The organism is Paenibacillus sp. LHD-38 (genome assembly GCF_031157315.1).
In the GTDB taxonomy this organism is placed as follows: Bacteria; Bacillota; Bacilli; order Paenibacillales; family Paenibacillaceae; genus Pristimantibacillus.
On record NZ_JAVIFU010000003.1, the window covers coordinates 1 to 57,671 of the forward strand.

A 57,671-nucleotide genomic window follows, 5' to 3' on the forward strand; every position below is an offset into this window, starting at 1 on the left:
CTGTACTAGCTGTTGCTTTATCTCTTTTCCCAGTCTTGTCATTGTCCTCCACCTCAGCCTCTCTTTTTACCCACTATACTTTCTATTGAGGGGTACGACAACTATTCTGACACAGGGGGTTTAGCCTAAATCGCGTTTCTCTGCCGACTTTTCGGTCAAGTACCAGTCCGGCCTCTTTAAGGATTGTCAAATGCTTGGATACCGCTGTACGGCCCATTGGAAACTGTGCCGTTAACTCATGAAGCGGCACCTCTTGTGCTTCCGCCAACAGACCGATCAATCAGCGTCTAGTTGGATCTGCTTCGCGTCAAACACATCCCGCAACTGGTTGTTCTCGCTCACAACACCCTCTCCTAAATAATATTACCTAGGGACAGCCATTAATGTCACAACCTCCTTAAAGTATGCGGCACTTCTGACGTAGCGCCCACGAGGCGAGAACTCCTGAGTTGACACCATTTAGTGTCGTTTTAATAATAGGTCACCATTTGGTGTCGTGTCAAGCGTCAACCGGTTACATTTTTCACCAGTCAGGATACGGCAGCCGAAGTAAGATTCAAGGGCCTGTACATCGCCCATTGAGTGCGAAAATTCGACGAACCGCGCCGTCAAAGGTTGACCTGTTCCCCGGCGCCCGAGTTCTAGAAGAAATGCCAGCGTGATGCCAACCAGCATCGGCGGATCTGGGTGCTCGGTATACAGCCATTCCAGTTCGATTGTACAGTGATCGCCCTCCTCGGTGATATGTAAGCCTTCGGGGGGCAAAGTTGTTTGTAGCGAGCCATTCGGTTTAGAGCGTCGCGATAGTCACGAGCGTGGTAAGTTGCTAAGACAGTCAGTGGGTACTTCACTGTTTCAAAGACGGTCACTAGCTTGATGATTCCTTCGGCAATATCACCAATGAGATCGGAATAAGCCTGCCAGATCGCGAAATATATTGGGCGGTGGTGACTACTGGTTCAGTAATAATGGTGAGCGGCAGTCGTGATTTGCGAGCTACATCGCGGGTGGCAATCCCTAATTGACATAATCCTGCCCAAAATCCTAGCGGGATTTTAATACGGTCAGAGGTATGAGACTTCATACATATAGGCCCTCCCCAATTGTTAGTTTAATTACCCAAACAAAGGAATCAATTCTTGTAACGAATTTATGATGTAATCTGGGGAATAATTTTCTGGCAATGATTTATTTTTCCGATTAATCCAAGCAACCTTAATTCCTGCTTTTTGGGCACCTGCAACATCACTATAGAGTGAGTCACCAACATGTAGAACCTCTAGGGGCCTAAGATTATATGCCGTAAGGGCGTGCTGAAACATCTCCGGCCTCGGCTTATAAGATTTTACGTCCTCACTGGTAATAATATTTTCGAATGATAATCCGTTATGATTAATTGCTGATTGTATGTCATTTCGGTCAATGTTTGAGAGGATTATTTTAGGGGTACAGAAACTCCTCAAAAATACATTAGCGTCCTCAAATAGTTGGGGAGCTTGCCAGTGATCAAATAAAATTTCACTTAGTTCTCTTGGATTTTCAGTTGAGTTGAAAAAGGCAATTGTATCCTCTAAGGAACGTAGTTCGATTTCACGTTGAGTTCTAAAGTTATCACCATAAGATGAATAAAAAGTTCTAGTAAAAGATTCCCACCAATATCTTCCGATGTCTCTGGTTGTAGTTCGAGTTGAGGTCGATGTTAAAATTTTATTGCATATTTCCTCAATAAACACATCATCTTCGTGCACGAGTGTACCGTAGAAATCAAGAAACACCGCTTTATACATATAAACCAAACACGCCCTTTCTTTACTTCTATGTCGCTGTACCACTTTACCAAGATAACGTATATGGGTTAATTTGTATATATCTGGACGATCAAATACTCCGTGAGTCCGCCGACCATAATGGTCAGCGGCCTATATTTTTTATTAACAAAGGCAAATACCCTGTCACGACTAATTTCATGACATACAATACATTTTGGCAACCCATTTTTTTAGGAGGTTAAAAAAACGACATGAAAAAGAAACCGAGGAAATTAAGGAAATTATTTTTACACGGCGAAATCATTGAAAGCTCTTTTAATGAACTCGAAATGTTGGAAGCTCGACAAGTTATGTATCCCAATTCATTGCAAATCCAAGTACTTGATTCTTTGGCGTCTAAGCCCACCAATATAAAACGAAAGTCATCCTTAAACTCATATAATTCTTGAGATGCGAAAGCCCCTGACCTTTGTTGGTCAGGGGCTTTTTAGATGATTGCGGTTCCTCGTTAGTTTAATCCATTATTGTCGATCGCGAAGTTTGACTCAATAAGATCAAGATCTTCTTGTTGTAAATCCCAACCTAAAGCATTCAGATTATCAACGATATGTTCCTTGTTCACGGCTTTAGGGATAGTTACAATTCCTTCCTGCCTTAATAACCAGTTTAAAGCCACTTGATACGCTGTCTTTCCATATTTAGCTCCAATTGAATCTAATACATTTCGTTCATTTGTTCCAACCTCGGGAAAACCATTCATGCAAATACTTGTGGAACAAAACCGAATGGCGAATACCCCATAACAGTTATTCCATTTTCTTTACAATAAGGGAAAATCTCATTCTCAACTCTTCGATCATTCAAGTGATATGCTACTTGATTGCAAATTAGTGGGATATTACCTAAACAGCGTTGTGCTTCCCGCATGAACTGAGTTGTGAAGTTACTTACCCTAACATACTTTATTAATCCTTTTTCTACCAATTCAACCATGGCTTCCATCGTTTCCGAGACATCATGCTCTTGGCTTGGCCAATGTTGTTATTACAAATCGATGTAATTTGTTTTTTAACGTTCTGAAACGAAGCGCCTCAATTTCTTGTTTTTCACTGTTCTTATTTTCACCAAACTTCCAAGTCCCTTGACCTATCGCAGGAATCTTTACTCCTGTGTTAGCTAGACAACGATTTAGCATAATGAACCTCCTGATAAACAGTCGGAAACTGAAAAATAAAAGCAAGATTTTAAGGAATATAATTGCTCGATATGTTTATCCATGAAGATACAGCAAAAGCCGTTGATTTGAAGTCAACGGCGCTTTACATCCGAAAAAATTAATTATAGACTAGCTCTTTTTCGCGTAGACCAAGCGTTTCTGCTGTTGAAGTATGAATTTCTTGCAGAAGCTCCGGATTTTCCATTAATGACACACCATAAGAAGGAATCATTTCTTTAATTTTCGGTTCCCACTCTTTCACATTTTGCGGGAAGCATTTTTTAATTACCTCAATCATAACGTGAACAGCAGTAGAAGCACCTGGAGATGCACCTAGTAATGCTGCAATGGATCCATCAGCAGCACTAATAACTTCCGTACCGAATTGAAGCGTGCCTTTGCCGCCAGCTTCAGTATCTTTGATCACTTGCACACGCTGGCCTGCTACTACTAAGCCCCAATCCTCGCTTTTGGCGTTCGGAATAAACTCTCGTAATTCTTCCATGCGCTTTTCTTTCGATAACATGACTTGCTCGATCAGATATTTCGTCAATGACATGTTTTTTGCGCCTGCCGATAACATCGTTACGAGATTATCCGGTTTTACGGAAGTTACCAAATCAAACATGGAACCGGTTTTTAGAAACTTCGGCGAGAAGCCGGCAAAAGGTCCAAATAGCAATGATTTTTTATTGTTGATAAATCTCGTATCAAGATGCGGAACAGACATTGGAGGAGCTCCAACCTTAGCTTTGCCGTATACTTTCGCATGATGCTGAGCTACGACATCCGGGTTATTACACACCATAAAGATCCCGCTCACCGGGAATCCTCCAATATGTTTACCTTCAGGAATACCGGATTTTTGCAATAAATGCAGGCTTCCTCCCCCGCCTCCGATAAAGACGAATTTTGCGGTATGGCGTTCGACGTTACCGCTGTCGTTCCGTATTTTCAATTCCCACGAGCCGTCGCTAGTACGTTTAATATTATCAACGCTGTGTTTGTATTTAATTTCGGAGTTTTTACTCTTTAAGTGGTCAAACAAAATGCGCGTTAAAGCACCAAAATTGACATCAGTTCCAGAGTCAATTTTAGTTGCAGCAATAGGTTCATTCGATTGACGACCTTTAATGATAAGCGGGATCCATTCCATCAGTTTTGCAGGGTCATTGGAAAATTCCATCCCTTGAAACAGAGGATTATTTGACATCGCTTCAAAACGTTTCTTTAAAAAAGATACATTTTGTTCCCCTAGTACCATACTCATATGAGGCAATGGCATGATAAAGTCCTGCGGATTACTTATTAGCTTGCTGTTTACAAGATAGGACCAAAACTGCATTGAGAGCTGGAACTGTTCATTAATTTTGATAGCTTTGCTAATATCGATAGATCCGTCTGGTTTTACGTCTGTGTAGTTAAGCTCGCAAAGTGCCGCATGCCCTGTTCCTGCATTATTCCATTCGTTAGAACTTTCCTCACCTGCATTTTCAAGTTTCTCAAAAACTTTAATTTCCCATTCCGGTACTAATTCTTTCAGAAGTGTACCTAAAGTCGCACTCATGATTCCGGCACCGATTAAGATGACGTCTGTTTTAGTTTCTCCGTTGCTCATTATTACCATCCTTATACCCTAAAATTTACAGAAAGGATGTAGGCGCTCCTGCTTAGGCGTCACACCAAGCCAAGGTGCGAACTTGTCACACACCTTTTCTGTTTTAATCATAACCCTACCATAGTGATTTACAATTATTTATAGATTAATATATCTACTATTATCAGATAATTATAAGCTATTTGAAAGCTGGTGAAAAGTGAGAAGTTCGTCCACAAGGCTGTTCTTGTCTCAGGATAAGATAAAGTTCATAAATGCTACGCATAATGAAACCAACAAAAAGAGAACCGTAAATAACCGGTTCTCCTTTTCTTTCACAAGCTATTTTGCTCTTCTCTGAGCTTTGCACTGTTTTTGTAAATGATTAGCTTCAAGCCCGCTTTCGACAATCCAAACGCTGCGTCAGCTGAACCTGGTACGGTCTTAAAGGCTACGTTTATACGGTTCCAAGCATTAATCGCCATGACCGAGAAAGTCAGATCCGAGATTTCTTTTTCAGACAATTGCCCGCGAACACGGTCATAAACCTCGTCCGTAACACCATGCTCAGGTATTTTGGTTAAGATTTCGGTCCATGCCAGCGCTGCCCGTTCACGTGGAGTAAATAATGTTGATTCCCGCCATATTGTGATGTGGTAGAGGCGAAGCTCGCTCTCGCCATTGATCTTAGCCTGCTTGACGTGCATGTCCAGACAGAATCCGCATCCATTCATTTGTGACGCTCTAATGTGAACGAGATCAAGGATCTTCTCTTCCACTGCGCTTTCCTTCTCGGCATTGCTGAATTCCATCATTTTCTTGAAGAGTTCTGGTGATTGCTGCATATAATTTATACGTTGAGTCATAATTGTATACCTCCTAATTTTTTTTACACTAATAAAACGATTGTCGACTCTGATGTGTGACATCAATCATTTCTTCAACGGCTGCACGAACCTCTATGTATAAGTTAAAACGGGCTTTATCTTGTTCAATTAACGGCTGTATCCTATGGCGAGGTTTAGTTAATACTAACGCTCCTGCAGGTTTTTCATTATCGGGAATATTAACGAATACGCGTTTCGATTTTTTTATGAACCATCTCACTCCTTTGAGATCGTCTTCGGAAAACCAGCCCACCAATTGATGTTCGTGCATGGCGAATGCACCGTCTATTTTAAACATGGTTTTCTCCTTTTTATTTTCCTGCCATACTTGTTTCTTGATGGAGAGCGTTGGAAGGATGATCATTCTGCCCTTTTCATTTAATTCCGCAATGTTCTTGTAACCGTATTGAGGCTTAATAGAGGATCTCTGCTCATAGGTTTCCTCGGGCGTATCCATGATCGTATCCAGGGGAGATAAATAAAGCAGCGATTTTTGCGATAAAATTTCGGAGAAGCTTTCTTTCGTTCCAAACAGCAAAATATTGTATCGGACTTCATGATAGCGATTTATCGCATCATAGGCTTGTCTGAGCGCATTTTTGTCTTTCAATATAGCTTCCGAACAGACGATCGCTTTGATATGCCCCCAGTATAATTTTATTTGCGATGTCGCATAGAGCGAAGATAAAGCTTCATTAGCCGTCTTCCCCTCTCCCCTGCCAATCCATATCGGCACATTTTTGCCTATATCGAATTTTTCGCTCCTTGCCACATTCAAAAAATTAAGGATCTGTATATACGCACTAAAACGCCCACCTTATAATCAAGCCCAAGAGCCGTAACATAAGCCTTATTTTGAATGGTTTTGGAATCCCAGCATCCTGACGCCGCTAATAACACAGCCAGAACGATAGACAATTTAAGAATTACTTTCATGCGGCTCTTCCCCTTGCTTATCGGAATCTAAGGTGTTTAGATCATCAGGTCTTGTTCTATATTGTCCCCAAGGAAGCCGAAAAATAGATTTTGCCATCTCTTTAAACACCGGAGGCGACAGAGGGGACATCTAAGGAACTCCGAAGGAGCTCAGTTTGCACATATATCCAATAAACAGCACAAAACTAACGATTAACCCAAACATACCTAATACGGAAGCAATGAAAAAAAACGCGAATCGGAGTAAGCTTACGGCTCCGCTTAAATTTTGACTGACCAAAGTTGCGCCGGTCACTGATACAATGGCCCCAACAATGATAACACTTGGGGAAACGAAACCGGCTCGAATGGCTGCATCCCCAATCATTAACCCGCCTACAACGATCAATGTCTGGCCAAAGGCACTTGGGAGGCGAAGGCCTGCTTCTCTAAAAATCTCCATCAACATCAGTAATATCAACATTTCAATTTATCCAGAGAACGGCAGGCCAAAGCGTGCCGTGGCAATGGTTGCCATCAATCGAAAGGGAATCTGATCCGGATGAAACGAAGTGAGTGCAACCCCAGCGCTCGGCAATAAGACTGATATGAGAAAACTGATTGCGCGAATCAAAAACGCAAACGAAATATATTGAAAACTGAAATAGATATCTTCAGGTGATTTTAGTAAAAGTAAAAAGGTCCCCGGCCCAATCAGAACCATTGGGCTCCTCTGGTAAATGGTTTAATCTTACGAACCATACTAGCACAAAATTTAATTAAAAATTCAATGGGAAAGAAAATCAAGACGATCAAACAAACGTAAAGAAACCGCTATTTGGAAAATGGCTATACAAATCAACCATTAACCAAATGAGCGGTTTCTTTTGTGTGTACGTTTAATAAGATTTCATTATGCGTCCAAAACGATGTTCAATCTAATCTTCCTTCCACTTGTACGGTTTCACTTTGATCGTGATAGATGCTTGCTTGCCTGCAAAGTCTGCATAAATGTCAGTTTTTCCGACTTTGTGGCCTGTAATCAACCCAGCTGCATCGACCGATGCAATTTTCACACTCTGAGAGCGATAATTTGCATACATCGTCACATCGGCAGTACTGCCGTCCTGATAGTGGGCAATAACCGTAGTTTGAAGAGTTTCTCCGATTCTAACATTCTCAGTCCCTTCCACCTTAGCTTTTAGTCCGATCAGACCTTCAACAGCCGGAGTTACTGTTAACGCAACAACGGTGGACATCCCCTGATACATGATTACAATATTCGTTGTTCCGGCCTTTAAAGCTGTTACTAGACCATTATTATCTACATTCGCAATCTCGGGATGAGCGGATGCGAATTGGGTTTCTGCCGAAAGATCTTTGGAGCTGCCGTCAGAATATATGGCCTTCACTTTGATTTGATGGGTATCTTTTGCTTTGAGTTGAACAGCTGTTTCATTTGCTTCAATTCCGCTTAATACGGGATCTGGAATATTCTCAGAAGTTTGCTCAACTTTGATCCAACTGATCATCGGTTTATCGCCGCTGGCATGGTTGACATTACGCGTGATTTCTACTTCAAGCGTACCGTCAGCAGCAATTATGCCATCAAAAGCTTTTGTCTCAACCTTGGCGCCAATGTTATATTCGCTTAATACGGTCTTGCCTTCTATAATGACATCCTCGTATCGGTTTGAGCTTTTCCAAGGATCTTTGAAGCCGAGCGTCACCTTATACAGTTTGTCGCTGTCTTTCTCGACCTGGAATTTGTAAGTTAATCCTTTCCCCGGTCCGGACGCGTTTCCATCGTATTGGCGAATCGTATCATCGGCTTCTGAAGCATCCGTTCTTGCCCAGGTTGAATTTCCAAATGCGGCATATCCCCATTGCAAGCCAGTAACCGGATCTACTCCGAATGGTTGTTCTTCGTTACGGTTCATGGATCCGAAGCTCTCGCCCGACTCAAGCACGAGGGGACTGTTATCTCCAGCGTCCACATAATAAAGCAAGCCTGTAGTGTCTATTTCCACTCTAATCCAACTAACCATCGGATCCTCGTATTTCCCCGTATTGGCTATGTCCCGTAATACGCCTACATCAAGTGTACCGTCCATTACTTCGACTCCGGTAAATTGTTTTACCGTCTCGTTTCCAGGCACAAAAGATGGACTATCCAGCTGATTTTCAAGTGAAATGGTTTGTGTTCGCGCATTGTTGTTCCACGGGTCTTTGAAACCGAGTGTCACTTTGTAACGTCCGTTCGGCACCTCGAATTTGTAAGTAATGCCTTTCCCCGCAGCATCACCATCGTCGATTCGCAGACCGTCGAAATACCCTTCCCCCGTATTCTGCGACCAGGTCCCCCCGTTCGTCGTATATCCCCAAGCCTTTCCTGTAACCGCATCGGTTCCGTATGCTTGGTCTTTCACACTATGTTTTACGCCGAGCATCTGGGAACCCTTGATCGTACCAGGATCATCGTCGCCGGCTTTCACATAATACAAGAGCCACGGATCCGCGGGAATGAGCGGCAATGCGGATAATTCATTTGACACTACGCTTTCCTGATCACCCTTTATTGCGCTTACTGCCACAAAATAACGGACGCCGTTCTCTAGTCCGGTAATCATTTGACGAGGCTCTTCTGTTTCAATAGTGTTGGAATAGACGCTATTAGCCGTACCATAATGAACACGATAGGAATCCGCGCCAACCACCTCAGAGAAGGAAACCAAAATAGAACCAGCTGAAGGCTGCGCAGCATAAAGTTCTGGAGCCATCAAAACCGGTTCTCCTTCAGCTTCTGCTGCTTTAAAATAACGGAACTCCGCATCTGCCCAGCTGTGTAGTCCGAATCCCCCGCCTGTATAGCTGGTATCGTTGACATCAAATATCAACCGGTCATCCAGGTAAGCTTTTATATTTTTCCCGGCTAAAACCACCGTCAATTTATAAATTCCATTTAACTCCGGATTAAAATCGACCGATTTCGAAATGGAATCATTGCCTCTTCGTAAATGAAGCTTTCCGTTTTCGAATAGAAATTTATACGATTTATCGTACGTCCCACGGAAAAAGACTCCCCAGTCCGCATCCGGCATTGCATGCACGGCCACTGCTGTAATGGTACCATCGATTATTCGTTGATCGTCGACGGAAATGGCGCCCTGCGCGCTGTTACCCGATTGGTGCTTCAATATACCTTCGCTTTCACCCCAAGCGCCGATCAATGGCGACCATGCCGATACGGTACCATCTTCGAAGGAATCCTCAAACACTACATTTTCGGCCGAAGGTACTGCCGAAATTTCATCTGACGGTTTGCTTTCGCCTCCGGCGCCTTCGGACGAGACTGCAACATAGTAAGGCGTACCGTTAGTCAGATTGGTCAATGTATGCGTACCGGCTTTGGATTCGGCTTTGTGCTCATAACTTCCGCTTTCCGTCCCATATTGCACATGATAGCCTACAGTTTCCGGGACGAGGCTGTATTCCACCTTTACTTCCTTATCGCCGGGAATGGCAATAACTTTAGCAGGCGGCATGGCGGCTGGTATCACTCTCAAGTTAACCGCAGTACTTTCCTCCGAACCACTTACAGAAGCGACAAAAACATCGTATTCGGCGTCATTTACCAAACCAGTTATCACTGACTTGTGCAAGGTGCCGGGTTCGGCTTTAACTTCCTTTGTTTGTCCGGCTCCCCCCGGAACAACAGGCTGAACCTGGATCCTATAATCGGAAACACCTGATCTAGGCACAAAGGAGATCGTCACTTGGCCATCTCCCGGTATTGCTTTCACATCATCTGGAGGGAACAGATTTGGCACTGATTGCTTCTCAGTCGAGGGATTGCTTTGCCCGTTGGAATTGAATGCTGTTATGGCAACATAGTATGTTGTTCCATTCGTTAATCCTGTAATGGTATGAGTGCTGTTATTAAACGTCTCGGTTTCTTGCGTATATTGTCCGCTTGCGGTACCATATTTGACCGTGTACGATTCCGCTCCCGGAACATGCTCGAAATCGACGGTTATCGCTTGATGCTCCGCTTTAACGGACTTCAAAATTGGCTCAGCCGGTACAGCTGTTTCGTCATGGTATGCGCCAACTAGCGTTACGATGGATTTTGCCGGTACAGTATACGCAGTCCCCGCTGCGACTGGCGACTTTTCTGCTAAATCATCGGAAGCCGATGTGACATAAGGGATATACTGGAACACTTTCGTTCCCGCCGGCAGGTTGTTTGTTTGAAGACGAATATCTTTGGCTTCGGAAGTGTTGTTAATAAAAACTGATATTACTTTTTTATTGGTTTCGTCCATATAAGCGGAGCCAAGAAAACCATTCGGATCATTGTTCGGCAAACCCGTCATGGCTATCCTTTCGGAATCGGGCCGGATGAATTTACTATAGTTACCTAATGCCCATAGCATCTTGGAATCCAGCACATTCTGTTGATCCCCTGGAACCTGATAATCGGTATAAACCAAACCATCTTTATAATCAACGTTGGATACAGCGGTCCACCACTGCCATGCTGAGACGTTTGCTACCGTCAAATCATGATGAATAACCTTACTGATATAAAGCGCGGGATCGATACCCAAATCGCGGCCGGGGCCATAATTCCCCAGGATACTGTACTCTGTCATCCAAAGCTCTCCGCCGCCATAACGATCCATATTTTCACGCGCGATGCTGCGCAGGTTCGTCAAATCATTGTTACCTTCAGAAAAATAGGAATGTACAGCAACCATATTGCCGACTTTATCCTTCATTTCCGAATCGCCGATAAAGTCTTTGATGTATTCACGGTATTTACCGGTACCGGCACTGTTGCTCCCAGCCATGTAAGGTGTGTTCCCGCCCGAGTATTCCATATACGTTTCATCATCAAGCAGCGCTTTATACTCGACCGCTTCGGGAATCTCAATATGGGAATTAACAGTCTGCCGCTGCAGTTCATCATAGATTGAATTTACGACGCGCTTGACATCCTCGTTGTTATATCGATTCCCTTCTTGATTGCTGCGGTTCCAGTCCCAAGTCGGTTCGTTGATCGGACTAATATGTTGGAATTGAATTCCTTTATCATCTTGAATATGTTTCACAACATCGGTCAAGTAGCTTGCAAACTCATCTTCGTATCCTTCTTTCAAATTAGTGGAACCCACGGTATTATCGGCTTGTCCATGTCCGTTCTTTGTCATCCAGACAGGAGGACTATTCGAAAAGGCAACGTACTGATCAACGCCTCGTTTCTTGGCAGCCTCAAGGAACCACTGCTGTCCGGCTTGCTTGGTCCAATCGTATTCGCCGGTTTCCGTTTGCTTGAATGCTTCAGACATTCTCCATTTAGTCTGAACAATATCTTGATCCGTAATATTGCTGCCAGCCCCTATATTAAATCGCCAACCAGAAAGACCAATCCCCTTATCTAGCGAAAATAATAGATCAGCAATTTGGTTTTTATTATCCTCACTCCACTCCTTGCCAATCGGATCAATCGACCAAGCATCAGATGCGCCAAAGTTATGAATCGTTTGATAGCGAGTATTAGCATCCAAGATCACATTCGTTGCATCTGCCGCGTTCACCGGTTGAATATTCCCAAAGGCATTTCCGAAAAGGATTGCTCCAATAAGAGTAGCCGACAAAACCTTTCGCATTACGAATTCATCTCCTTTTTAAATTTCATAACAACTGATCGAATATTTGTGTAACCGGTTACATAAAAGGAGTTAATGATCCAACATTTTTACATTATGGAGCAAATATACCCGTAGAAGAAAAGTGAAACCGGTTTCATTGATGTGTGAATAATCCCCTCCATTTCGTACTACAATGATTAAGTATTTTTTCAGCTATTCGCGAAGATATCGTACTTGAATACGCTTTCAGTTGTCAACTCCTTTCGCGCAAATGAGACATTCTTCGCCAAAAATATTTAGTATCCGACAGAAATAGATGGTTTTTTGGGGGCCTATATTGCCTATGTCGTGAAAAATTCTTCCCTACCTTTTCGCACTCCAATCTCATCAGTAGTGATCACCAAACAACCTCTCATCAAGCCGCTCCCCTGCCATTGCCTATAAATAAAACCGAGCGCTACGAGGCGCTCGGTTCCATGTAACCCGTATTATTTTCATTTACTTACTGCCAACTAGATCAGGCCATTTCGTTAATTCTTGCATCCAACAACCTGATTCTGTCCGCTTAAGCTGCTTTCGACACCTGATCTTGCTTCTCCTTGCTGCCTGAAATGATCCAACCGCTAACGGCGATGAGCAGGAGCACCACATAGAATGTTAATTTCCAAGCTGTCGATTCTGCGAAGTCATGAGGAATGACGTGCAGCGATGGATGTACAAGTGTATGAACCGCTAGCTTAACACCAACCCAGCCGACGATACAGAAAGCAGCGACTTCCAGAGCAGGTCTGCTCTCTAGCAGCTTCACGAACATATTCGCTGCAAAGCGCATGATGATAAGGCCGATAAATCCACCTAGGAAAATTACAATAAAGTGACCGCCATCCATACCCCCGATTTTTGGCAGGTTCGTTGCCGGCAATGCAACAGCAAGCGCAACGGCTGCCAGAATCGAGTCGATCGCGAAAGCGATATCCGCCACTTCAACTTTGAGAACGGTCATCCAGAATCCGCTTTTCTTAGGTTCCTTACCCGATTTCTGAGCTGCGGAATCTTCGCCTTTCTTCACGATGACCTTACGGAATATGTGATTGAGTGCAATAAACAGAAGATATAGCGCTCCGATGGCTTGAACCTGCCAAACATCCACCAAAAACGAAATCGCGAACAACGAACCAAAGCGGAAAACAAATGCACCTGCCAAACCGTAGAACAAAGCCTTTTTACGCTCTGCTTCAGGCAAATGCTTAACCATAATCGCCAGTACAAGCGCGTTGTCGGCTGCGAGTAAGCCCTCCAGCGCAATCAATACAAGCAGCACCCAGCCATACTCCATTAACATTCCGAAATCCATTCTATATCCTCCTAAATTAAAATGATACGCTTGCCGTCTAGTGTCCCAAACCCCAAAAGACCTCGTCCTGTTAGGCAAAATTCTCACTAACATTGCTTGCGTAAAGCGTCTATTAAAATGTGATACGGATAGCGGACAACATTGGTTTCATGATTAGTAGATATATTTCAGGCATTGCAACGCATCTAATGATGTGATTCGTGCATGTTTTTTTGTATTTATCGATTTTATTATAAAAAATGTCCGGCAGATTTAATCAGCCGGACATTTTTTAGAACAATATTATTGAATTATTAATTAAAGTTCAATGATCTTTGTAGCAATATTTTTGCAAAATTCCCTGTCATGCTCCACGAAAAGAATGGTTGGTGAGTATTCAAGCAGTAATTCTTCAATTTGCATCCTAGAAATGATATCAATAAAATTAAGCGGTTCATCCCAAATATGCAAATGTACTTTCTCACTAAGACTTTTTGCAATTAGCACTTTCTTCTTTTGCCCTCCGCTAAATGCTGAAATGTCCTTTTCGAATTGAACTCTGGAAAAATCAAGCTTTCTTAAAATCGATTTAAATAGGCTTTCATCAATCCCGTTGCTGGCCGCAAAGTCAGATAAATTGCCTTGAAGATGAGAGGTGTCCTGTGATACGTAGGATATTTCTAACTGGCTGTCTTTCCTGAAGGTGCCTGTATAGTTTATATCCTCACCGCAAATTAGTTTGATGATACTTGATTTACCGGAGCCGTTCTTACCCGAAAGCGCAATTCGCTCACCCTGCTCAATAGAAAAACTTATATCATCACAAATCAGCTTCTCACCGTAAAAAATCGAAACATTATCAAGTGAAGCAAGTTGGTTCTTGTGAAAAGCAAGCTGCGAAATCTCTAAGCTGTCAGAGCTTTCGATATTTTTAAGAAGCTTAGACTTTTCAACAACCGCGGATTGCTGTCTTTGCTCAATAGCTTTTGAGCGTTTCATCATTTTGGCAGCCTTGTGGCCAATATATCCTTTATCGACCTTGGATCCCGAGTTTCTTGTTCCGTTTTTTGTTTTTTCCACCTCGTGGGACCAGTTGCCCGTTCGTTTAGATGAATCCGACAAGCGTTTAATGTCTTTTCTAAGTTTTTCGTTCTCTGCAAGCTCAAAGTTATCTTGTCTCATTTTATTTTCCCGCCAACTGGAAAAATTACCTTTTTGAATTTCTATGTTGGTCTTATTGATTGAAAGAATGTGGTCTACACAGTTATCAAGAAATGATCTGTCGTGAGACACCAAAATAAATCCGCTTTTGGTATTGAGATAATCACTGACAAGCTTTCTCGCATTCATATCAAGATGATTGGTTGGTTCATCAATTAATAAAAAACTATTCTCCCTAATAAATAAGGTAGTCAGCAGCACTTTGGTTTGCTCTCCGTTAGACAATGAATCAAAGGGGCGATATAAAACATCTTCAGACACCTTGAGCAACGAAAGTTCACGCAATAATTTCCAGTGAGTATAATCCGGAAATATTTCGTTGATCACATCTAATGTATTATTAGCCTTGTTCTCGACATGGAAAGGAAAATATTCAAAGCTGACATTAGCAGAGATATTTCCGCTGTATTCATATTTTCCATGCAATAAGCTCATAAATGTTGTCTTTCCTCTACCGTTTCTACCCGTAAAACCTAATTTCCAATCGGTATCGATTTGAAAACTTACGTTTTCGAAAATGTTATCGTAACTGCCATCATAGGCAAACGTCAGGTTTGTTACATTTATTAATGACATGAAATTATCCTCCTGTATGAAAAAATAAAAGCTACAAGAAAGTTACTTTTCTTGTAGCTCAAATAAATACAGTTAATCCAACCCAGTATAGAGTTAGATTAGGATATATGTTTGAGTGAAAAGATTTAGTAACTTTCTTGCATATAAATAATAAAACATGCGAAAAAAATATCGCTTTTGTCGTTTTATTGTTTTATATCATCTGCAAGAAATATTACATTATTCTTTTCAACTCCAATCACTAAATTAAATGCATTTTAGCATACCCATTTTTTAATTGCAATAAGTATCATTTAAATGTGTATATGTTTGATTAATAGCTATTTTATCGTAAAGTTTTCAATGCGCCGCTCCAAGCTAACACTTGATCAAGCATTCCATTAACATTCGTTAGATGCAAATCAGCCGGTTTGAATACCGACCCATTCTCGAAATCAGTGAATAAAGACAAAGCCGGGTGTACACGAACGTCCGCTACGGACAATTCTCCTAGGATTCCTCTTAGATGCTCAGCAGCACGAGCGCCACCCACAGAACCATAGCTAACAATGCCTGCAGCTTTATTGTTCCATGCGTCACGCGCATAATCCAGTGCATTTTTCAAGGAAGCTGAAATGCTATGGTTATATTCTTGAACAATAAAAACAAAGCCGTCCAGTGAATTAAGTTTTGTATTCCATGCCGTCGCTTGTTCTGTAGCATCAACTTCACCTAATAGAGGAAGTTTGTACTCAGCGATATCAACGATTTCATAATTGGCATCGCCCCGTTTGTCAGCCACACTTTTTACCCATTCTCCTACTTGCGGACTTAAACGGCCTTGCCTTGTACTTCCCAGAATAATACCGATATTTAATTTCGACATTGTCATTCCTCCTCAAAGTGTTGGCACCTTTAACTTTGCCAAAGTAAAAGAAAATAACCAACCTATTATTCACTTCATTATTTTACCATAAGTTTTTAGTCTTATCCTAATTATCACGACTTCATTTTTAACAATCTCATGCTATTCTATGTATGAATTATGCTTTTACATCGAGATTAGTTTGTGTCATGTTATTACCCTCCAATTTCATATTAGTAAATGTTAATATGATATACAATCACATTAACATTTACTAATATGAATGACTAATAAAAAAGGTAAAAATGCTTCTGTTCATCTCTTGCTGCTGAATGATGGGATTGTATTCATTTCAACGATTTTTTGAACATTGCAGAATAACTCTATTTCTATTTAGAGAATATGATATATTAATCAAAACTAATTCAATGAGGTGAAGCAGTGCGAACAAAAAGTTTATTCCTATTAATCATTACGGCATTGATTCTGTCCGCTTGTGGTACTAAAAATGAAGAATCACATCAGTCGCATTCACATGGTGACTTACAGGAGAAAACAGCATCTGTAACTATAATGCCGGATTTTTTGAACGGTCAATCGGATAAAATCCGTTTAGTATACCAAATCGCAGGACAGGCTTCGGATTTGTTGCAATGGATTCCCTGTTATTGTGGCTGCGGTGAAAGTGCCGGACATAAGAGCAATTTAAATTGCTTTATTAATGAAGTCAACGAAGACGGTTCAGTAGTGTGGGATGACCACGGAACACGGTGCGGTGTGTGCATGGAGATCGCGGTGACAGCAGCAAAAATGAAATCGGAAGGCAAGTCAGATAAAGAAATTCGGAATTTTATTGACGAGACATATAAAGAAGGCTACTCTGATTCCACTGATTCACCGATGCCGGCATGATATAAAAACCACATTTTCTCTCTAAGAGTAAATGTGGTTTTTTAGAGTATTTTGAGATTACGGAGGTATTTATGTTAAATCGATTGGCCGTATTATTTGTCATCCTATTCGTATTAATTCCTGTTTCTGCTGCATATGCCCATTCGCCCATTGAAAAGCGTACCCCAAATGTGAATGCGGTTCTCGAATCGAGACCAACGAAAGTAGATTTGTATTTTAAAGATCCTGTCCAAATCCATCGCAGCTCGGTTATTGTTCGCGACGAGAAAAAAACAGAGATGCAAATCGGAAAACCTCAAATTGACCCAATTGATAATCGTCATATTTATGTGGATCTAAAAAAAGATCTGCCATCGGGAACATACTCCGTAGATATTGACGTTGTTGCCTTGGATGGTCATTCCTTAAAAGAAAAATATTCATTTGAAATAAAACTGGCTATGTCTACACCTGACGAAATGTTTGATCGTTTGGAACTAATACGTACTTCTCCTTTGGACGGAACCATTGTTGAGTCCTCACCCAAAAAAATCGAACTTTGGTTTAACGAACCTATTGAGATGCGTTTCTTTGGATTGTTAAATGATAAACAGCAGATTGTTCCAACAGAAAAACCGATTGTCGACCCTCTCGATTCAAAACATTTTATTCTTGAACTTGAAAACGGGTTACCTGCAGGCACTTATTCTATACAAGCCTATCCCAGTATTGGCGATAACACCGGCATTCACATCGTCTATTTCGCAGTAAAAGAGTTCACATCGATTACGAGTGATAACGACAAGCTTTCTCTCCAAAATGATTGGGATCAAACTGGAGTTCTTCAAGTTTTCCATTGGCTGAGTTATTTCGGGCTGCTCACTCTTTTTGGCGGGACTCTTTTTCAATTAAAAATCGCCAAAAGCAACGGTAATCTCCTGCGTTGGAGAGTTATTTCAAACGCTCTGTTTGGAGTCAGCATGTTGGCCATCTTGTTAGAATTATTTATTTATAAGATGCAGCACCCAGGCGTATTGTTTAATGATTTCCTACGTTTCAATACTGTTTGGATATCACTTTTGCAAATCAGTTTAGTAGTCGTAAGCTTTGCCTTTAAAAAAATTCGATTGATTCTACTACTAGTTGCCCTGCTTTGCTGGGCATTTACGGGTCATTCTGCTGATCCAAGCTATGTTGACTTCTTAGCAATTGGACTTGATTCCGTACATCTATTGACTACTTCTATCTGGATTGGCGGTTTAGTTGCATTATTCGCCATGCTGCCGTTAGAAAGTCCCCTGACTTGGTTAAAGGAAACTGGAAAAACTTTTTCTAAATGGGCACTACTGAGTTTTGTTGGAACAGGAGTCACTGGCATCTTAATGTCGCAGAGTTATGTTCCTTCTTTTAGTGTGGAAAGTCTCATTGAAAGTAAATGGGGACAAATGTTGTTGGTTAAAGTTTTATTGTTCCTAATTATTATCTTCTTCGGAATTTGGCAGCGAAAACTTCTCGCAAAGTTAACAGATTCATTAGTGGCCGTATTCTCGAAAAATATAAAAATCGAGCTCAGCATCGCCATTATGATTCTGTTGTTTACGGGTATTTTAGTAGATTTGTCACCAGAAGAAGCGTTGCAAGAAATTTCACCGCGCGTACAAACCATTGCGGGAGTTACTGCAAAAGTAGATGCATTCCCGCTAAAACCAGGTGGGAACGATATAACGATACAACTTAGCGAAGACAAAAGTATTGCCGACGTGAAAGTGAGCTTACAGACCAGTCTTGGTAGTAATGGCACAAACCACGCATTTTACCTTGGAGATGGATTATATAAAATTACGGGGAATTTATTACACACTGCCGGAATTTATGAATTGGAGGTTGAAGTTATCAAAAAGAACGGCGAAAAGATTCAATATCCCCCATTCACCCTTCAAGTTCCTGGTCCTATGCCGAACGAAATTGTAGTTGAAAAAGAAGGTTAATCAAAACTGGGAAATGAACGTAAAGTGTTCATTTCCCAGTTTTATTATTTGTTATAGAAAACCTAGCACCGTTCCACCTGCAGCTCCTGTTATGACAATTAGCCATGGCGGAAGCTTCCAAAATACAAGCATGATAAACAAGATGAGGGCTAAGGCGAAATCGCTGGGTTCCAGGATGGCGGTAGTCCATAAGGGATCATAAAGTGCAGCCAACAGTATGCCAACTACAGCTGCGTTGATCCCTACCAGAGCTCCTTTGATTTTTGGATTATTCCTTAAACCGTTCCAAAACGGCAGTGCGCCAGCAACGAGTAGAAAGGCCGGTAAAAATATAGCAGCTGTCGCAACGAATGCTCCTAATAAGCCTCCGGCCATCGTACCGAGATAACTAGCAAATGTAAACAATGGCCCTGGTACCGCCTGCGCAGCACCATACCCTGCCAGAAAATCCGCCTCACCTACCCACCCAGCAGTAACGACTTCACGTTCTAGAAGCGGCAGTACAACATGGCCCCCGCCAAATACCAAAGAGCCTGATCGGTAAAAGCTGTCAAACATCGCCAACCATTCGATATCTCCCCATTGTCTGAGAACCGGCAGCGCAATAAGAAGTATGAAAAACAAAGCGAGGCAGAAAATAGCAAAGGAACGGCTTATATTTATAGGCAAACCCGGTGTCCCTTCTTCTTCTTTCTTACGGTATAACCAAAGCCCGACAAGCCCGGCTGCAGCTATGATGAGTATTTGACAAAATGCCGATTGCCAAAATAATGTAATCGCTGCAGCGATTACCGCTATCGTAACTCTCTCGCGGTCAGGTGTAAGCTTCTGTCCCATACCTAGAATGGCATGTGCAACGATTGCAACAGCAACGATCTTTAATCCATGAATCCAACCTGCATTTCCGATGTCGTAACCCTGAAGCAGATAGGCAAACGCGATTAAGGCAAGGATGGATGGCAGCGTGAAGCCTAACCAAGCAACTAGACCGCCTAGTAAACCAGCCCGTACAATTCCTACACCGATTCCAACTTGACTGCTAGCTGGTCCCGGAAGAAATTGACAAAGCGCAACGAGATCAGCGTAACTTCGTTCATCCATCCATTTTCGACGGCGTATGTACTCATTATGAAAATATCCTAAATGTGCTATGGGTCCTCCAAACGAGGTGAGTCCGAGCTTCGAGGATACGCTAAAAACCTCTAGAAGGTTTGCAATCTTCCCTTTCTTCTTGTCCTGCGGAATCACTTCTTGATTCACTTCCATACAGCATGTTTGCTCCTTTTATCTGTTTTTGTTCCACTCTAGCTAAAATCAGGCAGCTTCAAAAAATACTAACGAATGATATATATCATTGTAAACTGGTGGATAATTTGCATACAACCCATTAACAAAATATTAACAAACTCACGTTCAAGGAAAGAGGTGGAACCAATAAAGTATGATGTAAAGCACTATCTACATGGAATCTTAGAAGCTCTGCCTTCTTTCTTATTACCTTGCTTTTCGTCATTTGGCAGCCTAAAGGTTTGAATATCGGCTATTCTGCCGATGGTGGTGCGGTACTCGCCCTTCTCTTGGCGTAGTTGATTTTAATGACGTGTGGGATGTTACCGGCATCGTTTGGAACGCAACATTAGCATTTGTTGCTGTCATCCTGATCTCTCTCATCCTAGATGAGGTTGGATTCTTTGAATGGTCGGCTCTGCATATGGCAATTTTTTTCCAAAGGCAATGGCTACCTCATGTTTTCTTGTGTCGTGCTGTTTGGCGCGGGCGTCGCTGCTTTTTTTGCCAATGACGACGCTGCGCTCATTCTTACGCCAATTGTCCTTGCTATGGTTAGAGCTTTAAAATTCGATGAACGGATGATTCTCCCATTCATTATGGCAAGCGGATTTATTTCTGATACGGCTTCCTTACCGCTCGTGGTCAGTAATTTGGTCAATATTGTTTCTTCCGATTTCTTTGGAATTGGATTTGCCGATTACGCAAGTCGGATGATTATTCCGAATTTCTTCGCAATTGGCGCAAGTTTGCTAGTTTTATTCCTATTTTTCAGGAGAAGCATTCCCAAGAGCTATGATCTTAGCCAGCTAAAACAGCCAATTGATGCGATAAAAGATAAACGCTTGTTTAAGCTATCTTGGATTGTTTTAGCAGTCTTACTGATTGCGTACCTAGCAAGTGAATTCGTCAATATGCCTACGGTTATGATTGATGCTCTGGCGATTCAGGGCACGAATACAAATGGTGTGTTGCGAAAGGCTCTGATTTACGCCATTGTGATTGGTTCTGATTTAGGTCCTAAAATCACGCCTATCAGGTCGCTTACAACTTTACTTTGGCTGCATGTCCTTTCCAAAAAAGGGCTGAAGATAACTTGGGGTTATTACTTCAAAATTGGAATCGTACTAACGCTGCAGTATGGCATTGGGGCTTCGAAGATCCGGCAAAAGCAACAGGCACCGAAGATGAAATTATGGATCAGTTCCGTAATGTTCGCAACTCTATTAAGGCTCGAATTGAGAAGTTTGTGAATGAAGGACAATAAAATGTCCAACATCAAATGAATGCATGCAGCCGTGATGTGCAGTGACTGTACGTTCCCCTTAGATGTTACATGGAATATATAAATACATTTCATCGTACCAAAAGTTTCATAAGCAGAAAATAAAAAATAGCCCGGCGCATTTTGGAGACGCCGGGCTTCGTGCTATCCTACTAATAGATTGTTAATGAATCTTTCCAACACGGTGACATCGGAAATGTTTTTGTTGCAGATGTCGCTGTTCACGCACATATAATTGCCAATCGCTTTGTAATAGTCAGGTGATGCATTAGCTGGCCTCGATTTCGAGATCGATGAGAATAATGCAACCTCTTCATGCCGATTACACAAACAACATATGCTTTTCTTGTTTGCTCGGATAAACCTTCCTTCGATGCCAATAAGCTCTCCGTCTAGATGATACAAAAGAAACATCTTATTCGTCGCGATATCGGTCCAACCGATGTACGTCACATAACGAAAATCGAGGGCAGATAAATCGGGAACCTTCAGCTTCTTTACTTTTGGAAACAGCTTCTTGATTTGCGTAACCGACACTGGTTCGAATTCCGTCATCAACGGCTCCAAGGAATGCAGATACAGCTGGAAATCTTCCGTTCTATTCAGCGAAGAAAGCTTCTCCAAATGATGCTTTTGAAGCATCGTCGCTTCCGGAAATGCTTCTATCAATTTAGCTGATGCGCTAGTCCTGACCGCTTCCACTACCTTTGGATCGGATACGGTATTGCAGGCATTTTGCTGCAGGTTTACCTGCTTTTTTATCAAGTTATATTGATGGTTTCTAATAAATGGATGAACCATTGCTCTTCAGCCCCTTATTTTAATTAAAAAATATAAGGTGCAAAGCCTATTATTAGAAACGATATGAGCTCAATTGGGCGAAAAGGTGAAAATATTCAGTCCGGCCCCGTGCAAAGTATCGCCCATTAATGATACGAGATAATATTTACTTATCCTTTTCGGTTTTTTCATTGTCGTCGACTAAACCTTTTGCTCCTCTTTTGAACTCAGACAAGGTAGCCCCGAAGGCTCTCCCTAACTGAGGTAATTTCGACGGTCCAAATAGCAGCAAGCCCAAAATAACAAGCAACACAATTCCGGCTACACCAATATTCAACGGCATTCCCATCTCTCCTTCATGCCTATTTTAAAAGTTAACTAGGAGGGCCGTAACATACATTAATAGCATTCCCAGCACCAATCCTGAAAAGTTAATCCAAGATACGGTGGCCGTTCCTAAAGCCTTCGCATCTCTTAAGATCATTTTGAATATGACATAGATGACTTGAACGATTGCTCCGGCTCCAATACCGAAGAACAGTGCCGCCAATGTTTGATTAAATACAAATCCACCTATCCATGTACCTATAATAGCTGGTGCGCCTCCTATAACAGCAAGCGCTAGGAAAGTCTTCACCGCTGGCTTTGCTTTAAGCAACGGCGCAGCAATCCCGATCCCTTCCGTAATGTTGTGAAGCGTGAAACCAATAATGAGAAAGGTGCCGAGCGCAGCCTCGCCTGCCGCAAATGCAGCTCCAATCGCGAGCCCTTCTCCGAGGTTGTGCAGTCCGATTCCTCCTGCGATTTTGTACGAAACCCGCTTACCATTATCTTCGGCATTTAGAACTTTCTTCGAATGGGTTTGGTCAATTGCAAGTAGAAACAAGAAGCTGAGCAATGCTCCGAACCAAACGAGACCCGATCCTTGGAATACGCCAGGCGCTTCCGCACCAAGCTCAAGACCTTCTTGAATGGTATCAACCGCAAGGAAGAAAAGAAGCCCCACAGTAAATGCCAAAACGGCCTGTATTCCTTTTGAAGAAAATCGCCGCATGAAGGGATACCACAGCAAGCCGAGACCGACGGGAACTACTCCCACATAAAAACCGATCAGTGAGTATTGGAGAAACCGATTGGTATCTGCAGCCGGAGTTTTTATTGCAGCAGCTACATCACCAATAAAGATTAGTCCATTCGAGGTAATGAGTTTAATTTCATGCGGATCTCCCTCTACCCAAGGATATGGGATAGATATGGTAGAGCTGTCAAATCGTCCGATCGTCGCGCTTGGTGAAAAAGTAGCATTCCAGAAAGCTCCATCTACCACAACCTGTGCGACTGTCAGCTCCTTGGGTCCGGAATTAAGTATACGTACTTCGAATCCTTCATCTGTTAAGATGATACGTTCAATATTCAGTACTTCTATCGGCGCTGCCTGTTGTTCTTCTACGCCGGTGCCCCAAGTAGCTATAATCGAAACCATGCCTGCTAACAGCAGCAGCGGCAGAACGCCCAGCAGCCATAGCTTCGGTTTATTCGACTTTTTAATAACATTTCCAGTTAGCACTGAATACTCCCCCTTTTGTTATCCGACTTCAAAGAATCCCATCCAGCCGAGCTCCGTAAACTCGCTTTGATGAGCATGAAACATATACTTTCCTGGTGCTGGAAACGTTATTTCAATGATGCCTCTTTCCCCCTGGCATTGCATGATTGTATCCGTAAATTGCGGCCTCGCGTCCGGATCAGCACCAGTCGCATAGTAATGAAAGAAATTGGAATGTAAATGAAAGGAATTAATAGGATCGAATTCTGTCAAGTTGCTTATATAGATTCGAACCAGATCTCCCGTTTTCACTTTTATAGGTCTGGATTGATAAGCAAATGCGTAGCCGTTGACCGTATATACCTCATTTTCGCCATCTAAATCCAAGTCAAAGCCATTCATAACCATGCTTAATTCTTTGGCCTGTTTCCTCGGTTTCTTAGGATCAATGATGAAATGACCATAGAGACCTTTATGAATATGTCTGGCCAGCGGAGGAACATGGCAGTGATAGGGTTGCAGACCTGCTGGTTTTGCTTCAAATTCATATACGAATTCTTCACCCGATGGAACAGGCTCCAATCCATCCATGTTCGTTGGATGAATTCCATGGAAATGGATGGAATGAGGATGTGCTGAACCGTTCCCGAACTTGATCCGAACAATATCTCCTTCCGTACAACGCAATGTCGGTCCCGGAATCGTGCCGTTAAACGTCCATCCCGGAAATTTGATTCCTTTCGCTATCTCCACTTCGCCATCCCATGCCTGAATTTCATAATCTCTGATCGTCCTGCCATCAGGAGACTTGCTTACAACGCCATAATCAAAGGAAGTTAACGCCTTAACCGCAGCTTCTAGTCCCGGGGTTGAATCGGTTCCCGGATCATAACCATGCGCCATCCCATGTTTCATCTGATTTTTAAGCGAATGATGCATTTCTTCCTTTCCCATTGCTTGAACAGGTTTTCCAAATAGTGCACTTGTATTTAAAAAACTGCTGCCCAGAACACCTAATATGCCTGCCGCTCCGACTTTAAGAATGCTTCTCCTTGAAAATTGCCGTTTCGGATCCAATGCCATGAACCATCCACCCCCGTGTTAATATAAGGAAAATATTTTGCCTGTACGCAAAATATTTAATAAAAAAATTTTATTTTACCGTGGGACAAAATGTTTACCCGAGGAAACATTGATTCTGATTAGAATATAAGATACAGTGGGCTCTATGTAAAGTGTTTTTTTCAAAAAAGCCCTTCAGCAGAAATTGCTGAAAGGCTCTTCTTCCTATCTTTCTTCATGTCTGCTTAATTAATCTGGAATTGGGATAAGCTTGCTTTTAGATCACGTGAAACGGCATCCAGCTTCTCGGACAAGCGAACTAAACCTTCGCTTATGCTAAGCTGCTCGGTGCTAAGTGAGGCAACTTCCTCGGATGTTGCCGACGATTCCTCCGCCACCGCACTCACATTTGTCATCGCATCTGCCAATACTCCTTGCGATTGGTCAAGCTGGCTAATTGATGCTGTCACGTGCTCAAGCTTCTCGGCGAATTGCCCCATCTGACCCTGCACGGACAAGAAAATCTGATTCGCTTCCTTAACCGATCCAATTTGCTCCTGGAACAAAGGATAAGCGTTTGACAGCACCAGTACCGTCTCATCGATCTAGCCTCTGATCTTTTCGATAATCTGTCCAACGATATCAATAGATTGACGCGACTGGTCGGCAAGCTTGCGGATTTCGTCCGCAACCACCATAAACCCTTTGCCTGCTGCTCCCGCGCGCGCTGCTTCGATCGTGGCGTTCAGGGATAAAATATTCGTTTGCTTTGTCAGATTATTGAGTACTTCCAGTATTTTCACAATCGATCCGGTGCTTTCCTTGAGCGCATCTACTTTCTCGACCATGGAGCGGGTCATTTTCTCGGTTATTCCCGTCTTTTGTATGAGAATACCCATATATGAAGTGCCCTGCCCACTAGCCTTTTCAACCTCGTTTGCTGATCGCACCATCACTTGATTGGATTCAATAACCTTTTTCATTTGCATATTTATGTGGCTTGTTAAATCGGTACCGCGCTCTGCTTCAACTGCCAGACTGGACACGCCGCCCGCAATTTCTTCTGTCGCGACCGCTATCTCCTTAGCTGATAGAGCCGTTTTGCGGGAGGCTTCCGTCAGGTCCGCTGCCGTCAGCAGTACGTCTTCTGCGGAACGCGTAGTCTGTTTGGCCAATATTTGAATTTGGGTCATCATCCGGTTGAAGCTCTCCGACAGCTCTCCGATTTCATCATGGCGTTTCTTGAGGCTGGAGCGGACGGTCAGATTGCCGCCAGCACCTTCGTTCATAAGGTTTCGAAGCTTTACAAGCGGCTGCGCAATCGTCTTGATTACTAAAGCGCCGATCGCTACGGCGATTAGAGCAGCAATAAGTACGGTAATCCAGGTCAGCGTTTGGATCGCCTTTGCATCCCTTACAAGCTCTTTAACCGGAACCGTGCCGAGCAGTCTCCAGTTCATCGTATCGAATGTGGTATAGGCAGCAAGCACATCCGAACCGTTCGTTGATGCCGCCTTTTCCGAGCCGTTCAGGGCGGAATCTCCTTCCGTTGGCAGGCTTACTTTGGCGGGCTTGCCGATCAGCTCCGGTTCGGATGCAGCAATGTAATTGCCTTTCGAGTCTAGAATCGCCATTTCGCTGCCCTGACCAAGCACCACATCCTCGAAACGCTTGTTAATCGATGCGAGGTGAATTTCCATTAAGAGTACGTAAGAGGGTTGATTCGTCAATTTGTCTTTAATTAGACGACTCATACCGATCGACGGCGGTGCCGGCATAACAGCCAATCCATCAGGTTGTGGCGGAATCCAGAGTGTTTTCCCATTCCTTTCAATGACCTCTTTAAACCATTGCGTTTCTTTCAAAATCTCCGACCGGTTAGCTTGAGCAGTCCCGACATTTACAGCAGATAGCTTGGAATTCAATGGAATTAATATCACACCGCTAATGGAGACATTACCCGTCACGTAGTTACGCAATCGATCTTTGAGCTTGCCTGCAGCTACGGATTTATTATAATCAGAATCGCTAGCCAGCACTTTCCTGACCTGTTCATGAAAATCCTCATCAATCATGATTTGCATGGATAAGTCCTCATAAGTCCTAAATATAATATCCAGATTATTAGCAACTTGATTAACCGTTTGAAAGCTCGCTTCCGATACCTTTCTTTCGACGATCTCTTTCGCTTTTGCATATGCTATTAAGCCAACAGTCATGACACACGCGATAATACTGCAAAAAATAATTGCGAAAAGCTTCATTCCAACGGATTTAAACGGATTAGCCAGCTTAGAATCCTTCACCGTTCCAGAAAATGTCATTGAGGCGTTCGAGACGGCTTGACTGCCCGTTTGCACTTCTGCATTAACGTCGCCATCTGCTTTCGCTAGCTTTGAACCTATTGAATACGCAAACTTTCTTGCTTGTTTCTTTTCTGAATTTGTCATTGGGAAGATACCGCCTTTATTATTGTCAGTGAAATCATATCCATATCCTTCTAAATTACGTTAAAAAACAGCATATATCTTTTGATTTTTTTTGATCGTCTATTTCATTTTGATCTGGTTTTAAAATTTAAGCGGAACCTTATGCCGAGCAAACGATGTTTGTGAAGTCCTATACTATTTAAAGTAATCTGTAAACTTTATAGGGTAGGCACCCAATCTAATAAAAGGTAAAGTTTTTGATGAACCACAATGCAAGCGGTTACGTTCATTGATAGGCAAAAATTAAAAGAAAGCTTAACCGGATTACTATCATGGGAGGGATTATACGATGTTGCTTAAACAGGGAACAGGCGCTTATTATACAGGGAATTATAGGAATCTATTTATGGAATACGGCTATAAGAATGAGGATATCCATGCGCGTGTCGAACAGACGTGGGAGCAGCTGTTTTACGGTGATGAGAGTACGCGGATCTATTTCGAATCCGGAGACGATATGGGCTATTTGCTGGATACCGGAAATATCGATGTCCGCACAGAAGGAATGTCGTATGGGATGATGATGGCCGTCCAGATGGATCGTAAGGATTTTTTTGATCGGATTTGGAAATGGACGATGACCTACATGTACATGAATGAAGGTGAAAATGCCGGCTATTTTGCTTGGTCCTGCAATACCGACGGGTCTAGGCGATCAAACGGTCCGGCTCCGGACGGTGAAGAATATTTCGCGCTTGCTCTTTTCTTCGCTTCGCATCGCTGGGGCGATGGCTTGGCGCCATTCGATTACGGAAATCAGGCACGAAGCCTGCTTCACAGCTGCGTGCATAAGGGTGAAAATAACGATGGCAGTCCAATGTGGGAGCCTTCCAATCAATTGATTAAATTCATACCCAATTGTGATTATTCCGACCCTTCCTACCATTTGCCCCACTTTTACGAGTTGTTTGCACTATGGGCAAATCCGGTTGACCGCATCTTTTGGAAGAAAGCGGCGGATGCGAGCAGGAATTATTTGAAGCTGTCATGCCATCCCGTTACGGGACTGGCGCCTGAATATGCCTATTATGACGGAACTCCAAACGATGAGCGAGGCTATGGCCATTTTTTCAGCGATTCTTATCGTGTAGCCGCCAATATTGGACTGGATTCTGAATGGTTCGGCGTCGATGAATGGCAGCACGAAGAGGCTAACCGGATTCAAGCTTTTTTCGCGGGCATTGACCCGTCTGATTACAGACGCTATACGATTGCGGGCGAACCGTTTGATGAAAAATCGCTGCATCCCGTTGGTTTATTGGCAACAAATGCGATGGCCTCCCTCGCGGCTCCCGCAGGTCCGAATGCAAAAGAAAGCGTTGATTTGCTATGGAATACCCCACTTCGCACGGGTGTTCGCCGCTACTATGACAATTGTCTTTATTTGTTCGCTATGCTCGCATTGAGCGGCAATTTCAGGATGTGGATGCCTGCAGAAAACCATTCGTAATAAGGGTTAGCTGCCTCCGTTCTTCCTATGACACAAGCTATTCAGCAATCTTCTTTCCAAGAAAAGGTACTTAGCATTTCGCTGAGTGCCTTTTTTGCTTTACAGTTAATATATTGGAATTTCATTCGCTGCTGATTTAGATCACCAACATGAATTGACGGGGAAAATGATCAGTAATAATATATGGATGGAGAATATCTCATTTTTCAATATATAAGAATTTATAAGTTTTCACTTATAAATGTGCTTATATATCTCCGCGAAACGATAGCTTTTGCCACTGAGGACGGCGACAGCCGTTTACGCTTGTATTTTAACAATAATATGATCACCGTATGCCTTGCTATATAGGCAGTGATTTAGGAGGATATGAGTTGCCTGAGATAGACAATAATTCTGATAAATTATCCGAAAAAGCTTTGAGTCTGCTAGGAGATTGCGAGAAATGTTTTGGCCTGTGCTGTGTGGCTCTCCCATTCTCTGCTTCAGTAGACTTCGCGATGGACAAAGATGCCGGACAACCTTGCCAAAACCTGCAAGCCGACTTCCGCTGCGGCATTCACAATCGCCTCAGAAAACAAGGCTTTCGAGGCTGCACGGTATACGATTGCTTCGGAGCGGGCCAAAAAGTTTCCAATGTCACCTTTAATGGACGCGACTGGCGCAATACTCCAGAATCAGCTGAATTGATGCTTGAAGTGTTCCAGATTATGCGGCAGCTCCACGAGCTGCTCTATTATTTGACAGAAGCAGTGACATTGCAACCTGCAAGGCCCATTCAAGAAGATCTTCACGCAGCGCTTGAAGAGGTAGAAAATCTAACTCTACTTAGTCCCGGCTCTATCATCGAGATAGATATTTCAGCAAAACGAGCCGAAATCAATGCTCTTCTCCTGAGGACTAGCGAGCTCGTGCGAGCCGATACCCAGCTTCAGCTAAAAGTGCCGGCAAAGCGTCAGAAAACCTATGGCCGAGGAGCAGATCTCATGGGGGCTAATCTCAGAAAAGCAGATCTTAGATGCGCAAACCTGAGAGGCGCTTATCTTATAGCTGCAGACCTAAGAAACGCTGATCTAAGAGCAGCTGACCTTATCGGAGCTGATTTCCGTGATGCAGACGTCAGAGGCGCTGACCTTACCGGCAGCATCTTTCTTACTCAATCGCAGCTCAATGCAGCTAAAGGTGATTCCGGTACCAAGCTGCCTAATGCGTTAACCCGCCCATCACACTGGTCTGCCTAATCTTTTTGAGATAATCATGAGAATGCTCAAGAAAAAAGGCTGATCACATAAAAGTGATCAGCCTTAACAGTCGTACCAATATTATTAGTCGTTACTCGGAATAGTGAGTTTATTTGACCAGGTTTTGCCGCCATCCGTTGTTCCATACAATGCAGGGGAAGACAAGCTTGTATCAGCCATCCAGCCTCGATTTTTACTTATAAACGAAATGACGGACTCAAATCCTTTAATCGTTTTGAGATTTACCCAAGTCTTTCCAACGCCCAATGAACGGCCGACCCCGATAACTTCACCCGCAGGAGAATAACCACCCAGTATCGCTGCTCCATCAACCAGTTCCAAATTGCTGGAATGACCGCCAGGCGAAGCGGGCCCTTCTTGAACAACACCGACTGCTCCTCCCGGCGCAGCTCCGCCTCCGGCTGTGGATTGGCTTATCACCTTGCGCCAGCTTAATCCGTTATCAGAAGAACCATACAGCGAATAGGATTGCTGGGACATCCCGAAGCCTCCGTTAAATCTCGCCCAGACCTGACTGCCGTTTGTGTAAATTTCACCGCCGCTGACCTCACTTGATTTCACGGTTAGTTTTGTTGACCAATTCACGCCGCCATCCGTTGTTCTGGAAAGCTTGTAGCCAAACCCAGGCACTATGATTAGTGCCCAGCCATGCTTCACGTCAGTAAATTCTGCGTATCGGGTGTTAGCAGGCGTTGAGATCTTCGTCCATGTTTTTCCGCCGGTCGATGTTTTGTAAGCAAATGCCCTTGTATAACCGAAGCCGTTTTTCGTATCTGTAAACTTAATCCGTTCCAGCGCGAGAGAACCCATTGGTATTTTTGTAAAGCTGCTTCCGCCGTCTGTCGTATGAATTAAAGCATTTGTTCCCGCAGAAGAGGATTTCGCCAACGCCCATCCGGTCGTATTGGATATAAAATCAAGCTGGGTAAACTGCCACGTACCCTTGTAGATCGACTGCCAGGACGAGCCTGCATCCGAGGTGCCAATTAGAAAACCGTTACCTGCAGCACGACCTGTCGTCGCGTTTAGAAATTCAATATCGCTGAAGCGGTAAGTTGAATCTCCGGCGGGCGTGCCTATAAATAAATCGTTGGCACTAGCTGCTCCCACTGCATGCGTAAGCGGAATCACCCCAGTGATTCCAATGGCAAGCGCCGCTGCTACAAGTCCTGATTTTAGTTTCAATAATCTCATTTTTTTCCTCCTGCCTATCCGTTGTAGTTTAGACATGTATACAACAAAATACCCTTCTTGGATCCAAACGAACCCGAAGGGTATAAGGTTGCTTAACGGGAGGAACAGAAAAAAAAGGAGTCATCTCGGAAAGTTAAGCAGAATGGTAGTCGTTTGTTCATTAACTTCCAAGCTTCCTTCTCACTGGATACAGCATATTGAAATTAAAGGTCTCGATAGCTTGATAAGGGATCGTCAAAGCGTTTAGCGGTTCCATGGGTACGGTCTCCATGCCGAGTACGCCCTGTCGATGATCAAGCTCATAGTCCTGCGACTGCTTCAGCCACTAGAACATGGTTTCATAAACACGCCACATATGCGCTTCGTTCCCAAGCACGCGGGCGCTCGCACACAATCCTCCGCTTACCTCCAGCTTCTCGACGACTTCCGGCACCGAACCGAACTCGCGAACCTCCAGGCCAACCCATAGTGTATCGACTTCCTTATTCCATTGCTTCTGCGGGATAAATACATAAGCTTTCGGGCCAGCTGCCAAACGCGCATCATCGAGAGATACATGTTTTGTAAGCATGCTCCACGCGAATCTGGTTCCGCTTTTGTCCGGTGTCATGCTTGTCCGAACCGCCAACGCTTTAAAAGGCGCAACCTCTACCAAATCAACTACAATGGACTCTTGCATACGAACCGTCTCCTATTCTATTTCGCCCGTATTGGAAAATATAAGTCAATCTCGGAATTCGGATCGCCTGGCTGCGTATAACGCTGGTCATAAAATTCAAATTCGTATTTGCCTGTGTGTATGCCCCCGTCATATTCGTAGGGACTGCTTGGCAGCCAATGTCCCCAGAAATGCATGAAAGCATCGCTTATCCCGTCAAGCGGTCCTCGAAAAGTAAGCACAGCATAACGCGCAGCTGGTACTTCAATGCTTATCATGCCTTCAGGAATGTCACCAACCTGATTAATTTGTACGGAAGCGGTATAGTCGAACGGAGCTCCCGGCGGATTGTCTGGATTTTGCAGCATTAATCCAAAGCTGCGCCAGCCCAGCTGGCCTTGTATTTCCGGTATGCGGCTGCCGAATCGTGCCCAAAGCTTGGCAATGGCGTTTTCAGAGGCGGGCAATGAAGAATCAAAATGAATGGTCTCGGTGATGCCAACAACGTGAAAGGCAGGTTTCTCGATGATTTTGGTTTCAATAATCATAATCGATCCATCTCTCCTTAATCTAAAATGATTGATTCGGCTTCCATATGATGCATTTCCATATTACCACATTATGGTATTGGTTGGATGTTCGGTTTCTGCCCATTGGCCATAAAACAAGACCAATCCACAAAGGGATCGGTCTTGTTCCGCAAATCACACCCGTCAAGGCGTTGTATAAATTTCAGGCTTGGGCGAGGATGACATCCCGTTTCCTAAAAAGTAACCCGTATGAGGCGGCTGATTATAGGCCACATTTTGCCATGCAATGGATAAACGATATACCGGATCATGCATCAGAGTATGGATTTTGGAGCTGGTGACATAAGTGGTTGTATAAATTCGCAGCGCAGAATTATCCGATTTACGCCAAATTATTTCCTCCCGCCAATCACCTAGCAAATCGGCCTGCAGGGATGGCGTTGCTTTTGTTCCGTTATTGGAGGCCACGCTTACTCCTGTCAACAAATTACTGGATTGATTCGCTGCCGGATTCCACTTATCGACCTTAATGCCGTCAAGAAGCTCCCGTGATAGATCACCATCCCACCATATGCCAAAATTGATCGATGGCGTGGAGGTGCTGATTTTGGCGCCAGTAATTGAATATAAACCAACGCCGTTGCTCGCCCATACCTCAGCCCCCGGATAATTCGGGTCAATATCCGCTGCCATGCCTCGGCCGGTATCTTGACCTGTCTGAACTCCCCAGAGGATCGAGCCCGTTCCAGCATCCCATACCGCGGCCCCATATGGTGAGCTAGTGCTTTCCATTACCTTAAATACTTCCATTCCGGATCGATTGGGGTTTAAATCGCTAACATGAAGGGCATCCCCATGACCTAGATTGGTATTATATAACATTGAGCCATTGTCATTAATCGTTAGAGCGCCATAAACGATTTCATCCTTACCGTCACTATCCACATCGGCCACGCTCAAGCTATGATTTCCTTGGCCTGCTGTTCCCCCATTCGTAGAGCTGTTGCTGTCGAAGGTCCATTTTCTCGTTAAGCTTCCGTTTCTCCAGTCCAAAGCAACCACCACGGTACGCGTATAATAGCCTCTTGCCATAATGATGCTTGGCCGCACGCCGTCAATGTAAGCTACGCCAGCTAGAAAACGATCCACGCGGTTGCCGTAATTATCGCCCCAGCTGGAAACGGTGCCTCTTGGTGGCACATAATCAATCGTGGTGAGCGCTTTCCCCGTTTGTCCCGAGAAAACGGTCAAAAACTCCGGACCTGACAAAATATAACCGCTCGAATTACGATAATCCGCACTTCCGCTGCCTATCGTAACCCCTGTTCCGTCAATCGTGCCGTCAGCCGTTTTGGTAACCACCTCGGCTTTGCCGTCTCCGTCGAAATCATATACCAAAAATTGCGTATAATGAGCGCCGGCTCGGATATTGCGCCCGAGATCAATTCGCCATAGCCGGGTACCGTTCAGCTCATAAGCATCCAAATAAACATTGCCTGTGTATCCGCTTTGCGAGTTATCTTTGGCATTCGAAGGGTCCCACTTCATAACAATTTCATAATCCCCGTCACCGTCCAAATCGCCAACGCTGGAATCATTGGCGTTATAAGTATAGCTCACCCCATCGGGCGTCGTCCCTCCAGCGGGCTGCTGGACCGGAACATCCAAATAAGAATTGCTCCAGACGCTTGCCGCTGGTGAAGCAGCCTGCTCCGTGCCATTCACGATGGCTCGTACCGAATAACTCGAAGAGGAAGTACCAGCCGTATCCTGATAGTTAGTGCTGTTCGTGATAGGAGCTGCGTTTATCTTCGTTCCATTACGATATAAGTTAAATGATACGGATAAATCTTCCGTGCCGAGCAGTCTCCAGCTTACAAATACGCCGCTGGCTACCTTCACGGCGACTACGCCTCGGTTAAGCTTCTCGGCTTGTCGCGCCGCGGCGGCATGAACCGTCTGATCAGGTATAACGGTTGGCATGAGCAACGTAAGCACAAACATAACGATAGCCGTGGAACGCAGCAAATGATGCAGTTTTATACACATTTTCATTCCTCCAATCATTTTTTGATCATAAAAGAAAGCGCTTACCATAAAGGGTCGCAGCCGCCTTATTCACCTCCCAACTATGAAATAGAGTCCACAGAGACTGGTTAGTCCAATGCCGTCAACCTCATTATTGACGCACTTTATTCGAATGCCTACATTAAAAATCAGATATCTTGTTCGAAAATCAGACTTTTTAGTTGATTTCTAAAATATCCAAATTTTTATATAAAGTGAAAATAGTACAAAACAAAACAAAGCAGTCCCTTCGGCAGGGACTGCTTTATTCGTTAAGGATTAAACTGTCTGAATATGCTTCTCACGAGCGATCTGCGTTGCTTCGACCATGTTCCGCAATGATTCAACCGTTTCCTCGTAACCGCGAGTTTTGAGTCCGCAATCTGGGTTTATCCAGAACAGCTTTGGATCGAGTACGCGTAAAGCGCGGTCAATCATACTCGTCATTTCCTCTACGCGGGGAATACGGGGACTATGGATATCATATACGCCCAAACCGATGCCAAGCTTGTACGTGCTCAGCTCAAAGCTATGAATTAGCTCGCCGTGACTGCGTGAGGTTTCAATCGAGATAACATCCGCATCCATATCCTCGATGGAATCAATCATGTCATGGAACTCGCAATAACACATATGCGTATGGATTTGCGTCGTATCCTGAACCGTGCATGTCGTCATCCGGAAAGCTTTGACAGCCCATGCGAGATAATTGGCTTGGTCTTCTTCCTTAAGCGGCAAGCCCTCGCGAACGGCAGGCTCATCGACTTGAATCATGCCGATTCCTGCCTGCTCAAGTGCCTCTACTTCTTGTCTAAGCGCATAAGCAAGCTGGTATGCAATTTGCTCACGGGAAATATCATCGCGGACGAACGACCAATTCATAATGGTAATCGGACCTGTCAGCATACCTTTAACGGGACGATCTGTTTTCGACTGCGCATATTTCGTTTCCTCAACAGTCATTGCTTCCTCAAAGGCCACATCTCCAAAAATAATTGGCGGTTTCACACAACGGGATCCATAAGACTGTACCCAGCCATATTGCGTAAACGCGAAGCCCGCAAGCTTCTCACCAAAGAATTCAACCATATCTGTGCGCTCAAATTCGCCATGCACAAGCACGTCAAGCCCGATTTCCTCTTGCAGTTTAATCCAAAGATCGATTTGATCTCGGATATATCCAGCATATTGCTCATTGTTCCATTCACCCTTGCGCCATTGCTGGCGGGCTTTACGAACCTCAGCAGATTGCGGGAAGCTTCCGATGGTTGTCGTTGGGAAAATTGGCAGCTGCCATTTCTGCTGCTGCGCTGCATGACGTTCAGAGAAAGGCAGGCTGCGCTCAGGATGCTTAGAGCTAATCGCGGCAACAGCCTGCTGGATGTCGCTTCGATTACGCTCGCCCGATTGCTTCAATGCTTGAACGGCACGTTCATTTTCGGCAAGCTCACCCTCAAACTCAGTCGCGCCTTGCGTTATGGCTTTCGTGAGAAGAACAAGTTCTTCCAGCTTCTCATCCGCAAATGCGAGAGCTTCTTGCAGTTCTTTTTCAAGCTTCTGCTCATTTTTCACGGTTACCGGAACATGCAGCAAGCTGCATGAAGACTGCACGATCAGTTGGTTATCGGTTACAAGTTCTGAAAGCTCAGCGATAAGTGCGAGTTTTTCGCGAAGCGAAGCTTTCCAGATTCCGCGGCCATCGATAACTCCTGCACCCAATACCTTGTCTTCAGGGAAGCCCAGCGTTTTAATGGAGGATAGATTGCTGGATAAGCCATGAACAAAATCCAGGCCTATACCTTTGACTGGCAGCGAGACAATCTCATTATAGTTTTCTACCGATTCAAAGTAGGTTTGCAGCATAATATTCAATCCTGGTGCGGCTGCCGCAAACGCCTCATAGATGGTTTTTAGTCTAGCCAAGTCTTCCGCGCTTACTTTCGTAACGAGTATCGGTTCGTCAATTTGTACCCATTGCACGCCTTCGGCAGCAAGCTCTTGAAGAATTTGTATATAAAGCGGAAGCAATCGTCCGAGCCATGCATCTGTTTCTGCTTTGTTATAGCCTTTGGACAGCTTCAAAAAGGTTAACGGTCCGACAATTACAGGTTTGCCCTCGATACCGAGCTTTTCCTTCGCTTCACGATAAGCAAGCAATGGTTTATTTTCGGTAAGTACCGGGGCTGCACCATCCAGCTCAGGCACAATGTAGTGATAATTGGTGTTAAACCATTTGGTCATTTCACTTGCTGTAGCATCCTTCGTTCCACGGGCAATGCCGTAATAAAGTGACAAGGGAACGGCACCGCCTGCATATGGAAAGCGTTTCGGAATAATCCCGAACATTGCTGCGGTATCGAGTATATGATCGTAATAGCTGAAATCATTGACCGCGATTAGGTCAATTCCTTTCTCTTTTTGCTTGCGCAAATGGTTTAGACGAATCTCTTGAAGCTGAAGGTGGAATTCCGACTCTTCCAGCTTTCCTGACCAAAACGCTTCGAGCGCCTTCTTCCATTCTCTATCTGCACCTATACGCGGATATCCCAACACACTGCTTTTTATCATCTTGTAAGCTCCTCTGCAACTTGTTACAAGAAAGATATCACGGATTCGCAGGTATAGTGTAACTGGATTAAACTATATCCAGTCATAGCCTTTGGCTATATCCAAGCTTTTATAGGGGAATTGTTTCTTTGAGCGCTTCGATATATGCCGTCCCGAGCTTCGAAAGTGAAGCGTTTTTATGGGAAATCCATCCGACATTTATCGTTTCCTCGCAATCCAAAGGCACTGGTATGATTTCATTTCCATTCAAATCAGCGCTTAATACACCTGTCGATATGGTATATCCGTTTAATCCAATTAACAGATTGAATAGCGTTGCGCGGTCATTTACCCGAATGCTTTTCTTATGTGACATCGTGCTGAGAATTTCCTCCGAAAAGTGAAACGAGTTATACTCCCCTTGGTCAAAGGAGAGGTATGGATAATTTTGCAGCTGGTCAATGGTCACGATGGATTGTATGGCGAGCGGATTCTTAATACTGATAAAAATATGCGGCTTTGCCGTCAACAAGCTGTTAAACTGTAAATTTGCGGTTTTGAGCAGCTTATTGATAACTTTCCCATTAAACTCATTCAGATATAAGATTCCGATCTCGCTGCGCATGTTTTTGACGTCTTCAATGATTTCATAGGTTTTGGTCTCGCGCAATGAAAGCTCATATTCATCCTGACCGAATTCCTGGATCAAACTTACAAAAGCATTCACCGCAAAGGCATAATGCTGAGTCGAAACCGAAAAATGCTGCGGGGACGGCTTGGCATTGAGGTACCTGCTCTCCAGTAATTCCGCCTGCTCGACAACCTGCCTAGCATAGCTTAAGAATTCAACGCCTTCCTTTGAAAGTGAGATTCCTTTATTGGATCTCTCGAATATGGCAAGCTGCATCTCATCTTCTAAATCCTTGATTGCATTGGATAGGCTTGGCTGTGAAATAAACAACCGCTTAGCCGCTTCGTTAATGGAGCCTCTGTTGGCAACTTCTATCACATATTTTAATTGCTGAAGAGTCATTAATATACGCCCTCTCTAAACTTGAATATAGAAAATGGACGCGGCAGCATCCATTCTTCTTGTTACAGATTTACTTTCTAATCGTTTGAAACTTCTCCAGCACGCCGGAAATGGCGCCGAGAGTGAGCGGTTTACTGAGGTAGTCGTCCATTCCCGCGGTTAGGTATTTTTCGCGATCGCCAATTAAGGCATTCGATGTTACTGCGATAATGTACGGACAAACATTGGGAGCCAAGGTCTCTTTCAGCACCTTCGTTGCTTCCAATCCATTCATTTCAGGCATTTCTATGTCCATAAAAATAATATCATAGGACGCATAGGCCAAAGCTTGAATCACTTCATTTCCGTTTCCGGCGGTACTGGCTGAATAACCGAGCTTGTCCAGCATTTTTATTAATACCAGTTGATTGATTTCATTATCTTCCGCAATCAATACTTTTAATGCCTCTGTATCCATTTGATCGTCCAAGTTCGTCATTTCCTGCCGCACGGAATCTTTTCGGGTTTCAAATGCTCATGTTTTTCTGCAGGAATCCCAATGCCGCTATCAATTATTGTGAACTGGCACCGTACCCGGTCTTTGTCAGCGGATATATTTTGCACGGATACGGTAACGCTTCCGTGAAAAGTGAATTTAACCGCGTTGCCAACTAAGTTGATAAGCACCTGTCTAAGACGGTTGGAATCACCATTTACAATTTTTGGAACATCCGCGTCAACGGTTACGTTCAGTTTCAAGTTCTTCTTAAGCGCTTTGTGATAAAAGATATCAAGCGTCTCTGCGATAATTTCTCTAATTTGAAACGGTTCATTCATCAAAACTGTCTTGCCGGATTCAATTTTCGATAAGTCTAAAATATCGTTGATGAGGGCAAGCAGGGTTTCTCCGCTCTTGTTAATAATCGTCACATATTCTGTTTGCTATTCGTCTAGTTGAGTCGTCTGGAGCAGCAAATCGGTCATGCCGATAACGCCGTTCATCGGTGTTCGGATTTCATGACTCATCATGGCCAAAAACTCGCTTTTTGCTTTGTTCATTTTCTCTGCTGCTTCTTTCGCAATTAACAGCTTTTTTTGTTCGGTAATATCTTTGGCAATAATGTAATAACCGACCGTTTCCTTATTGACTATAATAGGCGCAATCGTAGTTAAGACCTCGACGAAATGACCGAATTTATGTTTAATCTTATTAATATTTCTTTCAACCAAGACATGATCCTTGGAATCCGATAATATTTTAATAAGATTATCCTCACCAATAAATGTTGAAATACTCATCCCAACCATATGTTTAATAGGGAATCCTGTGAGGTGTTCCGCGACTGCGTCGCTATTAATGATACAGCCTTTCAAATCAAGGGATATGATGGCATCATGGTTGTATTTTTTTAAGGAGGTATAACGTTGAACGCTTTCTTCCAACGATAACTCCACTTTTTTGCGTTCCGTGATATCCTGTGTGGTTCCTAATACTTTTACCGGAGAGCCGTTTTCGTCAAACTTAACCGAGATGCGAATATTTAAATACTTAATAGATTGATCGGGCTGTAAATTTCGGAATTCGTAATTAAATTCCTCCCCTTTCATTGCATCCCTAAAGCAATCCTGATAACGCTGTTGATCATCGGGGTGAATGAGATGGATGAGGTCATCGTTCGAGATTAAGTGATTACTGCTTCTATTGAAGATTTTATAACAATACTCGGACATGGTAACCTTATCATTAGGTATATCCCACTCCCAACTCCCAAGAGACGCAATATCTTGTGCTTCATTCAAGTTGTCCTCATAATTTTTCCGTTCGGTAATATCACGTCCGATACCTATTACTTTCTGGACGCTTCCCTGTTCATCTCTAATGGTAGTGAATGTAGTTTCAAACCATATATATCGACCGTCTTGATGGCGTACGCGATAAGTTATAACATCGTTATCCATATAGGTTGATGTTAACATTTCTTTCAAATCATCTGGATGGTAGTACTTGAAATTATTTTTCCCAATGAGATCTCCTGGCTCATACCCTAGCAAATCACGGACCGAAGGCGAAATATATTGGGTAGTCAAGCTCGATCGCCTTTTTCTCTGAGATATCAATAATATGAGTAATAAAATATAAAGGGTTTTGATTTGTTTCATCATGAACAAAGGAAACATGAATGGAAGCCCATACGGTATCTCCGCTTTTTTGTATGTATCTTTTTTCTGTTTTGTAAAAAGTGGATCCGCCGTTTAAAGCTTCTCTTTTAAAATCCAGATTTGTTTCAATATCATCGGGATGCGTGATGTCCATGAAGCTTTTGTCCCTTAATTCCTCTTCCTAATAACCTAGGATTTCACAAGCAAGGGGATTGGCATTTAGTAATCTTCCCTCTGGCGACACCAAGGCAATGCCAATTGGAGCATGCGTATAGAGCTGTACAAAGACATCATGCCGTTCGTTCATATTTAGCAAACAAAGCCCCTCCAATCGGGAATATCCCTTTATATGAATACCAATTGATTTAATACTTTCTAATTATACTTACTTTAAATGAATGTAAAAGAAATTTAAAGCCATTAATCATTTAATCATTTTGATTAATAAGTCACATGTTATTCGAGGAACAAAAGAGTGTATAATTTTAAGGGTGACAGCTGGAAGGAGTGGAATAAATGAGCCAAAAGCATTTTGATATTTGGGGAGATATTACAATCGTCATTTCACCCTCTTTGAAAATTAGAAATATCAACAAATCTATTTTCAATTTCCTCCTATTCACTGAAGAAGAGTTAATCGGAAACCAGATCCAAAACATTCTTCCGGAATACCCGTTGGAGCAGCTGATATCGGGGGATTCTGAATATATACCCTATCGTGATACTTTCCTCATTAATAAAAACGGAGACCGTTCTCCTATCTCTGTCTCAGCTTCTTCCATCAAGGATGAGGATGGCAGTCTGCTCGCGCTAGTGCTCCTTTTACACGAAGTTAGCGGCAGAAACCAGAAGAAAACAACACTTGCCGATATGGAAAGCAGATATCGTTCCTTAACCGATAACGCCTTGGACGCGGTCATTGTTATGAATCACGACGGTATGGTTATCGAATGGAACCTTCAAGCAGAAGCCCAGTTCGGTTGGTTATCAGAGGAAGCTATCGGGAGTAATCTTGCAGATCTGATAATCCCCCCAGCTATGCGTGAAAGACATCAGCAAGGACTAAACCGATTTATACAGACTGGAGAACGACGTATCCTTAACAAAAGGATTGAACTGTCAGCTCTTCATCGCGAGGGTTATCTTATTCCTGTTGAATTGACGGTCTCTCCCATACCATGGGGAGATACCTATATCTTCAGCGCTTTCGTAAGGGATATTACATCACGAAAGCTCTCTGAGAGGGAACTTGTACAGGCGAAAGAAGCGGCTGAAGCGGCCGCTCGTTCCAAGAGTCTCTTCCTAGCAACGATGAGCCATGAAATAAGGACTCCTTTGAATGGGATTGTGGGTATGACGCAGCTGTTAAAGGATACGGAGCTATCTCTTGAACAGGAAATGTATATGGAGCATATTTCAAAAAGCGAAAACGCTTTACTCGCGATCATCAACGACATTCTGGATTTCACCAAAATCGATTCAGGAAATGTTGAATTGGAATGGCTGCCTTTTAATTTAGCCATTTGCATTGAAGAAACCTTTGATCTGCTATCCGGTTTGGCTGCAGATAAACGCTTAGATTTGAACTATGTTTTGGATCCGGATTTGCCGCAAAAAGTCGTGGGCGATATGACTAGATTAAGACAAGTTCTCATCAATTTGATAGGGAATGCAATCAAATTCACAAATTCCGGCGGCGTTTCTTTACGTGTTGATTTAATGGAACGAATCGATCCGAAACAATATCAGCTGCTTTTTACAGTGAAAGATACAGGGATCGGTATTCCAAGCGATCAAATGGGGTTGTTATTCAAGCCCTTTTCGCAAGTAGATTCCTCTACTACCCGGAAATTTGGAGGAACAGGCTTAGGTCTTGCTATATGCAAGAACCTTGTTGAGCTTATGGGCGGAGAAATTTGGGCTGAGCCTGTTCAAGAAGGAGCAACCTTCGTTTTCACCATTACAACACATTCAGCAGACAGCTGGACCAGCCATCAAGAAATGGCAGCGTTTGATTCAGCTAGCGATCGGAGCTCTATTCGAGTCCTGATTGCGGAGGATAATGAGATTAATCAGAAGGTGCTTATTCATTTATTGCAGAAAGAAGGAATAAACGCGGATGTCGTAACGAATGGCATAGAAGTATTGGAAGCATTCGAATTGAAAGCATACGAGCTTGTGTTGATGGATATCCAAATGCCGATTATGGATGGCATTGAAGCAACCCAAACCATCAGACAAACCTTTTCAATAGAAAAACAGCCTAAAATCATTGCCGTTACCTCAAATGCTTTCACGGAAGACAAAGAAAAATGTATGGCGGCAGGAATGGACGGTTATATAAGTAAGCCCATTCGACGGACTGAATTGCTAAGCGCATTAAATAATATTTTGTAATAATTTTGCTGCCATAGCCTGGTCGCTACCCCGCCATAGCCGAAGCAGTGAACGGAGCCATCGATGCTTTATCCATCCATTGAGGTCATATCATGCTCGTTCACCCGTTTCGGTTGCATATGCATTAATTCATCTTTAAATGCCTCCTCTATTTCTTGCTTATTCCCATATACGCACAACTTGTCACCTTCAATAATTTGCAAATCAAATTGGCGCAGCTTCTTCCTGTCTCTTTGTAAAAATAAACTCATCACTATTATTACCAACGCTGCCGTAATCTGAATCTTTATTAACCTATACATGAAAAAAGAAGCAGCCTCGTTCGAGAGCCGAACGAGGCTGCTTCTTTTGTAGTTAAATGAGGAAGAGCATTGATGCGCTCTCTTCCTCTGCCTAGCTTTATATAAAAAGTGGATTACACCTTAATTTGGGCTTCAACAGCATGTTCAAGCCATATATCCTTAAAATCGATCCAGCCGAGCGAATTTACGCCTACCCCTTTTATGTTTGGATTATAAAAGGTGTTCAGTTTCTTATGGAGCAGAAAGAGGACAAGTGTGTCCTCCCTTAGCTTATTTTCAATTTCAAGCAGATGACTCCAGCGTTCCTCCGCCGTTTGGCAGGCCAATGCTTCATCGATTTTATCCTTTACCCAGCCGCGGAGACACGGATCCAAATGTTCTCTAAGAAAGTTTCCGGTCTGCTCATAAAGCTCGATTAAACAAACCTCATCCTCCGCAAATACGACGCAATATAAGAGGCAATCCGCGCTTTGGAGTACGTCCGGCTCCCTAATCGATTCCCAGGTCTCGACTTGCACGGCAATGTTGATTCCAAAGTCAGCCAGATGACACTTCAGCCACAAAGCATCCTGCTCATGAATACCATAAGTGCAAATCTGTATCGTTGAGCCGTCATAACCGGATTCCACAATCAGCTGGGCGGCAAGCTCGAATTCGCATTGATCCTGCCAATTCGCCGATAAATCGTTCGGATGAAATCCTCTTGCGGGATACATGCGATCCTCACCCAGCTCTTGGATCATCCTGGTACGGTCAACAAGAAGATCAACTGCTCTCCGAAAGGCAGGAGACTGCTGCGGTCCTTCTTTCCCCATATTCCAAGTCAGCAGGCTGCAGCCATTGCATACCGATTCGATTTTCTGCCACCCTTGCTCGGGCCTAATATCTCTTAAGTCATGATCAACCAACAGCTGCTCCCAGCTTTTTGAATATTCAATCGTATCCTCCGGCATCATGACAATGACAACACCGTCAAGATGGGCCCGCTCTCCATAATAATTCGGATTAACCTGCATCGTAAATCGGTCCGCCGTCCATTCTGCGAACTTGAACGGTCCCGTACCGATAGGATGCTTCCAGAATTGTTTATCTTGATCAGCCAGGTCATGAGGTACGATCGATAGACCGGGTGCACATAGGAATCTCGGGAACAACCAATTAGGCTTCTCCAATATTATTTTCACGGTCCGCTGGTTCTTTGCTTCAATCGCTGTGATCGTGCGGACAAACCAACCTGAAGCGCTGCTGCCGCGCAGTCGATTAAGCGTATAAACGACATCCTCAGCGACGAGTTCCCTGCCGTGATGAAACTGAGCTCCTTTTCGAAGATGGAAGGTCCATTCCCTTCCGCTTGCATCATGCTCCCATGCGTGAGCCAGTGCAGGCACGATCTTCGCTTTTTCACGGTCATATTGAACCAAACAATCAAACAGCTGCTTGATCATATGCGCGCTGAAAGAATAATACAGCTCCTTTGGATCAAGCGTCAAAATCGGTCTGTACACCGGAAGGCGAAGGATATCTGATTCCACTTCGTTTATTTGCTCGGTACGATATCCAAAATGTCCGTTCAGCCATTCGACAAATCCGCTTCTAACATTTGTGCCCTTGCTAAATCTTTCAATCATTTCGAAAGCATGCTTGTATTCGCCTTTCAACGCCATCTGCTGAGCGAGTGCAAGCAGCTCCTTTTCCTTTGCGACGAGGAAGGTAATTTGAGATCGATTTCCGCGTCCTCTCCCTGCGATCCATTCGATTAAGCCTTCCTCTTCCAGCTTTCTTAGGATGAGCTTCACATTTCGCGGTGTGCAATATAAGGTTTCGGCCAGCTGATCCAGCGAGACTTCAATCGCATTACCTGTACCTTCTGCTCCGGCAAACTTTGTATATAACAATAAATAACGTTCATTCGTAAGCAATAGGCGGCCTCCTTGCCTTCAAACTAAAATAAAAGGGGAAATTTATGAGTTAGATTATACTCTTTTTATCCCCTTTTCGCGACCGCATAATAAAGACATAAGAAACACATTGTCGAAGGAGGAAACGAACATGCTGGTAAATCATTATATTGCCGAAAAATTGTGGGAAGACCATGAACGAGAATGGGAAGTTAGGGTGCGAAGAGGAGAATTTGTTGAAGGGGATCAGCCTAAAGCATCTTTTTTCAGAAGATTATTCTCCCGCCGAAGGAATGCGGATACAGCGAAGGAGGATTCGCATGATGCTTTCGCATCTCGCTGAAAAATAAAAAGGCTAGTCTCTTTATAGGAGATTAGCCTTTTTGATTATTATATTAGTCATCCAGCAACGATTTCACAAATCGCAGCGCATATAAAATGATGTTGACCAAATCAAGATAGATATTGACGACCATCAATGGAATTTCGCTCTCATCAAAGCCTTCCTTGGACATCCGGCTGAAATCATACAACGTGTAGCCGATGAATATTAGCAAGCCAAAGCCTGCATACACCGTCTCCATAACGCCTACAAACGGAACGAAAAACTGAATGAGCCCAAGTACGATAAGACCGATTAACGAGGCGAATAGAAATCCGCCAAGGAATCGAAAATCCTCTTTCGAATAGGTCGCGTAGATGGCTAAACCGGCATACACCAGAACGGCAACAGCTACGGTTTGAAAGACGACTGCGGTACCGATCGTGGCGATGTAGTAACCAATGGCAAACTGCAGTGTGGCTCCCGATACAACCATGAAGGAGTACATTAACGAATACCCGACAACTTTTGATTTGCGCAAAAACATAATGCCGATAATTAAAGCAAGTTCTACAACAAACAATGGGATTCTTGCGGAAGCAGGCAGCAGCGTCCCTAAGTACATCCCGCCGATGGAAACAAGCAAAGCAAAGAAAAAGGTTAACATTAGCTTTTGCATGGGCTTGCCATAACCGCTTGATTGACTATAGCTCATTTTCTCTTTCTCCTCGTAACAATATGATTTAGTCCCCATAATATCATGAATGTCGGCGATTAAAAAGAGGCATTACAAATCTCCATTGCTATCAAATAAATGCTGCATGTCTTTACAAGATCATAGCCTCCGTTAATGAACGGATGAGTAAGCTGGAGCTTCTTCCGCTTCCGCCGAATTATCAAGCTTTTTATTCCCCATAAATAGTGCGGCAAGCAGCGCCAGCGCAACAGGAACAATCGCCCATGCAAAGGTAGTCACAATAGAGCTGGAAAGAAATTCTGAAAACTGCTTAAGTAAGTCGGCGGGTATAACAGCCCGGGTTTCCGGCGAAAGCAGCGCATGCGGATCTTGAAAATTAAGCCCTTCAGGAAGCTGGCTGTCAGCGCTTATTTTCCCCATTTGATTAGAAAAATGGTGGCTTTGAATGAGTCCGAACATCGTGATCCCCATCGTCATGCCGAGCGAGCGGATAAAATTCAAGGTAGAACCTGCGGACCCCCTCTGCCGGTACGATAAGCCATGAATCGCCGCATTGCTAAGGACGGAGAACGAAGCACCGATCCCAAGGCCGATCAGTACCATATAGACGGTTACAATCAATCTGGAAGATTCCGCCGTAAGACTGGCAACAAGCCCGACGCCGACAGCTAACAAAATAAGCGTAGGAATCAAAATGCTGCGATACGATATTTTGGTCATCAAGCTGCCTCCAAGCGTTGCGGTGATGACGGATCCCACCATCATCGGCAGGAGGACTAGACCGGAATTGGTTGCCGATCCCCCAAGTACGCCTTGAATGAATATAGGGATATAGACGGATGCTGCGATAAATGCCGCTCCGCTAAAGAGCGCGACCAGGATACTGGATGTATACAGCCTATTTTTGAATAGGCCAAATGAGATAATCGGTTCCTCCGCCCTGCTCTCTGTAATAAGAAATGCCGCCAGCAAAAGCGCGAAGCCTCCGAATAAGCTTAAAATGATACCTGAATGCCAAGCTAGCTGCTTGCCTCCAAGCTCTAAAGCAAACATCAGGCATACGATAGCTCCGATGAGCGTAATGGCGCCTAACCAATCGATCGGCTGCTTCGAGTGCTCGTGTGATTCTTTGTAAAAGAACGTAACCGTAACGAAGGAAATAATGCCAAGCGGAAGATTTATATAGAAAATCCATTGCCAAGCAATATGATCCGTTATAAATGCCCCAAGCAAGGGACCGAAAATACTTGATAAACCGAATACCGCGCCAAAGAGTCCTCCCATCTTTCCGCGCTTCTCCAAAGGGACGGCATCGAACAAGATCGTGAATGTGATCGGTACGAGCGCCCCTCCGCCAATTCCTTGAATAGCTCTAAAAATAGCAAGCTCCGTGATCGAACCCGCCGTTCCGCATAGAACCGATCCAAGCATAAAGACGATAATCCCAAAAATAAAAAACTTCTTTCGGCCGTACATATCGGAAAGTTTCCCGAAAATCGGCATGCCGGCCATCTCCGCCACCATGTAAGCTGAGGTTACCCAAATAAATTTATCCATGCCTCCGAGTTCGCCCACGATATTTCCCATTGCAGTGGCCACGATCGTATTGTCCATCGATGCCATTAGAATGCCTAGAAGCAACCCCGCAATAACAAGGGATAGGCTGCCTTTTTGCTGTTGTTTCACTGATAAACACTTCCTTTTCCATTTCGGATTTCTTGATATCAGTGTAATAAAAAAAGTATGACACCTGAGTGTCATACTTCGGAATAACGTTTTATCATTTTTTCAAGCATGGCTTTGACCTTCTCGCGCAGCTCTTTTGGTTCAACTACGGTAACGCCTTCACCGAAGCTTAACACGATCGGAATGAACCAGCGCGACTCGGAATAGGCATTTACCATTAAAGATACGGTAAGCGTGCCATCTTCGTTAAAGCTTTTCTCCGCGCTGTAGAAGAAGTCCATCGCCCTGGCCAAGCAGTCAACGGAGAAATGTAAAACGGCGTTTATTGCGTTTACAGGCTGTTGTTGGTATCGTGCGATGTCTCTCTCAGGCACATGCTTATGTTTTTGAAAATATTCAGCCGATGCAACCAGATTAGCTATGCGGGGGAGCTTAAATTCACGGTAGTCTTTGCGCTCTCTGCAATAACCATACAAATACCAGGCATCATATTTATAGTGCAGACTGATGGGTTCAACGTTACGGTCCTTCCGTTCGCTCTTCGCATTGACATATTCGAAGCGGACCAGCCTGCATTCCGTTATCGCCGTTCTTAATGTACGGAGCGAATCGTTATAAGCACGGCTTCCTCCGATGTCCATGGTTAAGCTCGGCGTACCGGCATCATGCTGCAGCGTTTGCAGCTTATGTATCGTTTCCTGCGCGCGATCATCATCAAAAACGGTCGACATACTGTGAAGAATCGTAATAAGCGAGCCGACATCATAGGAGCCCAGCAAGCTTTTGTCCATTTTGTAGGCATCCATGATACCGTAACCGCCATTTACGCCGTGATAGGATACAACCGGGATTCCTGCGGCGCAAATGGCATCGATATCGCGGTAAATCGTACGCTGAGATACCTTGTATTTATCGGCCAAAGCAGAAGCCGAAAGGACTTCATTGTTCAGCAGCATATATATCATTGAAATAAGGCGTTCCAGCTTCATTTGCTTACGTGTTCAAAATGAGCTTTAAGCCTTCGATTTTCAGCTGATCCATTCGAATGACCCAATTTTTAATCGTTTCATAGGTTTCATCGGACAATCCGAACTGCTGTTTCATATCTTTCGTAAGCTCCTTCTCGTCATCATTGTAATCACCGTCAGCGAAAATAAGCAGCAAAATTTCTGCGAAAAAAATATTTTTCAAGTGGTCATCATTCAGGCCGGCGACGATATCGGAAAGCTGCTTTTCAGATGAAAAGGTTACCTCCGAGGGGGTGATTTCCATCTCATTCATATACGATTGAAGATAGCCTTGTTCTTTCTTGTGCACATACCCATCCGCATTAGCTACAAGATGAGCCAACTCTAGAAACGCTAATTTATGTTCCTTGGATTGTAGAAAATGTAAAAACAAACGGTCCACTCCCTTATTTCAAATAAAATTGATTATTCTCTTATTCGACATCATCAGCGCATTTCCTACATCAATCCGTATTCTTTTCAATTTTGATTGCTGTTTAACATTCACATGTTCTTGTTTAATTTTATAGGAAAAGGAGGGTGACCACAAATGACAAGCAATACTCAAATCGTACAGTTCGTAAAATGCTTATACAGCAGATTTCGTGATGATGATGTTCCCGCTTTAGGGGCCCAGCTGACGTATTATTTAATTTTGTCGTTTTTCCCCTTTTTAATTTTTATGGTCAGCCTGCTTGGCTTTATCGAGCTGTCAGGAGATAGTGTAGTTGCAGAGCTGATTCGCCTCCTTCCTTCTGAAGCGAGCGAAACGATAAGCGGCATACTAACGGAAGTGGTAGACAATAGCAGCGGTACCCTTCTCTCATTCGGGATGATCGCAACGATTTGGTCAGCATCTAACGGCATTAATGCCATCGTGAAGGGCTTGAACAAGGCTTACGATGTCGAGGAGCAGCGTCCCTTCTGGAAGGTTAGGGGCATTTCGTTGTTAGCGACTGTTTTTCTTGTCGTCGTCATCATGCTGGTGATGCTCATGTTGATTTTCGGCAAAGCAATAGGAGAGTATTTGTTTCAATGGATGAATTATCCCGACGGCTTCCAGTGGATATGGGGGATTTTGAAATACGCCATTCCTATCACAGCGATGGCAGCTGCCTTCACTCTGCTTTACTGGATGGTGCCAAGCAGACGGCTTAGCTTTAAAGAGGCATTGCCTGGCGCCGTTTTTGCTACTCTTGGATGGATCATTACATCGCTTGCCTTTCAATTTTATATGAACAACTTCGGGAACTATTCCAAAACCTACGGCAGCCTTGGCGGAATGATTATATTATTAATCTGGCTGTACATCAGCTCAATCCTGATTATGCTTGGCGGCGAAATCAATGCTACTTTAGCATCCGCCAAAAGCAACCCGCCTCGAAGCATCGCTGCGATGCACAGCTTCCGTTTTCCGGAAAGCAACGGCAGCAAGATCAAAATTACGTAAGTGCCAAGAAGTCATTAACCTCGTGAGGATTTAGGCATATGCTGATTTATCTGAATACGAGGAGTAGTTATACATGTATCCTTATCAACAAGATTGGGTGAGATGGACTTATCCGCATCCCAATATGAATGTTTACCCTGCTTTCGCCAGGTGGACACCTAGACCAAGCGATCAGCTACTTACGTTTGTTCTTATTCACGGCGCATGGGCGGATACAAGCTTCTGGGATGGTATTGCCTATGAATTACGTAAGCTGGGGCATACCGTCTATGTACCGGAATACCCGGGACACGGGGCGGATATGAATAAAAATGTCACTCACGCGATGCTTACAAAATCAATCGCGGACTATATCGTCTCAAGAAATTTACATGATATTGTCCTTGTCGGACACAGCTTCGGCGGAACGCTCGTTCAGAAGGTGGCGGAGCTGGTTCCGGACCGTCTGAAACGACTTGTTTTTTGGAATGCCTTTGTATTAAACGACGGCGAAATGGTAGCAGATGAGTTTCCCCCGGCTGCTCAAGACCTTTTTGCGCAGCTTAGGGAGAGCTCACCGGATGATACCATTATGCTGCCTTTTCCACTCTTCCGTGAGACCTTTGTCAATTTAGCGAGCTTAGGCTTAGCGGAGCAAATCTACGGCCAAATCCGTCCAGAGCCCGCGAAACCATCTTACGAGAGATTAGATCTCAAAAAATTTTACAGCCTTAGCGTTCCGAGGAGCTACATTTACCTAACGGAGGACAATGTGCTGCCACAGTTCAATAGCCAATACGGTTGGCATCCGCATATGTCGAATCGGCTTGGCTTATTCCGGTATATTCAAGGATCGGGCGACCACATGACAACGGCAAAAACGCAGCCTGCCATGCTTGCCCAGAAAATCTATGAAGCCGGAAGAGATTAGACAAGCGTAAACGGCTGTCGCCGACTTCAGTGGCAAAAGCCTATCGTTTCGCGGAGATATATAAGCACATTTATAAGTGAAAACTTATAAATTCTTATATATTGACAAGCGCAAACGGCTGACGCCGTCCTTGGCGGCAAAAGCTCGTTTCGCGGTGAAATATAAGCATAGTATAACTTTTAAATTTATACTTTCTTATATTTTAAAAAAAGGTGAGAAGTCATGGATTGACTTCTCACCTTTTTTTGGTATTCCGCAAGCGATTAAATTAAGGTACGAATTGTTGAACGATACGAATGATTTCCCCATCCTTTACGGTCATATGGTAAGGGAAGCCCTTGATATCGAGGTCATCCTCTGTATTCAATAATTCGATGAATTTATCAACGGAAATGGGCTCGTTCCATACGATATCAGCTTCCGCGACATTGCCTGTGCGATTGTAGATTTGCATGAGAACCTCTGCATTTTCAGCTATCGGAAGTTCATGCAGGTTCTCATCGTCATTTATGATGTAATAGCCGTCCGGCGGTCCGTCAAGCCCGGAATCCCCTTCCCGCTCCAGGAATTTATCTACGGCTTGATCACCCTCGTACCAATCAATCTGATCGATAGACAACAGATAGTGTTGATCCCGTTTCTGTACACTCTCGATATATCCGCTTTCCATATCTGGCGTTGGTTCTACCGGCGTATAATCACGGCCTCCCGTCGGCGCAAAGCTAAAGGCCGTGAGACAAGCTATCGCAACCATTGCGATCATTGCATATTTTTTCATAGCGCTGACGCTCCTTCTGTTTGGTGTATATTCGGTGTATATTCTTATTCGTCTTACATATAGAATATAACGCATTTGGGGTGCAATAAGTTACAGAAAAGCTACAAAAAAAATATTAAAAAAAAGAAAAACCTGCGACGATCGCAGGCATTCGTTTAAATGACAAATAGCTCCATAAATTGCTGGACGGGAGTGTTCTCTAACGCGATCTGATTCCGGCAAAGTTCCAAAATCGCTTGCGATTGCTTTGTTGGAAAACGGCTTTTCAGATTGGCTTCAAATTTACGCTCAAGGAGCGGGATGCCTTCGTCCCTTCTCCTCCGATGACCGATTGGATAAGCTATTTCCACCCTTTCCGATGCCGTGCCGTCTTTGAAAAACAGCTGTACGGCATTAGCGATCGAACGTTTATTTTCATCCAAATAGTCTACCGAGAAGGCTGCTTCTTCGACCGTTACCATTTTTTGGCGCAGCTCATCAATACGGGGATCAAGCGAAGCAGCATCCTCATAATGATCGGCTGTCAAATTTCCATGCAGCAGCCCAATGGCAACCATATACTGCAGACAATGATCACGGTCAGCCGGGTTATGCAGCGGCCCTGTCTTGTCGATAATGCGCAAAGCGGATTTATGCGTAGTCAGTATGATTTTGTCAATTTCAAGATAACGCTCTGCAGCAACGGAATGTAATCGGATGGCAGCTTCAACTGCGGTTTGTCCATGGAACTCAGCAGGGAACGATATTTTAAATAAAATGTTTTCCATCACGTAAGAATCGAAACCGCGCTTAAGAATCAGCGGATTCCCTTTATTGAGCACATCGTAAAATCCCCATTCCGGCGCTGACATCGCGGATGGATACCCCATTTCACCGCGAAGCGCCATAAGCGATAAACGAACGGCTCGGCTCGTCGCATCCCCGGCAGCCCATGATTTCCGCGTACCCGTATTAGGTGAATGCCGATAAGTGCGAAGCGGGTGCCCATCTATCCAAGCATTAGATAAAGCAGAAATAATTTCGGCCTGCGTCCCTCCAAGCAGAGCTGTCACGACTGCCGTCGATGCGATCTTAACCAGAATGACATGGTCAAGCCCATTACGGTTAAAGCTGTTTTCCAGCGCAAGAACACCTTGAATCTCATGAGCCTTTATCATAGCGGTGAACACGTCGCGCATGACTAACGGCGGCTTGCCATCTGCGATATTTATTCTGCTGATATAATCCGCAGCTGCAAGAATGCCTCCTAGATTATCAGACGGGTGCCCCCACTCGGCAGCGAGCCAGGTGTCGTTGTAATCAAGCCAGCGGATGGTACATCCGATATTAAAGGCTGCGGTAACGGGATCCAGCACAAAAGATGTACCGGGTACGCGAGCGCCGTTCGGCACGACGGTGCCTGGAACGATTGGACCGAGCAGCTTCGTGCATTCCGGATATCGAAGGGCCAGCAGGCCGCAGCCAAGCGTGTCGATGAGACAATGACGAGCCGTCTCGTATGCCTCGGGGCTGTTAATCTTATATTCAGAAGCATAAGTAGCGATATCGACTAGCACTTGGTCAGGCGACGGTTTTACGTTTTGGGACGGGACTGACATGGCATTTCCTTCCTCCTTTATCAGGCTCGTTGATCTATGGACAGCCATGGTGACGGTTCTGGTCCGACATAATCTGCATTTGGACGAATGATCCGATTATGTGCCCGCTGCTCGATAAGATGGGCGACCCATCCGCTTATTCGGGAAATGACGAAAACAGGCGTGAAAAGCGAAGTAGGGATTCCCATTAATCGATAGGCAGACGCGCTGTAGAAGTCCAAATTTGGAAACAGCTTTTTCTCCTGCATCATGATTTGTTCTATGCGTTCGGATATGGAATACAAACTCGAATCCTTCGCTTCGTCGGAGAGCTTTTTTGACCACTGCTTGATGATATCCGATCTTGGATCACACACCGAATAGACGCGATGCCCGAAACCCATAATTAACTTTTTGCTCTGCAGCATTTGCAAAATCCCTTTTTCTGCTTCGCTCGGACTATTAAATGCTTCGATGAGCGCCATAGCCGCCTCGTTGGCACCGCCGTGAAGATTTCCCCTTAATGTGCCGATGCCGGTTGTAACCGCCGAGTAAATATCGGATAAGGTTGATCCTGTTACTCTGGCCGCGAAGGTAGAAGCATTGAATTCATGCTCCGCATACAAAATAAGTGAAGCATCCAGTCCTTTTTCATGCAGCTCGTTTGGCGTATGGCCATGCAGGAGCTGGAGAAAATGGCCTGCGATACTGTCATTTTCCGTCTCTGTATCCAGCCTAAGGCCGCTAGTATGGAAGTGATGCCAATATAGCAGCATGGAGGCACTGCTGGCCAGCAGCCGATCGGCAACATGATAATGGTTATGCTCATCGGTCTCGGGCTCTAATGCGCCAAGCGCTGATGCGCCCGTCCGCAATACATCCATCGGATGCGCGGTTCCAGGAAGCTGCTCCAAAATCAAAAGCAAGCCCGCAGGCAGCTTACGAAGTCCTTGCAGTTTTTTCTTGTACTGCTGCAGTTCTGCTAAATTAGGAAGCTTACCGTAGATGAGCAAGTATGCGGTTTCCTCAAAGGTAGCTTTGCTAGCCAGATCCTCGATCGAATAACCGCGATAGGATAGGCCTTTACCCTGCTTGCCAACCGTTGAAATTGAGGTTTGCCCGGCAATAATATCGGCGAGACCGCCTTGTTTCTTAGTCGTCATTGCTGCTTCCCTCCTCCTTGCTGCCATAAAGCTGATCCAGCTTTTTCTCATAGCGGTAATAGTCAAGGAAATCATAGAGCTCTGCTCGTGTTTGCATGCGGCTGATCACGTTTTTTTGTGTACCTTCACCTCTAATCGTCTCATAGACGAGCAGAGCGGCAGCATTCATTGCCCGAAAAGCAGACAAAGGATAAAGTGCCATACTAACGCCCGCTTGCCCCAGCTCTTCAACCGTAAACAGCGGAGTTTGGCCGAACTCGGTAATGTTGGCGAGCACAGGCACCTTGACGGCATCAACAAATGCCCGGTAATCCTCAAGTTTTGTGACCGCCTCCGGAAAAATCATATCGGCTCCGGCCTCTACACATGCACAGGCACGTTCAATTGCTGCAGCTAAGCCTTCTGCTGCCAGTGCATCCGTGCGAGCCATAATGACAAATTGAGAATCCTCTCTTGCATCCGCTGCGGCTTTGATCCGGTCCACCATTTCTCCCTTGCTTACAATCGATTTGCCCGGGCGGTGTCCGCATCTCTTTGCCGATATTTGATCCTCGATATGAACGCCTGCTGCTCCGGCTCGATTCATTTCCTTAATCGTGCGCGAAATTTGAAAGGCGCCGCCAAAGCCTGTATCCGCATCAACGAGCAGCGGCAGCTCCGACACGCTCGTTATTCGTCTTGCCTCCTCAATGCAATCCTGTAGCGATGTTATGCCAAGGTCAGGCAGACCAAAAGATGCATTTGCAACACCTGCCCCTGATAAATATAAAGCTCGGAATCCGACTTTTTCCGCCATCATGGCGGAATAAGCATTTATGGCACCGGCAATCTGCAGCGGCGTTTCCATTTGCAGCGCCTCGCGCAGCCGTTGACCGGGAGTAGCAGTCATTGCACCACCGCCTTTCCTAAATAGAACGGTTATTTAAGCAATTGTCCGCTGATGACAATGCGGTGAATCTCATTCGTTCCCTCATAAATTTGAGTTGCCTTTGCGTCGCGAAACAGCCGCTCCATGTTTGATTCCTTCAGGCACCCCTCCATCCCAAACAGCTCAATCGCTGCATTGGTAACCTTAACTGCTGTGTCTGATGCAAACATTTTCGCTGCCGAGGCTTCCTTCGTACAAGGTAAACCATTTTGACGCAAATAAGCGGCACGGTAAACGAGCATTTTTGCCGCTTCGACTTGAGCGGTCATCTCGGCCAGCCTTATATGCTTGTGCTGCAGCAGTTTAGGCCGCTTGCCCGTTTTTTTGACGCTTGGATATAATCCATCCATTTCTTGAAGAGCAGCCTCCGCGATCCCCAGCGCTTGAGCGCCGATGCCGATCCTTCCGCCGTCAAGCGTTCCTTTCGCAATGGAAAACCCTTTTCCCTCCACCCCCAAACGCTGCGTAACTGGAACCTTAAGCTGATCGAAAATCAATTCACAAGTGTTGGAGCCATGAAGTCCCATCTTCTTTTCTCTTCTTCCAATCTTAAAGCCTGGCGTATCACGCTCAATAATGAATGCGGTAATGCCATGAGATCCTTTTGCGGAATCAGTCACCGCGAAGGTAATATAGGTATTTGCCGCGTCAGCATTCGTAATAAAGAGCTTTGTTCCGTTCAAAATGTAATGCTCCCCGTCATATAATGCTGATGTCCGAATGGCGGCTGCATCCGATCCGGCATTCGGCTCCGTTAAAGCGAATGCGCCTAAGCTTTCGCCGGAAGCAAGCTTTGGGACATATTTCGAAATCTGTTCGGCGCTGCCATATTGTAAAATGGGAAAGGTCCCAACGGAAGTATGAACGGACAAAATAACACCAACTGCCGCACTTATTTTTGACACTTCGTTAATCGCAAGAATGTAGGAGATAAAGTCAGCGCCTGCCCCGTTCCATTGTTTTGGAATAGGAATGCCCATGAATCCTTTCAAGGCCATTTTTGAAATAAGTGAATAAGGGAATTCATCCTGTTGTTCCATATTGCTTACGACTGGAGCAATCTCTTGCTCCGCAAAATGCCGGACCGCTCTCCGCAGCTCTTCTTGTTCCCGCGTATACCGGAGCTCCATCGTCCTACACCCTCTCCGATGCAACTATCGCGCATTTATGAATAACGATAAAACCCGCGTCCGGTCTTCCGTCCCAGCCAACCGGCCTGCACGTACTTGCGAAGAAGCGGGCATGGTCTGTATTTCGAATCACCGAAACCAAGATAAAGTGTCTCCATGATAGCTAAGCAGGTATCGAGCCCAATAAAGTCAGCAAGAGCGATAGGGCCCATCGGGTGGTTCATTCCAAGCTTCATCACCTGATCCACGGCTTCAGGCTCCGCTACCCCTTCATAGACGGTATAAATCGCTTCATTAATCATCGGCATTAGAATGCGGTTAGAGACGAAACCAGGAAAATCCTTTACTTCAACGGGCGTTTTCCCTAGCTTATGAGTGAGGTGTTGTATCTTTTCGAACGTCTCATCCGACGTTTCAAGTCCTCTGATGATTTCTACTAATGGCATGATTGGAACGGGATTCATGAAATGCATCCCGATCACGAATGAGGCTCTATTGGTCGCTGACCCAAGCTCTGTAATGGAGAGTGATGACGTATTGGACGCCAAAATCGTATGTGGCATACAGATTTGATCTAGCTCGGCGAATATCCTCTGTTTCGTTTCCATTCTTTCGGGAGCAGCTTCAATAACAAGCTCAGCTTCCTGCATGCTGTCAAAATCCGTAACGGGAACAATCCGCTCTAATAGCTGCGAGCGCTGCTCATCCGTTGTTTTTCCCTTACTTACAAGGCGGTTAAGCGAGGTGCTAATCATCTTGATACCGCGGTCAACCGTGCTTCTATCGAGATCATAAAGCGTTACCTCCATACCGCTTTGAGCAAGCGTTTGGGCGATTCCGCTGCCCATTTGTCCTGCCCCGATCACTGTTGCTTTTTGTATGGCCATCGTTCTCCCTCCGCTTCAGCCTTCTGCCCGCAAGAGGATCGCATCGCCCTGCGCACCGCCGCTGCAGATCGCGGCAATGCCAAGACCGCCGCCTCGCCGCTTCAATGCTTGAGCTAATGTGAGGACGATCCTTGCACCGCTTGCTCCGATCGGATGCCCTAGGGCAATGGCTCCGCCGTTTATATTGACCTTTTCTTCATCCCATCCGAGTATTTCGCCGCATACCAAAAGAACAGATGCGAATGCTTCGTTTACTTCAAATAAATCGATATCCTTTAGCGCTATGCCCGTTTTCCGCAAAAGCTTCTGAATCGCAAGA

The 57,671-nt window shown here is 44.3% G+C and carries 48 protein-coding genes and 7 pseudogenes (1 of these 55 running past the window's edge); 10 read left to right on the top strand and 45 right to left on the bottom strand.

All coding sequences use genetic code 11. The features are described from left to right. Positions 1-118: 118 nt before the first annotated feature. The 15 genes and pseudogenes from RCO25_RS03400 to RCO25_RS03465 form a co-directional block, all read right to left on the bottom strand. Positions 119-342 (bottom strand): annotated as a pseudogene (locus tag RCO25_RS03400) (ArsR/SmtB family transcription factor); the annotation flags it as partial. A gap of 159 nt (positions 343-501) precedes the next feature. Further along, positions 502-1,084 (bottom strand): annotated as a pseudogene (locus tag RCO25_RS03405) (AraC family transcriptional regulator ligand-binding domain-containing protein); the annotation flags it as partial. 31 nt (positions 1,085-1,115) lie between these two features. Next, on the bottom strand, positions 1,116-1,787 hold the full coding sequence (locus RCO25_RS03410) for an HAD family hydrolase (protein WP_308994740.1): 672 nt from the start codon (positions 1,785-1,787) through the stop codon (positions 1,116-1,118). Between the two features lie 490 nt (positions 1,788-2,277). Continuing rightward, positions 2,278-2,529: an aldo/keto reductase gene (locus RCO25_RS03415; RefSeq protein WP_308994741.1), complete on the bottom strand. Its 252-nt coding sequence runs from the start codon at positions 2,527-2,529 to the stop codon at positions 2,278-2,280. Continuing rightward, a complete protein-coding gene (locus RCO25_RS03420; RefSeq protein WP_308994742.1) occupies positions 2,526-2,771 on the bottom strand; it encodes an aldo/keto reductase in 246 nt (81 codons plus the stop codon). Before RCO25_RS03420 ends, RCO25_RS03415 begins: the two co-directional genes overlap by 4 nt. A gap of 13 nt (positions 2,772-2,784) precedes the next feature. Beyond that, entirely contained in the window at positions 2,785-2,964 is a 180-nt protein-coding gene (locus RCO25_RS03425) for a hypothetical protein (RefSeq protein WP_308994743.1), read from the bottom strand. A 139-nt stretch (positions 2,965-3,103) separates the two neighbouring features. After that, positions 3,104-4,603 carry a malate:quinone oxidoreductase gene (locus tag RCO25_RS03430; protein ID WP_308994744.1) on the bottom strand — a complete coding sequence of 500 codons (1,500 nt, stop codon included), beginning with the start codon at positions 4,601-4,603 and terminating at the stop codon, positions 3,104-3,106. Positions 4,604-4,917: 314 nt separating this feature from the next. Then, positions 4,918-5,448: a carboxymuconolactone decarboxylase family protein gene (locus RCO25_RS03435; RefSeq protein WP_308994745.1), complete on the bottom strand. Its 531-nt coding sequence runs from the start codon at positions 5,446-5,448 to the stop codon at positions 4,918-4,920. A 28-nt stretch (positions 5,449-5,476) separates the two neighbouring features. Further along, complete coding sequence (locus RCO25_RS35090) at positions 5,477-5,833, bottom strand: Ger(x)C family spore germination C-terminal domain-containing protein (RefSeq protein ID WP_483874703.1); 357 nt, start codon at positions 5,831-5,833, stop codon at positions 5,477-5,479. Further along, positions 5,822-6,271, bottom strand: a pseudogene (locus RCO25_RS35095) (Ger(x)C family spore germination protein); the annotation flags it as partial. The pseudogene RCO25_RS35095 and the gene RCO25_RS35090, both read right to left, overlap by 12 nt. A gap of 264 nt (positions 6,272-6,535) precedes the next feature. Then, positions 6,536-7,108 (bottom strand): annotated as a pseudogene (locus RCO25_RS03445) (spore germination protein). Between the two features lie 214 nt (positions 7,109-7,322). Next, entirely contained in the window at positions 7,323-12,056 is a 4,734-nt protein-coding gene (locus RCO25_RS03450; protein WP_308994746.1) for a glycoside hydrolase, read from the bottom strand. A gap of 547 nt (positions 12,057-12,603) precedes the next feature. Then, positions 12,604-13,392 (bottom strand): TerC family protein, encoded by a 789-nt coding sequence (locus tag RCO25_RS03455; RefSeq protein ID WP_308994747.1) that lies wholly within the window; start codon positions 13,390-13,392, stop codon positions 12,604-12,606. 297 nt (positions 13,393-13,689) lie between these two features. Continuing rightward, positions 13,690-15,168: an Lsa family ABC-F type ribosomal protection protein gene (locus RCO25_RS03460; RefSeq protein WP_308994748.1), complete on the bottom strand. Its 1,479-nt coding sequence runs from the start codon at positions 15,166-15,168 to the stop codon at positions 13,690-13,692. Between the two features lie 325 nt (positions 15,169-15,493). Further along, on the bottom strand, positions 15,494-16,033 hold the full coding sequence (locus RCO25_RS03465) for an NADPH-dependent FMN reductase (protein ID WP_308994749.1): 540 nt from the start codon (positions 16,031-16,033) through the stop codon (positions 15,494-15,496). 420 nt (positions 16,034-16,453) lie between these two features. Between RCO25_RS03465 and RCO25_RS03470 the strand changes: the two genes are divergently transcribed. Next, complete coding sequence (locus tag RCO25_RS03470) at positions 16,454-16,924, top strand: PCYCGC motif-containing (lipo)protein (RefSeq protein ID WP_308994750.1); 471 nt, start codon at positions 16,454-16,456, stop codon at positions 16,922-16,924. Between the two features lie 71 nt (positions 16,925-16,995). Next, positions 16,996-18,891 carry a copper resistance CopC/CopD family protein gene (locus tag RCO25_RS03475; protein WP_308994751.1) on the top strand — a complete coding sequence of 632 codons (1,896 nt, stop codon included), beginning with the start codon at positions 16,996-16,998 and terminating at the stop codon, positions 18,889-18,891. Between the two features lie 51 nt (positions 18,892-18,942). Here RCO25_RS03475 and RCO25_RS03480 read toward each other — a convergent pair whose 3' ends face one another. After that, the gene (locus tag RCO25_RS03480; RefSeq protein WP_308994752.1) at positions 18,943-20,157 is read right to left on the bottom strand and encodes a chromate transporter; all 1,215 of its coding nucleotides are present in this window, start codon (positions 20,155-20,157) and stop codon (positions 18,943-18,945) included. A 227-nt stretch (positions 20,158-20,384) separates the two neighbouring features. Here RCO25_RS03480 and RCO25_RS03485 point away from each other — a divergent pair. Both RCO25_RS03485 and RCO25_RS03490 read left to right on the top strand, forming a co-directional pair. Beyond that, a pseudogene (locus RCO25_RS03485) lies at positions 20,385-21,314 on the top strand (ArsB/NhaD family transporter); the annotation flags it as partial. Next, positions 21,308-21,445 (top strand): annotated as a pseudogene (locus tag RCO25_RS03490) (arsenate reductase); the annotation flags it as partial. The pseudogenes RCO25_RS03485 and RCO25_RS03490, both read left to right, overlap by 7 nt. Positions 21,446-21,607: 162 nt before the next feature. On the opposite strand, the gene RCO25_RS03495 reads toward RCO25_RS03490, so the two are convergent. From RCO25_RS03495 to RCO25_RS03520, 6 genes are all read right to left on the bottom strand, one after another. Beyond that, positions 21,608-22,264, bottom strand: coding sequence for a FusB/FusC family EF-G-binding protein (locus RCO25_RS03495; protein ID WP_308994753.1), 657 nt, complete (start codon positions 22,262-22,264; stop codon positions 21,608-21,610). A gap of 145 nt (positions 22,265-22,409) precedes the next feature. After that, a complete protein-coding gene (locus RCO25_RS03500) occupies positions 22,410-22,586 on the bottom strand; it encodes a twin-arginine translocase TatA/TatE family subunit (RefSeq protein WP_308994754.1) in 177 nt (58 codons plus the stop codon). 24 nt (positions 22,587-22,610) lie between these two features. Next, on the bottom strand, positions 22,611-23,810 hold the full coding sequence (locus tag RCO25_RS03505) for a ZIP family metal transporter (protein WP_308994755.1): 1,200 nt from the start codon (positions 23,808-23,810) through the stop codon (positions 22,611-22,613). 18 nt (positions 23,811-23,828) lie between these two features. Further along, entirely contained in the window at positions 23,829-24,872 is a 1,044-nt protein-coding gene (locus tag RCO25_RS03510; RefSeq protein WP_308994756.1) for a multicopper oxidase domain-containing protein, read from the bottom strand. Between the two features lie 224 nt (positions 24,873-25,096). After that, entirely contained in the window at positions 25,097-25,438 is a 342-nt protein-coding gene (locus tag RCO25_RS03515) for a hypothetical protein (RefSeq protein ID WP_308994757.1), read from the bottom strand. 18 nt (positions 25,439-25,456) lie between these two features. Further along, on the bottom strand, positions 25,457-27,301 hold the full coding sequence (locus RCO25_RS03520) for a methyl-accepting chemotaxis protein (RefSeq protein WP_308994758.1): 1,845 nt from the start codon (positions 27,299-27,301) through the stop codon (positions 25,457-25,459). Between the two features lie 328 nt (positions 27,302-27,629). On the opposite strand from RCO25_RS03520, the gene RCO25_RS03525 reads away from it, so the two are divergent. Further along, positions 27,630-28,790: a family 8 glycosyl hydrolase gene (locus tag RCO25_RS03525; protein ID WP_308994759.1), complete on the top strand. Its 1,161-nt coding sequence runs from the start codon at positions 27,630-27,632 to the stop codon at positions 28,788-28,790. A 374-nt stretch (positions 28,791-29,164) separates the two neighbouring features. Then, positions 29,165-30,031 carry a pentapeptide repeat-containing protein gene (locus tag RCO25_RS03530; RefSeq protein WP_308994760.1) on the top strand — a complete coding sequence of 289 codons (867 nt, stop codon included), beginning with the start codon at positions 29,165-29,167 and terminating at the stop codon, positions 30,029-30,031. An 84-nt stretch (positions 30,032-30,115) separates the two neighbouring features. Here RCO25_RS03530 and RCO25_RS03535 read toward each other — a convergent pair whose 3' ends face one another. The 10 genes and pseudogenes from RCO25_RS03535 to RCO25_RS03580 form a co-directional block, all read right to left on the bottom strand. Next, positions 30,116-31,246 (bottom strand): WD40/YVTN/BNR-like repeat-containing protein, encoded by a 1,131-nt coding sequence (locus RCO25_RS03535; RefSeq protein WP_308994761.1) that lies wholly within the window; start codon positions 31,244-31,246, stop codon positions 30,116-30,118. Positions 31,247-31,571: 325 nt separating this feature from the next. Beyond that, on the bottom strand, positions 31,572-31,925 hold the full coding sequence (locus RCO25_RS03540; protein WP_308994762.1) for a hypothetical protein: 354 nt from the start codon (positions 31,923-31,925) through the stop codon (positions 31,572-31,574). A 17-nt stretch (positions 31,926-31,942) separates the two neighbouring features. Further along, positions 31,943-32,452 carry a GyrI-like domain-containing protein gene (locus RCO25_RS03545; protein WP_308994763.1) on the bottom strand — a complete coding sequence of 170 codons (510 nt, stop codon included), beginning with the start codon at positions 32,450-32,452 and terminating at the stop codon, positions 31,943-31,945. 165 nt (positions 32,453-32,617) lie between these two features. Continuing rightward, on the bottom strand, positions 32,618-34,438 hold the full coding sequence (locus tag RCO25_RS03550) for a rhamnogalacturonan lyase (protein ID WP_374992059.1): 1,821 nt from the start codon (positions 34,436-34,438) through the stop codon (positions 32,618-32,620). Positions 34,439-34,780: 342 nt separating this feature from the next. Further along, a complete protein-coding gene (metE, locus tag RCO25_RS03555; protein ID WP_308994764.1) occupies positions 34,781-37,069 on the bottom strand; it encodes a 5-methyltetrahydropteroyltriglutamate--homocysteine S-methyltransferase in 2,289 nt (762 codons plus the stop codon). A 109-nt stretch (positions 37,070-37,178) separates the two neighbouring features. After that, positions 37,179-38,081 carry a LysR family transcriptional regulator gene (locus tag RCO25_RS03560; RefSeq protein WP_308994765.1) on the bottom strand — a complete coding sequence of 301 codons (903 nt, stop codon included), beginning with the start codon at positions 38,079-38,081 and terminating at the stop codon, positions 37,179-37,181. Between the two features lie 70 nt (positions 38,082-38,151). After that, positions 38,152-38,550 carry a response regulator gene (locus tag RCO25_RS03565; protein ID WP_308994766.1) on the bottom strand — a complete coding sequence of 133 codons (399 nt, stop codon included), beginning with the start codon at positions 38,548-38,550 and terminating at the stop codon, positions 38,152-38,154. Positions 38,551-38,555: 5 nt separating this feature from the next. After that, the gene (locus RCO25_RS03570; RefSeq protein ID WP_308994767.1) at positions 38,556-38,990 is read right to left on the bottom strand and encodes an ATP-binding protein; all 435 of its coding nucleotides are present in this window, start codon (positions 38,988-38,990) and stop codon (positions 38,556-38,558) included. Between the two features lie 12 nt (positions 38,991-39,002). Then, positions 39,003-40,148, bottom strand: a complete 1,146-nt coding sequence (locus tag RCO25_RS03575; protein ID WP_308994768.1) for a PAS domain-containing protein — start codon at positions 40,146-40,148, stop codon at positions 39,003-39,005. Next, positions 40,114-40,527, bottom strand: a pseudogene (locus RCO25_RS03580) (PAS domain S-box protein). Before RCO25_RS03580 ends, RCO25_RS03575 begins: the two are co-directional and overlap by 35 nt. Positions 40,528-40,736: 209 nt before the next feature. On the opposite strand from RCO25_RS03580, the gene RCO25_RS03585 reads away from it, so the two are divergent. After that, positions 40,737-42,617, top strand: a complete 1,881-nt coding sequence (locus RCO25_RS03585; protein ID WP_308994769.1) for a PAS domain S-box protein — start codon at positions 40,737-40,739, stop codon at positions 42,615-42,617. Between the two features lie 68 nt (positions 42,618-42,685). On the opposite strand, the gene RCO25_RS03590 is transcribed toward RCO25_RS03585, so the two are convergent. Beyond that, positions 42,686-42,919: a hypothetical protein gene (locus RCO25_RS03590; protein WP_308994770.1), complete on the bottom strand. Its 234-nt coding sequence runs from the start codon at positions 42,917-42,919 to the stop codon at positions 42,686-42,688. Positions 42,920-43,032: 113 nt separating this feature from the next. Then, the gene (locus tag RCO25_RS03595) at positions 43,033-44,838 is read right to left on the bottom strand and encodes an SgrR family transcriptional regulator (RefSeq protein WP_308994771.1); all 1,806 of its coding nucleotides are present in this window, start codon (positions 44,836-44,838) and stop codon (positions 43,033-43,035) included. Positions 44,839-44,968: 130 nt separating this feature from the next. On the opposite strand from RCO25_RS03595, the gene RCO25_RS03600 reads away from it, so the two are divergent. After that, positions 44,969-45,160 (top strand): hypothetical protein, encoded by a 192-nt coding sequence (locus RCO25_RS03600; protein WP_308994772.1) that lies wholly within the window; start codon positions 44,969-44,971, stop codon positions 45,158-45,160. 52 nt (positions 45,161-45,212) lie between these two features. On the opposite strand, the gene RCO25_RS03605 is transcribed toward RCO25_RS03600, so the two are convergent. The 4 genes from RCO25_RS03605 to RCO25_RS03620 form a co-directional block, all read right to left on the bottom strand. Beyond that, positions 45,213-45,854: a Bax inhibitor-1/YccA family protein gene (locus RCO25_RS03605; RefSeq protein ID WP_308994773.1), complete on the bottom strand. Its 642-nt coding sequence runs from the start codon at positions 45,852-45,854 to the stop codon at positions 45,213-45,215. A 132-nt stretch (positions 45,855-45,986) separates the two neighbouring features. Further along, positions 45,987-47,522, bottom strand: a complete 1,536-nt coding sequence (locus tag RCO25_RS03610) for an MDR family MFS transporter (protein ID WP_308994774.1) — start codon at positions 47,520-47,522, stop codon at positions 45,987-45,989. 71 nt (positions 47,523-47,593) lie between these two features. Then, positions 47,594-48,511 carry a helix-turn-helix transcriptional regulator gene (locus RCO25_RS03615; protein WP_308994775.1) on the bottom strand — a complete coding sequence of 306 codons (918 nt, stop codon included), beginning with the start codon at positions 48,509-48,511 and terminating at the stop codon, positions 47,594-47,596. A 4-nt stretch (positions 48,512-48,515) separates the two neighbouring features. Then, on the bottom strand, positions 48,516-48,923 hold the full coding sequence (locus RCO25_RS03620) for a TerB family tellurite resistance protein (RefSeq protein WP_308994776.1): 408 nt from the start codon (positions 48,921-48,923) through the stop codon (positions 48,516-48,518). Between the two features lie 156 nt (positions 48,924-49,079). Between RCO25_RS03620 and RCO25_RS03625 the strand changes: the two genes are divergently transcribed. Both RCO25_RS03625 and RCO25_RS03630 read left to right on the top strand, forming a co-directional pair. Next, positions 49,080-49,979: a YihY/virulence factor BrkB family protein gene (locus RCO25_RS03625; protein ID WP_308994777.1), complete on the top strand. Its 900-nt coding sequence runs from the start codon at positions 49,080-49,082 to the stop codon at positions 49,977-49,979. 73 nt (positions 49,980-50,052) lie between these two features. Continuing rightward, positions 50,053-50,889 (top strand): alpha/beta hydrolase, encoded by an 837-nt coding sequence (locus RCO25_RS03630; RefSeq protein ID WP_308994778.1) that lies wholly within the window; start codon positions 50,053-50,055, stop codon positions 50,887-50,889. 268 nt (positions 50,890-51,157) lie between these two features. Here RCO25_RS03630 and RCO25_RS03635 read toward each other — a convergent pair whose 3' ends face one another. The 7 genes from RCO25_RS03635 to RCO25_RS03665 form a co-directional block, all read right to left on the bottom strand. Beyond that, positions 51,158-51,667, bottom strand: coding sequence for a hypothetical protein (locus tag RCO25_RS03635; RefSeq protein WP_308994779.1), 510 nt, complete (start codon positions 51,665-51,667; stop codon positions 51,158-51,160). A 155-nt stretch (positions 51,668-51,822) separates the two neighbouring features. Beyond that, positions 51,823-53,265 (bottom strand): bifunctional 2-methylcitrate dehydratase/aconitate hydratase, encoded by a 1,443-nt coding sequence (locus RCO25_RS03640; protein ID WP_308994780.1) that lies wholly within the window; start codon positions 53,263-53,265, stop codon positions 51,823-51,825. Positions 53,266-53,285: 20 nt separating this feature from the next. After that, positions 53,286-54,407 carry a bifunctional 2-methylcitrate synthase/citrate synthase gene (gene prpC, locus RCO25_RS03645; RefSeq protein WP_308994781.1) on the bottom strand — a complete coding sequence of 374 codons (1,122 nt, stop codon included), beginning with the start codon at positions 54,405-54,407 and terminating at the stop codon, positions 53,286-53,288. Further along, positions 54,397-55,296 (bottom strand): methylisocitrate lyase, encoded by a 900-nt coding sequence (gene prpB, locus RCO25_RS03650; protein ID WP_308994782.1) that lies wholly within the window; start codon positions 55,294-55,296, stop codon positions 54,397-54,399. Before prpB ends, prpC begins: the two co-directional genes overlap by 11 nt. A gap of 29 nt (positions 55,297-55,325) precedes the next feature. After that, positions 55,326-56,465: an acyl-CoA dehydrogenase family protein gene (locus RCO25_RS03655; protein WP_308994783.1), complete on the bottom strand. Its 1,140-nt coding sequence runs from the start codon at positions 56,463-56,465 to the stop codon at positions 55,326-55,328. 35 nt (positions 56,466-56,500) lie between these two features. Then, a complete protein-coding gene (locus tag RCO25_RS03660) occupies positions 56,501-57,352 on the bottom strand; it encodes a 3-hydroxybutyryl-CoA dehydrogenase (RefSeq protein WP_308994784.1) in 852 nt (283 codons plus the stop codon). Positions 57,353-57,367: 15 nt separating this feature from the next. Next, positions 57,368-57,671, bottom strand: partial view of an acetyl-CoA C-acetyltransferase gene (locus RCO25_RS03665; protein WP_308994785.1) — the 3' end only. It continues 869 nt past the right edge of the window; the window shows 304 of its 1,173 coding nt (coding positions 870-1,173); its start codon lies off the right edge, out of view — the gene reads right to left on this strand; its stop codon occupies positions 57,368-57,370.

Excerpts from the sequence above, each read along its gene's own strand:
- RCO25_RS03480 (WP_308994752.1), bottom strand. The coding sequence starts at position 20,157 with ATGGAAGTGAATCAAGAAGTGATTCCGCAGGACAAGAAGAAAGGGAAG.
- RCO25_RS35090 (WP_483874703.1), bottom strand. The coding sequence starts at position 5,833 with ATGATCATCCTTCCAACGCTCTCCATCAAGAAACAAGTATGGCAGGAA.
- RCO25_RS03605 (WP_308994773.1), bottom strand. The coding sequence starts at position 45,854 with ATGAGCTATAGTCAATCAAGCGGTTATGGCAAGCCCATGCAAAAGCTA.
- RCO25_RS03465 (WP_308994749.1), bottom strand. The coding sequence starts at position 16,033 with ATGTCGAAATTAAATATCGGTATTATTCTGGGAAGTACAAGGCAAGGC.
- RCO25_RS03550 (WP_374992059.1), bottom strand. The coding sequence starts at position 34,438 with ATGTTTGTGCTTACGTTGCTCATGCCAACCGTTATACCTGATCAGACG.
- prpB (WP_308994782.1), bottom strand. The coding sequence starts at position 55,296 with ATGACTGCTACTCCCGGTCAACGGCTGCGCGAGGCGCTGCAAATGGAA.
- RCO25_RS03460 (WP_308994748.1), bottom strand. The coding sequence starts at position 15,168 with ATGTCATTAATAAATGTAACAAACCTGACGTTTGCCTATGATGGCAGT.
- RCO25_RS03535 (WP_308994761.1), bottom strand. The coding sequence starts at position 31,246 with ATGAGATTATTGAAACTAAAATCAGGACTTGTAGCAGCGGCGCTTGCC.
- RCO25_RS03585 (WP_308994769.1), top strand. The coding sequence starts at position 40,737 with ATGAGCCAAAAGCATTTTGATATTTGGGGAGATATTACAATCGTCATT.
- RCO25_RS03415 (WP_308994741.1), bottom strand. The coding sequence starts at position 2,529 with ATGAATGGTTTTCCCGAGGTTGGAACAAATGAACGAAATGTATTAGAT.
- RCO25_RS03630 (WP_308994778.1), top strand. The coding sequence starts at position 50,053 with ATGTATCCTTATCAACAAGATTGGGTGAGATGGACTTATCCGCATCCC.
- RCO25_RS03420 (WP_308994742.1), bottom strand. The coding sequence starts at position 2,771 with ATGGAAGCCATGGTTGAATTGGTAGAAAAAGGATTAATAAAGTATGTT.
- RCO25_RS03560 (WP_308994765.1), bottom strand. The coding sequence starts at position 38,081 with ATGACTCTTCAGCAATTAAAATATGTGATAGAAGTTGCCAACAGAGGC.
- RCO25_RS03660 (WP_308994784.1), bottom strand. The coding sequence starts at position 57,352 with ATGGCCATACAAAAAGCAACAGTGATCGGGGCAGGACAAATGGGCAGC.
- RCO25_RS03600 (WP_308994772.1), top strand. The coding sequence starts at position 44,969 with ATGCTGGTAAATCATTATATTGCCGAAAAATTGTGGGAAGACCATGAA.
- RCO25_RS03590 (WP_308994770.1), bottom strand. The coding sequence starts at position 42,919 with ATGTATAGGTTAATAAAGATTCAGATTACGGCAGCGTTGGTAATAATA.
- RCO25_RS03450 (WP_308994746.1), bottom strand. The coding sequence starts at position 12,056 with ATGCGAAAGGTTTTGTCGGCTACTCTTATTGGAGCAATCCTTTTCGGA.
- prpC (WP_308994781.1), bottom strand. The coding sequence starts at position 54,407 with ATGACGACTAAGAAACAAGGCGGTCTCGCCGATATTATTGCCGGGCAA.
- RCO25_RS03430 (WP_308994744.1), bottom strand. The coding sequence starts at position 4,603 with ATGAGCAACGGAGAAACTAAAACAGACGTCATCTTAATCGGTGCCGGA.
- RCO25_RS03655 (WP_308994783.1), bottom strand. The coding sequence starts at position 56,465 with ATGGAGCTCCGGTATACGCGGGAACAAGAAGAGCTGCGGAGAGCGGTC.
- RCO25_RS03475 (WP_308994751.1), top strand. The coding sequence starts at position 16,996 with ATGTTAAATCGATTGGCCGTATTATTTGTCATCCTATTCGTATTAATT.
- RCO25_RS03635 (WP_308994779.1), bottom strand. The coding sequence starts at position 51,667 with ATGAAAAAATATGCAATGATCGCAATGGTTGCGATAGCTTGTCTCACG.
- RCO25_RS03625 (WP_308994777.1), top strand. The coding sequence starts at position 49,080 with ATGACAAGCAATACTCAAATCGTACAGTTCGTAAAATGCTTATACAGC.
- RCO25_RS03425 (WP_308994743.1), bottom strand. The coding sequence starts at position 2,964 with ATGCTAAATCGTTGTCTAGCTAACACAGGAGTAAAGATTCCTGCGATA.
- RCO25_RS03495 (WP_308994753.1), bottom strand. The coding sequence starts at position 22,264 with ATGGTTCATCCATTTATTAGAAACCATCAATATAACTTGATAAAAAAG.
- RCO25_RS03540 (WP_308994762.1), bottom strand. The coding sequence starts at position 31,925 with ATGCAAGAGTCCATTGTAGTTGATTTGGTAGAGGTTGCGCCTTTTAAA.
- RCO25_RS03510 (WP_308994756.1), bottom strand. The coding sequence starts at position 24,872 with ATGGCATTGGATCCGAAACGGCAATTTTCAAGGAGAAGCATTCTTAAA.
- RCO25_RS03525 (WP_308994759.1), top strand. The coding sequence starts at position 27,630 with ATGTTGCTTAAACAGGGAACAGGCGCTTATTATACAGGGAATTATAGG.
- RCO25_RS03500 (WP_308994754.1), bottom strand. The coding sequence starts at position 22,586 with ATGCCGTTGAATATTGGTGTAGCCGGAATTGTGTTGCTTGTTATTTTG.
- RCO25_RS03410 (WP_308994740.1), bottom strand. The coding sequence starts at position 1,787 with ATGTATAAAGCGGTGTTTCTTGATTTCTACGGTACACTCGTGCACGAA.
- metE (WP_308994764.1), bottom strand. The coding sequence starts at position 37,069 with ATGATAAAAAGCAGTGTGTTGGGATATCCGCGTATAGGTGCAGATAGA.
- RCO25_RS03435 (WP_308994745.1), bottom strand. The coding sequence starts at position 5,448 with ATGACTCAACGTATAAATTATATGCAGCAATCACCAGAACTCTTCAAG.
- RCO25_RS03615 (WP_308994775.1), bottom strand. The coding sequence starts at position 48,511 with ATGAAGCTGGAACGCCTTATTTCAATGATATATATGCTGCTGAACAAT.
- RCO25_RS03545 (WP_308994763.1), bottom strand. The coding sequence starts at position 32,452 with ATGATTATTGAAACCAAAATCATCGAGAAACCTGCCTTTCACGTTGTT.
- RCO25_RS03520 (WP_308994758.1), bottom strand. The coding sequence starts at position 27,301 with ATGACAAATTCAGAAAAGAAACAAGCAAGAAAGTTTGCGTATTCAATA.
- RCO25_RS03455 (WP_308994747.1), bottom strand. The coding sequence starts at position 13,392 with ATGGATTTCGGAATGTTAATGGAGTATGGCTGGGTGCTGCTTGTATTG.
- RCO25_RS03640 (WP_308994780.1), bottom strand. The coding sequence starts at position 53,265 with ATGTCAGTCCCGTCCCAAAACGTAAAACCGTCGCCTGACCAAGTGCTA.